This is a genomic window from Rodentibacter ratti, from assembly GCF_002000485.1.
Classification (GTDB): Bacteria; Pseudomonadota; Gammaproteobacteria; order Enterobacterales; family Pasteurellaceae; genus Rodentibacter; species Rodentibacter ratti.
In genome coordinates this window covers 173015-230685 of sequence record NZ_MLAJ01000002.1, presented here as the reverse complement: position 1 = coordinate 230685, position 57671 = coordinate 173015, and the positions used below count along the sequence as shown (strand labels likewise).

The following is a 57671-nucleotide window of genomic DNA, read 5'->3' as shown; positions in this document are numbered from 1 at the left end:
TGGCAAACCCAGCCGGCACTTTTGGCTGCCTCTGTTGCGATCTATCGGGTATGGCAAGAAAAATATCCTCATTTAAAACCGGAAGTGATGGCTGGTCATAGTTTGGGTGAGTACTCGGCTTTAGTCTGTTCAGGAGCGTTAGATTTCCAAGATGCGATTAAATTAGTGGAATTGCGGGGAAAATTAATGCAACAAGCTGTGCCTGAAGGAACCGGAGCAATGTATGCGATCATTGGTTTGGACAATGAAGCGATTATCAATGCTTGTAAACAAGCTGAAGAAGGCGAAGTGGTGTCTGCTGTGAATTTTAACTCACCGGGGCAGGTCGTAATTGCCGGTGCAAAAGCTGCGGTGGAGCGTGCGGCTGCTTTATGTAAAGAGGCAGGAGCAAAACGTGCATTGCCATTAACGGTGAGTGTGCCATCACACTGCGCATTGATGAAACCGGCTTCGGATCAATTATCTGTTACCTTGGAAACGATCGCGGTGAACGAACCAACAGTTGCAGTAATTAATAACGTTGATGTTGCAACAGAATCGGAAGCTACTACCATTCGTGTAGCCCTTATTCGTCAACTTTATAGCCCGGTACGTTGGACGGAAACCGTAGAAAAAATGGCGCAAGATGGAGTTCAGGTTTTGGTTGAAATTGGTCCGGGCAAAGTATTGAACGGTTTAACGAAACGTATTGTAGGAGATTTGCAAGCAATGTCAGTGAATGACCTTGCCTCACTCAATAGCGTTGAAGAATTTTTAGCGTAATAAAGGAAGAAAAAATGCAAAATAAAATTGCTTTAGTTACAGGTGCGACACGTGGAATTGGTCGTGCCATTGCAGAAGAATTGGTATCAAAAGGCGCATTTGTTATCGGTACGGCGACTTCTGAAAAAGGCGCAGAGGCGATTTCTGCCTATTTAGGTGAAAAAGGCAAAGGTTTAGTATTGAATGTAACAGATAAAGCCTCTATTGAAACTGCATTAGAACAAATCAAAAATGATTTTGGTGATATTGATATTTTAGTAAACAATGCCGGTATTACGCGTGATAATTTACTCATGCGTATGAAAGATGATGAATGGTTTGACATTATGCAAACCAATTTAAGCTCGGTATATCATCTTTCTAAAGCGATGTTGCGTTCTATGATGAAGAAACGTTTCGGGCGTATCATTAATATCGGTTCTGTGGTGGGTTCAACGGGGAATCCGGGTCAGACTAATTATTGTGCGGCTAAAGCGGGTGTGATTGGTTTCTCGAAGGCATTAGCGAAAGAAGTGGCTTCTCGCGGTATTACTGTGAATGTGGTGGCACCGGGATTTATTGCAACAGATATGACAGATGTATTAACTGATGAGCAAAAAGCAGGGATCCTTGCTAATGTACCGGCAGGTCATTTAGGTGAAGCAAAAGATATTGCAAAGGCAGTTGCTTTCCTCGCTTCAGATGATGCTTCTTATATTACGGGTACCACATTGCACGTAAATGGCGGTTTATATATGAGCTAACCCCTTGATGGGAACAGTTATTTTTTGTTAGGCGATTTCGACTTATAAAATCATAGCCAAAGATTTTAGATAATGTTAAAATCAGCCTCGCAACATAATTTGGTAATACCTTGAGTGTGTAAAAGGTATATCGTTATTTTCTCTGTATGTATTTTGATTGCGCTTTTGTGGTGTGACCACTTATGAAAAGATTGCAAGAGTATTAAAAATTCATACACTAACCGCTCAGCAATGAGTTATAACAACATAGGAAAAACAAATGAGCATTGAAGAACGCGTAAAAAAAATCATCGTTGAACAATTAGGTGTCAAAGAAGAAGACGTGAAACCTGAAGCTTCTTTCGTTGAAGATTTAGGTGCGGACTCTTTAGATACAGTTGAATTGGTCATGGCTTTAGAAGAAGAATTCGATATTGAAATTCCGGATGAAGAAGCTGAAAAAATCACAACTGTTCAATCTGCGATTGACTACGTTCAAAACAATCAATAATTTCAAGTTGGGCGATCCTTTGGTCGCCTAATTTTTTATCTAGAATTTCCTTTCAAATAGACCGCACTTTATTTTTAATAATTTATTTCATTAATACTTTCTTTGATTGATATAGAACAATAAGTTATTGAATACTACTTAATTTGTGGTAATCCTTTGTGTTAGTATTTACTGGATTTTTTAGTTCGTATTTTAAATTTATTGGAGTATCTATGAACTTTCTGACTAACTTGGGTGAAGGCTCTCAATTTGTTATTCAACTCGCTATTGTACTAATCTGTTTGTTTTATGGTGCAAGGAAGGGGGGTATTGCATTGGGTATGTTAGGTGGTGTGGGATTAATTGTGTTGGTATTCGGTTTTGGTATTGAACCGGGTAAACCGGCAATTGATGTCATGTTAACAATTCTTGCGGTAGTCGTTACCTCTGCGACGTTACAAGCGAGTGGTGGCTTAGATGTCATGCTACAAATTGCGGAGAAAATGCTCCGTAAAAATCCAAAATATGTCAGTATTCTTGCTCCGTTTGTGACTTGTTTCTTAACGATTCTTTGTGGTACTGGGCATGTGGTTTATACCATGCTACCAATTATTTATGATATTGCGATTAAAAATGGTATTCGTCCTGAGCGTCCGATGGCAGCGAGTTCCATTGCTTCTCAAATGGGAATTATTGCCTCACCGGTTTCTGTTGCGGTTGTCACATTAACTGCGTTTTTGGTTAATGCAAAAACACCACTAGCGGGTTTTGATGGTTATTTGGATTTATTAAAAATCACTGTTCCATCAACTCTTTGCGGAGTCTTGGCTATCGGTATTTTTAGTTGGTTTCGTGGTAAAGATTTAGATAAAGATGCTGAATTTCAAGCGAAATTACAAGATCCTACTTTCAAACAATATGTTTATGGTGATAGTACCTCATTACTTGATAAAAAATTGCCACAATCCAGTTGGAATGCAATGTGGATTTTCTTTGGTGCAATTTTAGTTGTTGCATTACTCGGTTATTTTAAAGAATTGCGTCCCGCATTTGACAAATCAGTTCCGGCACAAGTTCTTGAAGTTGTTTCCTACGATAAAACAGTAAAAAGCTTTAATGTAAAAGAGGGGAAAATTGTTGCTACCGCACAAGACGGTATAGTGGCACTTGATGTTAAAGACAACAAGGCAAAAGCCAAAACGACTTATAGCCATGTTGAAATTTACAATGAGAAAGGCGAACTGGCTCAAACTATATCTTCACAAGACAACAATTCTGTTGTTATCCATACTGCGGATAAAGCCGAAACAATTGATAATGCCACAATTGTTTTAAAAGATAGCATGACTAAAAAAGTTAACATTAGTATGGTTCATGTTATTCAAATTTTTATGTTATTAGCCGGTGCGCTCATTGTTATCTTTACCAAAACAGAACCAAGTAAAATCAGTAAAAATGAGATTTTCCGTTCCGGTATGATTGCGCTAGTTGCAGTATTTGGTATTTCTTGGATGGCTGAAACGATGTTTACTGTCCATACGCCAATGATGAAAGCAACATTGGGTGATGTGGTTAAAACCTATCCTTGGACTTATGCCGTAATGTTGTTATTAATTTCTAAATTTGTAAATTCTCAAGCGGCAGCATTAGTCGCCTTTGTCCCGCTTGCGCTAGGTATCGGTGTTGATCCTGCAATTATTCTTGCTTTTGCTTCGGCATGTTATGGTTACTATATTTTACCGACTTACCCAAGCGATTTAGCGGCAATTCAATTTGACCGTTCCGGTACTACCCGTATTGGTAAATTTGTGATTAACCATAGCTTTATTTTACCGGGTTTAATCGGGGTAATTACTTCCTGTATCTTTGGTTACATTTTCACAGGTTTATTTGGTTATTTATAATTGTATTAACTGAAATTAACAAAGGCTATTCGAAAGAATAGCCTTTTTGTTTTTCTAAGTTATTTCAATTTTGTTATTAAAGTGCGGTTAAAAAATCGATGATTTTTATGTTCAAATTATTAACGGTATTTCTCGTTTCTCAGTAAGCAATGGATAAAAAAAGCCCTTTCAAAAATTTGAAAGGGCAAAGTATTTGGAGTCATACTATGAGTTGTTGAATTAACAAATCAGGTATGGGAATGAATTGTAACAATATTTAAAATAAATGCAACATTTATTTAACAATTAATTGTGCGGATTACGCGTATTTGCATTCACTAAATTACGCATCAAGAGTGCGTATTCTAAATTAACATCTCGTGGCACATCTAAGAATACGAAATGTCCGTCACCTAATGCTGCTTCCACTGATTCATTTTTTCGATTTAGCATTTTCTCAATTTTGAAATTGATATTACCTTGTGGTGTCATCATTTCTACATCATCGCCAAGTAAAAATTTATTTTTTACCGCGACTTCTGCCATGCCTTGCTCGTTACGTTTTCCGGTAAACTCACCGACAAATTGTTGACGCTCGGAAATAGAATAGCCGTATTCATAATTTTGATATTCATCATGGGTGTGGCGACGTAGGAATCCTTCGGTATAGCCTCGGTGGGCGAGAGATTCTAAGGTATCCATTAAACTTTCATCAAAAGGTTTGCCTGCCGCCGCATCATCAATGGCTTTTCGATAGACTTGCGCAGTACGGGCACAATAATAAAAGGACTTGGTTCGACCTTCAATTTTTAGAGAATGTACGCCAAGTGCGGTCAATTTTTCCACATGTTGTACTGCACGCAAGTCTTTTGAATTCATAAAATAAGTGCCGTGCTCGTCTTCAAAAGCTGTCATTTGTTCATCCGGTTTTTGTGATTCTGTATAGAGAAATACTTTATCTGTCACTGTTCCTTCACCGAGCGTTGGGGCAACGTTTTTGACTTCAATTTGTTGGCGAGGATCAATCTTTGGTACGATATTGCCGACCTCATCGGTCGTGCCTTCCTCCATTTTATATTCCCATCGGCAGGCATTGGTGCAAGTGCCTTGATTGGGATCGCGTTTATTAATGTAACCTGAAAGCAAACAACGACCGGAATATGCCATACATAACGCACCATGCACAAAAATTTCGAGTTCAATGTCCGGTACTTGCTGGCGAATTTCGGCAATTTCATCTAAAGAAAGCTCACGGGATAAAATGACGCGGGTTAGCCCCATTTGCTTCCAAAACTTCACCGTCGCCCAGTTTACGGCGTTAGCTTGTACGGAAAGATGAATATCAATGCCAGGGAAATGTTCACGCACCAGCATAATCAAACCGGGATCGGACATAATCAACGCATCCGGTCCCATATCAATGACAGGTTGCAAATCTTTAATAAAGGTTTTCAGTTTAGAATTATGCGGTGCAATATTCACCACCACATAGAATTTTTTACCCAGGGCGTGGGCTTCATCAATGCCGATTTTTAAATTTGCATGATTAAATTCATTGTTACGCACACGTAAGCTGTAACGGGGCTGACCGGCATAGACGGCATCTGCCCCATAGGCAAAGGCATAGCGCATATTTTTTAGAGATCCGGCAGGAGAAAGTAATTCGGGCTTAAATGAGGTTGTCATAATCTACTCTTTTTCTGATTTCAAGTCAGTAACCTGCCCGTAGGCAAGTCGTGTTAAAAGCCCGTATTTTAGGTCTATTTCACTATTTGTAAAGGATAAAGTGCGGTCAAATTTTGGGGTGTTTTCATTAGCGATAAAAAATACCCACGATACTGTGGGCATTTTTATTACTTCTCTGATGAACTTTCTTCGTCTATCAAAAGTTCTTGTTCTATCTCCTCAAAGGATTTGCCGTTGATGAAATAGCCATTGTCATTTTTTTCAAACTTGGCCACATAGTTTTCACCTTCTTCGACAAAAGGAGAGAGAGCGGTATCATAGGGTTTAATTTCACTTTGAATCATACGCCAGAATGCACTTTGTTCTTTAATCTTACTTGTTTTCTCATCGGGAATTTCAACTAATCTTTTATCAAAGGAAACCGTTAGTAAACCGTCAACTCTATCTAGGAAAGACCAACCCTGAGATGATTTCACCTCTTCCGGTGCTTTAGTCATCATTCCATTGGCTTCAAATTTTACCGAATAGGCTTTGGTTTCAGGCAATGTGTTGAGATTAAAACTCACATTGGCGTTATCCAAAATAAAATCAAGATCCAGCCATACGTTGTTCAAATATCTTTCTTGCGTTGAGGGTGTCAAATAAGCTTGGCAAAGCCTATCATAGGCGCCTAAACAAAATGTCGAGGACAAATATGCTCGATGGTTATTGCCTTTTAGAGGAATCGAAATCGACAAATCTTCAATTTGCATACCTTGTTCCGGCACACTCATTTTCTTGGCATTTAGCGTAAACATTTCATTATATTGATCATTTTCTAACGATTCATATTGATTATTAAGTGTGAGCTCTGTGACTTTATTTTCAAATAGATTTAAGCTGCCTAATGAAAAGTCAATGGTCGAATTTTCCCTAAACTCTTTCACCCATTTTTCTTTTAAATTAAGAAAATCTTTATTATCTTTAAGGGGAGGGGATTTTATCGTGAGCGTTTCCAAAAAGAACGGAATAAAGGCTAACTCATTCTCAATATTATAATTTTTCACTTGGACACGGAGTTTCCCATCTTTCGCATCCCATTTTTGAGCGTCATCTTCCGGTGTTTGCTTTACGCTCTCCACCAAGAGTTGGAAATCGATATTGCCTTTAGTGAGATCCTTATTTTCTAACTTCAATGTCATGTTTCCATTTTGTAAATTAAAATAAGCTTTTTGGTTTTTCGGCGCATTAACTGAAATAACGGAAATCTTGCCATCAAAATAATCATTTTTTGTTAATAGAGAAATAAATAATTCTATCCCGTTTTTAATATTTTGCTCGCCTGAGCTCAGTTTTTTAAATTCATTATAAAAATTAACCGCACTTGGTACACCTTGTTGATTCAACGTGATATTTAAACCGCCAAATATCGTTTGGCTTTCTTCTGTGGTGCGATTTTTATTGGAAATACGTAAAATATCACTACTTAGCCTTGTGATTAAATCACGTTTTTCCGTATTATCTTCTTTCTTTTTATTAAATTTATAGGTGGCGTTTTTTAATTGTAAACGTGTATTTTCACCATTTAATAAGGCTAATTCGGCATTTTCTGCGGTTAATTCAATATTGGTTAAATCATATTTACTTGTACTTAAAGAGGTAAAATAAACCTTCCCCTCTACATTTTTTAATTTACTCTCGTTATCATAGTTAAAACCGGTCAAATCACCTTTTAATTCAATGTCCCGCTCGTTCGAGAAATTTAATGAAAGTGTCATCTGTTGCGGTTTATTGGCAAAATCCCGAAATTCCGTCAAAATATTGGATTGTAAATAATCGCCTACCGGTGAAAATTTACTATTAATCGTATTTTTATCAATTGTAATATTTAAATCTTTATTTAATCTTCTCACAAACTGATCAGAAAATTTGGATTCCGCTGTAATAAAAAAAGGTAAAGTCGTCAATTTAGTGGAAATAATCTCAGCATTTTGTTCATCATTATCTTTTACACTGAATATTAAATCTCGGCTAAAAAAGTTTTTATTACTTTCAGTAATCTGTAATATTGCTTGGTTATCCAAAGAATAAGGGAATTTTTGTAATACCTGATCCACTTTATGATTAGTATAAATTTGTGCACCCGCGCCGGCGATAACGAGTATCGTTGCGAGGCTTAAGGTGATTTTTTTTCTTTTACTCATATTTCCCCCAAAGTCAATATTGAAAACAAGCAAGAAAATGACCGCACTTTTCATTAAAGTGCGGTCGGATTTTGGGAATTTCTAGCCTAAAATTTTATCCAATTCTTGGCTCACTGCTTCCACTTTTTGTGTGCCGTCTAAGCGGAAATATTGGGTGTTACCCGCTTTTGCCTCAGCTTGATAATAATCCACTAACGGTTGGGTTTGTTTGTGATAAACCGCTAAACGATCTAACACGGTTTCCGGTTTATCATCGGCACGGATAATGAGATCTTCACCGGTAATATCGTCTTTGCCTTCCACTTTCGGCGGATTGTAAACAATGTGGTAAGAACGCCCAGAGGCTTGGTGCACACGGCGACCGCTCATACGCTCAACAATCACCTCATCAGGCACATCAAACTCTAACACATAATCAATTTTCACACCTGATTCTTTCAAGGCATCTGCTTGTGGAATGGTGCGAGGGAAACCGTCTAGCAAGAAACCGTTTGCACAATCCGGTTGGGCGATACGATCTTTTACCAATGCTACGGTTAATTCATCCGGTACTAATTTGCCTTCATCCATTAACGCTTTAGCCTGTTTACCCAGTTCAGTGCCAGCTTTAATTGCCGCACGGAACATATCACCGGTTGAAATTTGCGGAATACCGAATTTTTTCATTATAAACTGTGCTTGTGTTCCTTTTCCTGCGCCCGGTGCGCCTAAAAGAATAATTTTCATAAAAAATCTCCAATTAAATCAATCAATGTAAATAAACCTGGGTAAGATACTGATAAAGCGAAGTGCGGTCAAATTTTTTATCTTTTTGAGCGCACTTTTCCACTATGCGGATTTTTTCTCGTTCCAAGGAGCGACCCAATATAAGCACATCATCCCTGGAAGGGCTAAAAATAAACATAGCCAAAAATAATCATAATAGCCTACAGCCCCCACTACATAGCCGGAAAGCATGCCTAACCCTTTGCTGGGTAAAGCGGAAAGGCTAGTAAAAAGTGCCAATTGGGTGGCAGTATAAAGCGGGTTCGTTTCACGTGCCATAAAGGCAACAAAAGCCGCCGTACCAAGCCCCACGCCAATGTATTCCGCAGCGATAACAATGCCTAATCGCCATAATTCGGTGGAGGTGATGATGTCAAAATGGCCAAATTTTGCCAACCAAATAAAACCGCCAATCGTCACCATTTGAACCAAACCGAATAACCATAAGGCACGGTTAATCCCTAGTTTTAACATTATCACCCCGCCTGCCAGCCCGGATAAAATGCTTGCCCAGAGGGAGGTGCTTTTCACCACCAGTGCAATGTCTTCTTTACCAAATCCCATATCATAAATAAATTTGGTTTGAAGTGTGGTGGCAAAGGAATCACCAAATTTATATAAAAATAAAAACAGTAAAAAACCGATGGCTTGTGCGACACCTTTACGTTGGAAAAATTCTTGCAGTGGGATCCAAAAGGCTTGATAAAAAGGCTGATTGTGTTGTGGCGTAGCAATCTTGGGTTCTTTAGCGAGAAATAAGGTCATAAAAATGCCTGCCAACATACAAAGTGCGGTCCATAAAAAAACCGTTTCCCAAGGATAAATCGTGGCAAGATAAAGGGAAAGCCCTCCCGGAATTAAACCTGCAATACGATAGGCATTAATGTGAATGGTGTTGCCTAAGCCAAGTTCGTGATCACTTAAAATTTCACGGCGATAAGCATCGAGTACAATATCCTGTGTCGCGGAAAAAAATGCAATTAATAATGCAATATTGGCAACAAGGCTTAACTGTGAGAGAGGATCAAAAAGGCTAATAATATAAAGTAAAATCAATAAGATCACTTGAGAAATCAGAAGCCAACTTCGGCGGCGACCTAAAAAGCTCGGGAAATAGCGATCTAATAAGGGCGCCCATAAAAATTTTAATCCATAAGGCAACATGACACCGGTCACCGCCCCGATTAATTCCACAGAAAGTTTTTTATCTGTCAGCCAAACCGGTAACATTTGTAATAAGACGAATAAAGGCAAACCGGAGCTAAAACCGGTGAACACGCAAATCAGCATCTTACGTGTAAAAATTTGGGAAAAAAGCGAGTTTGGCATAAAAGTGCGGTCAATTTTAGTCATATTTTAGTGACACGAGCATTGATCCCGTGCCACCACAAAGGATATTTTCGGGAAAATTAGTCTTTGTATCCTTGCGGATTGTTTTTTTGCCAATTCCACGTATCCTTCATCATTTGCTCCAGATTACGTTCTGCTGTCCAGCCTAGTTCTTTTGCCGCCAAGCTTGGATCAGAGTAGCAAGTGGCAATATCACCCGGACGGCGATCCACCAGTTTATAAGAAATTTCAATATTGTTGGCGTTTTCAAAGGCTTTCACCATATCTAACACCGAATAGCCTTGCCCGGTGCCGAGATTATAAATGTGTAAACCCGCATCATCTTCATGACGCTGAAGGGCTTTTAAATGCCCAATGGCTAAATCTACCACGTGAATGTAATCACGCACGCCTGTGCCATCGTGCGTGTCATAATCACTACCGAAAACAGAAAGTTGTGCCAGTTTACCAATCGCTACTTGGCTAATATAAGGCAATAAATTGTTCGGAATGCCGTTTGGATCTTCACCAATCAAACCGCTTGAATGTGCGCCTACCGGATTAAAGTAGCGTAAAATCGTCATACTGAATTGCGGCTCGGCTTTTGCCACATCACGCAAAATTTGCTCCACCATATATTTTGATGTGCCGTAAGGATTGGTTGTGCCGCCCACCTCGCAATCTTCCGTAATTGGAATAATTTTAGGGTCACCATAGACGGTTGCAGAAGAGCTGAAGACAAAATTCCATACTTTCGCTTTTTTCATTTCTTGCAACAATACCAGTGTACCGGCTACATTGTTCATATAATATTCCGCCGGTTTTTGTACGCTTTCACCCACCGCCTTTAAGCCTGCGAAGTGAATGACAGAATGAATGGTATTTTCAGCAAAGATTTTCTGCAGTAATGCTCGATCTAAAATATCGCCTTCATAAAACTTGACGGTTTTACCGGTGATTTGTTTTACGCGTTCAAGGGATTTAGGCGATGAATTGCAAAGATTATCTAATACAACCACTTCTTTGCCTGCATTTAATAGTTCGACAACCGTGTGCGAACCGATATATCCGGCTCCCCCGGTGACTAAAATTGCCATTTTCGACTCCTTTTCATAGACTTGGAATAGTTACTGATTATAGCATTATTTCATCTCAAAAAACGGATCTATTTTGATTCGCACTTTTTTCTAGAGATTCCTCACTCTCTCTTACTGTCGTAACGCAAAATTTGAACTCTGTCACAAATTTATAACATTTTAGTCATATTTAAACACTTTGGCTTGAAATAGCAAAGTGAGTGGCTATACTGTTTTAAATTAACTTTATCGGTGAATATCGGTAATCTAATCGTTTCTAGACAAAGAGTAGAAAAACAGTCTGCTAACAATGACAATCAAAGGAGTAGCATATGGCAAAAAATCTCAATGTTTTTGATCAAGAGTACGGTTTATTAATTAACGGTGAATGGAAAATGGGGGGCGAACTACTTGCCTCTCATAATCCTGCAAACGGGGAAGAGCTCGCGAAATTTGTTGATGCGACGGATGCAGATGTTGATGCCGCTGTTGCTGCGGCACAGCAGGCATTCAAAACTTGGCGACATACAACCGTGACCGAACGGGCTGCGATATTGAATAAAATTGCTGATGTGATTGATGAAAATGCAGAATTATTTGCCTTACAAGAAACCTTGGATAACGGCAAACCGATTCGTGAAACGAGAGCGGCAGATATTCCATTAGCTGCGGATCATTTCCGTTATTTTGCCGGTGTAATTCGTTCGGAAGAAGGTTCGGCAAATCAACTGGATGGCGAAGATTTATCTGTGGTACTACGTGAGCCTATTGGTGTTGTGGGACAAATTATTCCGTGGAATTTCCCATTTTTAATGGCGGCTTGGAAAATTGCCCCTGCGTTGGCAGCCGGTTGTACGATCGTCATTCATCCGTCTAGTACGACTTCGTTGAGTTTATTATCTCTTGCTCAAAAAATTAATCATTTGTTACCGAAAGGTGTGCTCAATGTGATTACCGGACGAGGCAGTAAATCCGGAGAATATATGTTGCATCACAAAGGGTTTAGTAAATTAGCCTTCACCGGTTCAACGGCTATTGGGCGTAATGTTGCGGTGGCTGCTGCGGAGATGCTCATTCCGGCAACCCTTGAGTTAGGCGGTAAATCAGCTAATATTTTCTTTGATGATATGCCGTTTGATAAAGCATTAGAAGGGGCACAAAAAGGGATTTTATTCAATCAAGGTCAGGTCTGTTGTGCCGGTTCTAGAATTTTTGTTCAAGAGGGCATTTATGATAAATTCGTCGCCGCATTAGCTGAAGAGTTTAAGAAAGTCAAAGTTGGCTTGCCTTGGGAAGATGATACCCAAATGGGGGCACAAGTGAATGCCGGTCAATTAGAAACGATCTTGAAATATGTCAAAATTGGAGAACAAGAAGGTTGTCGTATCATTACTGGTGGGAAACGTTTACAAGAGACTGGCTTGGATAAGGGCGAGTTTTTAGCTCCAACATTGATTGAAGCTCCGAATAATGAAGCACAAATTGCACAGGAAGAAATTTTTGGTCCTGTTGCTACTGTCATTAAATTTAAAACCGAAGAGGAAGTCATTAAAATGGCCAATGACAGCGAATACGGCTTAGGTGGCGGGGTATGGAGCGAAAATATCAATCGTTGCCTACGGGTTTCCCGCGCACTTGAAACCGGACGGGTTTGGGTGAACTGTTATAACCGTTTGCCGGCAGGTGCACCGTTCGGAGGATATAAACAATCCGGTATCGGTCGTGAAACCCATAAAATGATGTTGGATGCTTATACTCAAGTGAAAAATATTTACATCAGCACACGTGAAGAACGTGAGGGTATGTATTAATTGTCAATAAAAAGGGCAGTATCTAAACTGCCCCAAGAGTAAATTCTCTATCTCAAGGGCTGACTCCGATATTTCCTGAGCCAGCCCTTTTATCAAAATTTTAGAAATTAACGTTCATTCCAACGTTTAATTGATTCACGAATTACTTCTTTTGCTTCTTCAACATCGCCCCAGTGTGTCACTTTTGTGCTACCCGGTTTTTTCAAGGCTTTATAATTGTTGAAATGGAATTCAATTTGTTTAATTAATTGAGCCGGCACATCTGCAAGGCTGTTGTAAGCATTGCCAGTGTCACGATCATCTGCCGGTACGCAAACAATTTTATCGTCCACTTCGCCATCATCCACAAATTTCATCACGCCAATGACTTTGGCTTCAAGGAATACACCTGTTGCAAGCGGTTGACGGGTCAGTAATAACACATCTAATTCATCCCCATCTTCATCTAAGGTTTGTGGAATAAAGCCATAATTTGTCGGTTTGGCAAAAATTGCCGGTTCAACACGATCTAATTGGAATGCTGCGACCTTACGGTTCCATTCAATTTTATGGCAGCTACCTTCCGGAATTTCGTTTACCACGTTGATGATCCCTGCATCCACATCACCCGGAGTTAAAATTTGATTAAAATCAGCCATTGTCTTTCCTTATTTAATTGAGTTAAAAAACGACAAGAGTATAGCAGTTTTTAAGTGATGTTGTCGCTCTAAATTTTATTCAAAAACAACCGCACTTTACCCACGCAAACGTTTACATCTTATCCTGTTTCGGTAAAATAATCGCCTTTCATTCCAACTTACCTTAGAGGCAACATGTCTAATTTAGAAAAAATCTTTGAACTGCAAAAACGGGGTTCAACCATTCGTCAAGAAATTATTGCAGGTTTAACCACATTTCTTGCGATGGTATATTCTGTGATTGTGGTGCCCAATATGCTCGGCGCTGCGGGTTTCCCTGCCGAATCCGTTTTTATTGCCACATGTTTGGTAGCAGGTATGGGGTCGATTTTAATCGGCTTGTGGGCTAATGCCCCAATGGCGATCGGTTGTGCTATTTCCCTGACAGCATTTACCGCATTTAGTTTGGTGATCGGTCAAGGGGTTTCTATTCCTGTTGCGTTGGGGGCGGTATTCTTAATGGGGGTAGCCTTTACTCTTATTTCTGCAACAGGTATTCGTGCTTGGATTTTACGCAATCTACCTTCCAGTATTGCTCATGGTGCTGGTATCGGTATCGGTTTATTCTTACTTTTAATCGCAGCGAATGGCATTGGATTAGTGGTGGGCAATCAAGCCGGTTTACCCGTTAAATTGGGCGATTTCACCTCATTCCCGGTTATGATGTCGTTAATTGGTTTAGCCTTTATCGTTGGCTTAGAAAAAATGCAAGTCAAAGGCGGGATTTTATGGGTGATTATTACCATTACGATTATTGGTCTCGTTTTTGATCCCAATGTCAAATTCAACGGTGAAATTTTCAAAATGCCTACTTTTGGTGAAAACTCCTTATTTTTACAATTAGATGTACAAGGGGCATTACAGCCGGCGATTTTACCTGTGGTTTTTGCTTTAGTGATGACTGCCGTCTTTGATGCAACAGGGACAATCCGAGCCGTTGCAGGGCAAGCGAATTTATTGGATAAAGACGGACAAATCATCAATGGGGGCAAAGCCTTAACCTCTGATTCCGTCAGTAGCTTATTCTCAGGATTATTCGGTACAGCACCTGCAGCCGTTTATATTGAATCGGCAGCCGGCACCGCAGCCGGGGGGAAAACAGGGATTACTGCTGTCGTTGTGGGGATATTGTTTTTATTTATGCTTTTCTTCCAACCTCTTGCATTTTTAGTTCCGGGATATGCCACCGCACCGGCACTCATGTATGTGGGATTATTAATGTTAAGCAATGTGAGCAAATTGGATTTTGATAATTTTGTCGGCGCAATGAGTGGATTAATCTGTGCGGTATTTATTGTACTCACCGCTAACATTGTCACCGGCATTATGCTTGGTTTTGCGGCGTTAGTGATTGGTCGTATTGTGAGCGGTGATATTAAACGCCTCAATATCGGTACAATATTAATCGCAGTGGCATTAGTTGCTTTCTATGCTGGTGGTTGGGCAATTTAATTTTCTCATCTCAAAGCATCAGCTAATTTTTTAACCGCACTTTGAAAGTGCGGTTATTTTTTGCTGTGATTTTATTTTTATCTGACTTTTTCTTTCCTTTTCCTAGTCCTTCTTCTTATTCAATGGTAGAATTTCAGGCTTTTATGAGTAAGGAAAAATAATGACATTAGTTGAATTTGTAATGGATAAATTGGACGATTTAAAAGGCACGGATATTGTACATTTTGATGTGCGTGGAAAATCTTCCATTACGGAAAATATGGTAATTTGCACCGGTAGTTCAAGCCGACAAGTCTCGGCGATGGCAGATAATTTAATCACAGAATGTAAGAAAGCCGGGGTTGAAACCTTTGGTGAAGAAGGTAAGAATACGGCAGATTGGATAGTGGTGGATCTCGGTCAAACCATTGTGCATATCATGCAACGCGATGCGCGTGAGATGTACCAATTAGAAAAACTTTGGGCATAAAGTGCGGTCGTTTTTCCGCTAGATTTCATCTTGCTTGATAAAAAGGAATACTCGTGAAAATCACATTAATTGCAGTAGGGACAAAAATGCCGACTTGGGTTATCAACGGATTTGAAGAATACCAACGCCGTTTTCCGAAAGAAATGCCCTTTGAATTAATTGAAATTCCCGCTGGAAAGCGAGGGAAAAATGCGGATATTAAACGAATTTTAGAGCAAGAGGGAAAAGCAATGTTGGCGGCTTGTGGAAAAAGCAAAATCGTTACCCTTGATATTCCCGGTAAAGCTTGGACGACACCGCAACTCGCCGAACAATTGGAAGCTTGGAAAAATGATGGTCGGGACGTTTGTTTATTAATTGGCGGGCCGGAGGGGCTTTCAGCGGAATGTAAAGCGGCGGCAGAGCAGAGTTGGTCGCTTTCGCCCCTCACGTTGCCTCATCCGTTAGTCCGAATCGTGGTGGCGGAAAGCTTATATCGGGCTTGGTCGCTGACGACCAATCATCCTTACCATCGTGAGTAAAAGTGCGGTCAATTTTAGATGAATTTAAAGAAATTTTTCGCTGTTCCAACCCATGAACCGATTCGCGATAAAAAAGCGGAACGGAATCTTTTTGCCCGCCGAACATTAGTGGCATTTATCGGGATTCTTGCCCTCACCGGCGTGTTATTTACCAATATTTATCATCTCCAAGTGGTCAATTTTGACACTTATCAAACACGCTCTAACGGCAACCGAATCAAACTTTTACCTGTCCCACCAACCCGTGGATTAATTTATGATCGCTACGGTGAATTGCTTGCTGAAAATCTGACTTTTTTCGGCTTATACATTGTGCCGGAAAAAACGGAAAATTTAGACCGCACTTTTGAGGAACTCCGTTATATTGTCGGTTTAACTGATGAAGATATTGAGAATTTCAAAAAAGAGCGTCGTCGTGGCACACGTTATACATCCGTTATGCTCAAACCTAATTTAACGGAGGCGCAAATAGCCCGTTTTGCGGTAAACCAATATCAATTTCCAAGTCTTGAGGTACGCCCTTATTTTAAACGTAATTATTTGTATGGCGATATGATGGCGCATATTCTCGGCTATGTGGGTAAAATTAATGATAAGGATGTGGAAAAACTAAAAAAAGATGAGAAATTTGCCAACTATGCCGGCTCTCATGATATGGGCAAATTGGGGATTGAGCGTTATTACGAAGACCAGCTACATGGAACAACAGGCTTTGAAGAGGTCGAAATCAACAACCGTGGAAAAGTGATCCGTAAATTGCGTGAACAACCTGCTGTTGCCGGTAAAAGTATTCATCTTACCATCGATCTTGCCCTTCAACATTATATTACGGATTTACTTGCCGGACAAAAAGGGGCGGTAGTTGTACTTGATCCAAAAGATAGTAGCGTATTAGCGATGGTTTCAACCCCAAGCTATGATAACAATTTATTTGTGGACGGCATTTCCAGTACGAATTATAAAGCCCTGTTGGAAGATCCCGCCCGTCCGCTTTATAGCCGTGCAACTCAAGGGATTTATCCGCCGGCCTCAACGGTGAAACCCTTTATTGCTGTGGCTGCACAAACGGAAAATGTGATTAATCAAAACACCACAATTTTTGACCCGGGGTATTGGATATTACCCAATACCACAAAACGTTTCCGTGACTGGAAAAAATCAGGGCATGGTTACACGGATTTGAACAAAGCGATTACTGAATCGTCCGATACTTATTTTTATCAAGTGGCTTATAATTTGGGAATTGATCGTTTATCTTCGTGGATGAAACGTTTTGGTTTTGGAGTACCGACAGGGATTGAAATTAATGAAGAAGCCTCGGCAAATATGCCGACTCGGGAATGGAAGCAAAAACGCTATAAACGTCAATGGGTACAGGGAGATACGATTTCAGTGGGGATCGGACAGGGATATTGGACATCCACCCCTCTACAGGTGGCAAAAGCGACCGCTGTTTTAGTGAATAACGGCAAAGTCAATACGCCTCATTTAATGAAATCGATTGAAGGCGCAACCATTGAGCCTTATCAAGATCCGCGGCTTTACGAGGATATTACCGAGCCGAAACAAGCCTATTGGGATGCGGCAAAGCGGGGAATGTTTAATGTTGTGCATTCCGGCGCCGGAACGGGGAGAAAGGCCTTTGTTGGTACAAATTATCATGTTGCAGGAAAATCCGGAACGGCACAAGTATTCAGTTTAAAAGAGAATCAAAAATATAACGCCGCAGATTTAAAAAAAGAGCTCCATGATCATGCTTGGTTTACTGCCTACGCACCTTACGAAAACCCTCGTATGGTGGTGGCGATTATTTTAGAAAATGCCGGAGGCGGTTCAAGTAATGCGGCTCCGGTTGTGCGTAAAATTATGGATTATTACTTAAATAAACGTTTACCGGAAATTGAGCGAAAAGAAAATTTGAATAAGCCTCAAGAGGTTAATAAGGATTCAGTAATGGAAAACGGAGCGGAATAATGGAAGAAAAAACGCCACTTTGGCTTCGTTTATGGAAGCCGTTACATTTGGATTTCTGGTTATTACTGGGGCTAATTGCTATCAGCGGTTATGGCATGTTAGTGCTTTATAGTGCCTCCGGCGGTAGTGAAACTATGTTTAGAAATCGCATTATTCAGGTATTTCTTGGTTTCACTGTCATGTTAGTCATGGCTCAACTTCCACCTAGATTTTATCAGCGGATAGCGCCTTATCTTTACTTGGTCGGTTTGATATTGCTCGTTTTGGTCGATGCGATTGGAACAACCAGTAAAGGAGCTCAGCGCTGGTTAGATCTTGGTTTTATTCGTTTTCAACCTTCAGAGATCGTGAAACTGGCAGTACCTTTGATGGTGGCGGTTTATTTAGGTAATCGTCCGCTTCCGCCAAAATTGGGCGAAACTTTTATCGCTATTGCGATGATTATTGTGCCGACGTTGTTGGTGGCGATTCAGCCCGATCTTGGTACTTCAATTTTAGTGAGTGCCTCGGGTTTATTCGTTGTTTTTCTTGCTGGGATGAATTGGTGGTTGATTCTTGCCGCCGTAGTGGGATTGGCCGGATTCATTCCCATTATGTGGCTTTATTTAATGCACGATTATCAGCGTACGCGAGTGTTGACCTTACTGGACCCTGAAAAAGATCCGCTCGGTGCGGGCTATCATATTCTGCAATCCAAAATTGCTATCGGTTCAGGGGGGCTGTGGGGCAAGGGTTGGATGCAAGGAACACAATCTCAACTTGAATTTTTGCCTGAGCCCCACACCGATTTTATTTTTGCCGTGATGAGTGAAGAACATGGTATGGTTGGTTTTGGCATTTTAATTGCGATTTATATGTTTATCATTGTTCGTGGTTTAATGATTGCGGTTAATGCACAAACCTCTTTTGGCAGGATTTTAGCCGGTGCGACAACTTTAATTTTTTTCGTGTATTTGTTCGTCAATATTGGTATGGTAAGCGGTATTTTGCCGGTAGTTGGCGTGCCATTACCATTATTTAGTTATGGCGGAACTTCTTATGTGGCGATTATGGCGAGTTTTGGCTTAATTATGTCAATCCACACACATCGCACAAGATTTATAAATGGGAACTAATTGGCGTTTTAGTTTTCTTACGTACAACTTTATTTATTGGAAAATTCACTTTATGAAATTCAAAACGCTTGTAAAATCGACCGCACTTACAATTATCACGGCTTTAACCGTTTTACCGGCTCAAGCGCAGAATGATCCCCTGAAGCAATATGGGATTAAAGGTGCAAGTTTAAGTCGTACCACGTCGGTTAATTCACCGAAAAGTTATACGGTGAATGGGAAAACCTATACGACTCATGGAACTAATAGTGCCAAAGAATATTCAAAAAATGGAATAGCAAGTTATTACCATCGTAAATTCCATGGCCGCCGAACTTCCAGCGGAGAACTTTATAATGCCAATCTCTACACGGCTGCGCATAAAACTTTGCCGCTCAATTCTTATGCGCTAGTGACTAATTTACGTAATAATAAGAAAACGATTGTGCGGATTAATGATCGTGGCCCTTTTAGTCGTGATCGTATTATCGATCTTTCTTATACTGCGGCGAAAGAAATCGGTTTAATTGCCCGTGGGGTAGGACAGGTTAAAGTTGAAGCGCTTCATATCGCACGAAATGGGAATATTTCAGGAGCGGGCGCAAAAACCCTTGCCAAACATGCGAAAACCGAGGCGGCTTCTGAGCGTCTTGTGAATATAGAAAAAGACGAAAGAAAAAAATTCTCTAAAGAATCAAAAACATTTAAAGAACAGTACACCTTAAAAATGTTAAATTTTCCTAGCGAAAAGCATGCCAATGATATGATTACACGACTTGCGCTTGATAATGTTAATGCGGAAGTCAATCATCGCAATGGCAAATATGAAATTCATTTTGGACCTTTAAAAGATAAACAGGTCACAACACAGTTAAAAGCAAAATTACAAAAAATCGCCGGTGAAAGTCCGTTAATCGTTTATAGTCATAAAAATTAAGATTTTATTGAGGAAATGCAATGTTAAAGCAAAGTGCTAAATTCACCAAAACCGTTCTTCTTTCAGGTATTCTTGCCGTTTCTTCTGCTGCTATTGCGCAAGAGGATATGCAATACGGTATTGCACTACCGGAAGTGAAGGCGCAAACCTATATTTTAATGGATTACCATTCCGGTGCTGTACTCGCCGCATTAAATCCTGATCAGCGCCAATATCCCGCATCATTAACCAAAATGATGACAAGCTATGTTGTAGGACAAGCTTTAAAACAAGGAAAAATTCACAATACCGATATGGTGACGATTGGTGAAAGTGCGTGGGGACGTAATTTTCCGGATTCCTCTAAAATGTTCTTAAACCTCAATCAACAAGTTTCGGTGCAAGATTTAAATAAAGGGGTGATTATTGTTTCCGGTAATGATGCCAGTGTAGCATTAGCAGAGCATACATCAGGTTCGGTATTAAACTTTGTGGATACCATGAATAAATATGTTCAACAGTTTGGTTTAAAAAATACCAACTTCACCACACCACACGGTTTAGACGATCCAAACCAATATTCTTCCGCACGAGATATGGCGATCATCGGTGCACATATTATTCGTGATACACCGGAAGAATATAAAATTTATGCGGAAAAAGAGTTCACTTTTAATAAAATTAAACAACCTAACCGTAATGGCTTGTTGTGGGATAAAACGATGAATGTGGACGGAATGAAAACCGGTCACACCAGCCAAGCCGGATACAATCTTGTGGCATCAGCAACCAACCCTAGCAATATGCGTTTGATTTCCGTTGTGATGGGCGTACCAACTTATAAGGGCCGTGAAGTAGAAAGCAAGAAACTATTGCAATGGGGCTTTGCCAATTTTGAAACTTTAAAAACCCTTGAAGCTAATAAAGAGGTTTCCGAACAACCGGTCTATTATGGCGAGGTAGGCAATGTGAAACTGGGTGTATTACAAGATAGTTTTATTACCGTACCAAAAGGTAAACAGTCTGAATTAAAGGCCCGTTATGAATTAGATAACAAATACTTACAAGCTCCTTTGGTGAAAGGTCAAGTTGTTGGAAAAGTGATTTATCAGCTTGATGGAAAAGATGTCGCAGTCGTTAATTTACAAGCGATGCAAGAAGTCAAAGAAGGCGGATTTTTTGGAAATGCGTGGGATTGGTTAGTCCTCACCATAAAAAGCCTTTTCTAAAACACCTTGAAATTTAACCGCTCTTCCCTCATTTTATGTGGGAACTGACGATCTAAAACGGGGCAGATTTAAGATCTGCCCTTTATCTCACTCAAAGTAGCGAACAATTATGGCAACAGAACAAGATTACGAAAAACTGAAAGAATTAATGGAATTTCCTGCTGCAATGACATTTAAAGTTGCAGGGATAAATCGTGAAGATTTAGCACAAGATTTAATTGCTGTCGTGCAAAAATATCTCCCGGGGGATTACATTCCCAAAGAAAAACGCAGTAGCAAAGGCACTTATAATTCTGTTTCTATTGATGTAATTGCACAGAATTTCGAACAAGTGGAAACCCTTTACAAGGAACTCGCTAAAGTTGAAGGCGTAAAAATGGTGATTTAATATGGCGGCACTCCCACTTATCGTTCGTCAGCTGGGTTTACAGGATTATCAAGAAATCTGGCACAAAATGCAGGATTTTACGGATAATCGTCATGCTGATACAACCGACGAAATCTGGTTGGTTGAACATTCCTCTGTGTTTACTCAAGGGCAAGCGGGCAAGCCCGAACACCTGCTACAAAGCAGCGCTATTCCTGTGGTGCAATCCGATCGTGGTGGGCAAATTACTTACCATGGTCCCGGTCAGCTGGTGATGTATGTATTAATTGATATTCGACGTCACCAAAACTTAAACGTGCGTCAATTAGTCACCGCACTTGAACAATCGGTGGTAAAAACTTTAGCAGATTACGGTATTGAGGGGTATCCCAAAGCCGATGCTCCGGGTGTTTATATTGAAGGGAAAAAAATCTGCTCGTTGGGATTGCGTATTCGTAAAGGTTGTTCTTTCCACGGATTAGCCTTTAATATCAATATGGATTTGAATCCTTTCCATTATATTAATCCCTGTGGCTACGCCGGTTTAGAAATGTGTCAACTTGCCGATTTTATAGAAGAAAAAGACGCAACTTTAGATAATGTTTCGCCTAAATTAATTAAACACTTTGCCGAACTTTTAGGCTATAATGTAACGAAAATTTAACATCTACAATAAAAAATGCCTATTCTAGGCATTTTTCTTTAGGGAAAAATTATGTCAACGCCATTTAAAATGGAGCGGGGCGTCAAATATCGTGATGCTGCCAAAACTTCCATAATTCCTGTTAAAAATATCGATCCAAACCAAGAATTACTGAAAAAACCGGAATGGATGAAAATCAAGCTTCCAGCAAGTTCCGCCAAAATTGATAGTATCAAAAATGGAATGCGTCGCCACGGCTTACATTCCGTCTGTGAAGAAGCCTCTTGCCCAAATTTACACGAGTGTTTCAACCACGGCACGGCCACCTTTATGATTTTGGGGGCAATTTGTACCCGTCGTTGTCCTTTCTGTGATGTCGCTCACGGAAAACCTTTGCCGCCAGATCCGGAAGAGCCCCGTAAACTCGCTGAAACCATTCAGGATATGAAATTGAAATATGTGGTGATTACATCCGTGGATCGGGATGATTTAGCAGATCGTGGCGCAGGACATTTTGCCGAATGTGTGAAGGAAGTTCGGGCATTAAATCCGGGAATTAAAATTGAAATTTTAGTGCCTGATTTCCGTGGTCGTATTTCACAAGCGTTAGAAAAATTAAAAGACAATCCGCCTGATGTGTTTAACCATAATTTAGAAAATGTACCCCGCTTATATAAGGAAATCCGTCCGGGTGCCGATTATGAATGGTCACTCAAACTCCTTCGTGAATTCAAGGAAATGTTCCCAAATATTCCGACGAAATCAGGGCTAATGGTCGGCTTGGGTGAAACAAATGAAGAAATTTTAGAAGTGATGCAGGATCTGCGTGATAACGGTGTGACTATGCTCACTTTAGGGCAGTATTTACAACCAAGCCGTCATCATCTGCCGGTGGCTCGTTATGTGCCCCCTGAGGAATTTGATGAATTCCGTGATAAAGCTAATGGGATGGGATTTGAACACGCAGCCTGTGGCCCGTTTGTTCGTTCTTCCTATCACGCTGATCTCCAAGCAAGTGGCGGTTTAGTGAAATAAAAACAACCTCAAAAATAACCGCACTTTTGCCAAGAAAAATGGGCTGGGGCCAAAAGCACCAACCCATTTTTATTCGCCTAAGCGACCCAAAGCAATACTGCCAATAACTGCGGTGAAATAATCCTTAAGAACATCACCAACGGATAAACCGTGGCATAAGAAAGTGAAGCCGCACCATTGTCCTCTTTTATTTCATTAGCGAAAGCAAGGGCTGGGGGATCAGTCATTGAACCGGCAAGTAGTCCACAAATACTGAGATAATTCAGTTTGGCATATAGGCGTGCAATAACACCAACAATCATCAGAGGGACAAAAGTAATAAACATACCGTATCCCATCCATTCAAGCCCGGCTCCGTTTACTAAGGTATCAACGAAATTCCCACCGGATTTTAATCCCACAACGGTAAGAAAAAGAACAATGCCGATTTCACGCAAAGCAAGGTTTGCACTTGGCGGCATAAACCAATACAGTTTTCCAATACTCCCGATTCGGGCAAGAATTAATGCAACTACAAGTGGCCCACCGGCTAAACCAAGTTTAAGGGCAACAGGGAATCCGGGAATGTAAAAGGGAATAGAACCAAGTAAAACCCCTAGCCCTATCCCTAAAAATATCGGTAGCATCTGCACTTGTTGGAGTTTTTGTTGAGCGTTGCCAATAATAGAAATCGCTTTGTCCAGCACATCAGTGCGACCAACCATATGAAGTACATCACCAAATTGTAAGGAAGTATTTCCACTTGGTACTAATTCCACCCCGGTACGATTGAGGCGAGAAATCACCACCCCATATTTTTGGTGAATATGCAGGGTTCGAATTTTTTTACCCAATACTTTTTCATTGGTTACCACAACCCGCTCGGCTCGAATTTCTCCGCCGGGGGAAAGCACCGGTACATTGACTTCGTCGCCAATCACCAAACGCATATTTTTCAAACCATGATCATCTCCGACCAGATGTAATATATCATCAAGATGAATTTCAGTACTGGCTTTTGGAACGATAACACTTTCTCCACGAATTAAGCGGGAACAAACTACTTCTTCATCATCAAATCCCGGAATTTCAACTAATGTGATCCCGTCCAAATTACGGTTGGTTACTTTTACCGAAATAGTATGTAAACTTTCTTTATCCTGCCCATTTTGTTTATTGAAACGCTGTGCTTCGTCGTCGATTTTTACCCGAAAAAACAAACGAATTAACCACATGGCAAGCAAAATCCCACAAATTCCGAAAGGGTATGCCATTGCGTAGGCAATCCCCATTGTGGCGGTCGCTTCAGGCATACCTAATTCACTCAAAACCTGTTGTCCGGCCCCCAAAGACGGCGTATTGGTTACTGCACCAGAATAAATGCCTAACGCAATATCTAAGGGGACATTGCCCATTTTGTGCAAAATGAAAACAGAAAATGAGCCGATAACGACAATTAAAATCGCAAGCACATTGAGTTCTAAACCGGATTGTCGTAAAGAGGCAAAAAAACCGGGTCCCACTTGAATCCCTATGGTATAGACAAACAAAATCAAACCGAACTCTTGCACAAAATGCAAAGTATGCTCATTAAGCTGTAAGCCATACTGATTGGTAAAGTGTGCAACAATAATACCGCCAAATAGCACGCCGCCTATGCCTAGACCTACGCCCCTTATCTTCCAATGCCCAATCCACAAACCAATGACGGCGACAAGGGCAAGGAGGCTAATCGTGATTGCAATCTCGCTCATTCTAACCTCATAACTAAATATAACTATTATGGATTATAGCAATTTGGTTTTTTGAAAACTTTAACGAAACTCAAAAAATGATAACTTCATCACAATTTTTCTTGCTTAATCATGAACTCCGCCTAAAATGACCGCACTTTTGTTTTTTTACGGATACATTTATGGATTACGGACAAGAAGCGATGACCTCGCTCCTGTGGATTTTGAAAACCCTTACGATTACTGCGGTAGTATTTAGCGCCGGAATCTTTTTGCTCGTACGCTTTACCCACTGGGGAAAACAATTCTGGATGTTTGCCGGTGGTTATCTTTCTCCAAAACGTAGTATTAAACCCTTATTATTTTTCTTGTTGATTGTGGCGCTTACCCTAGTAAGCGTTCGCATCAGTTTGGTACATTCCGTGTGGTACAACAATATGTACACTTCGTTACAAGAGTTTAATGAGCCCGTCTTTTGGCAACAAATGGGCTTGTTTTGTGTAATTGCGACCAGTGCGGTGTCCACCTATTTAGTTAGTTACTATATTGAACAACGTTTTGTGATTGATTGGATTACTTGGCTAAATGATGAACTTGCGGGCAAATGGATGGCAAATCGCGCTTATTATAAAACGCAATATTTATCCGCTAATCTGGATAACCCGGATCAACGTATTCAACAGGATATACAATCTTATGTTAAAACTACATTGTCATTAAGCACCGGTGTTATTGATGCGGTTACTTCTATGATTTCCTATACCATTCTATTGTGGGGATTGGCAGGACCGATGATGATATTGGGCATGGAAATTCCGCATATGATGGTGTTTTTAGTTTTTGCTTATGTGCTCCTCACTACATTAATTGCATTTTGGCTTGGTCGTCCACTTATCAGCCTAAATTTTGCTAATGAACGCTTGAATGCAAACTATCGATATTCCCTCATTCGCATTAAGGAATATGCGGAAAGTATTGCATTTTATGCCGGAGAAAAGGTTGAACAATATCAGCTTTATCGCCAATTTCGCGCGGTGATCAAAAATATGTGGGATATTGTATTTAGAACGCTGAAATTTTCCGGTTTTAACTTAGTGGTCACCCAAGTTTCCGTCGTATTCCCATTGTTGATCCAAGTGGGGCGCTATTTTGAAAAACAAATCAAACTTGGTGATTTAATGCAGACTTTGCAGGTATTTGGGCAATTACATTCTAACTTGTCTTTCTTCCGCAACACCTATGATAATTTCGCCGGTTACAAAGCAACGCTTGACCGTTTAACCGGCTTTACTTATGCCATTGATATGGCAAATCGAGAATCACAAACTAAAATTCAGAGCACTGAAAATGAGGTTGTTTTCGAGCATTTAAGTATCAAAAATCCCTTTGGACAAACGCTTATTGAAGATCTCAATCTTACCTTGCCACAGGGCGCAAGCCTATTGATCCAAGGAAATTCCGGTGTAGGGAAAACCACCCTATTACGCACAGCCGCCGGGCTTTGGTCTTATTCTTTAGGGAAAATTTATTGTCCTCAACAACAACTTTTTCTTTCACAAAAACCTTATTTACCGCAAGGTAGCCTACTCACAGCGTTAGCCTACCCAAAAAATGTGGAAGAAATTGACCGCACTTTGGCGGAAGATACCTTACGTAAAGTACAGCTCGGGCATTTAGTCGAACGTTTGGAGCAACCCCAAGATTGGACACGCATTCTTTCTCTTGGTGAACAACAGCGTTTAGCCTTTGCCCGTTTACTCTTGCATAAACCGAAAGTCGCCTTTTTAGATGAGGCCACAGCAAGTATGGATGAAGGGTTGGAAGATGCTATGTATCGTTTATTAAAAGGCGAATTGCCGACAATGACGATCATCAGTGTGGGACATCGTTCTACATTAAAGGCTTTCCATCAACAACAGCTTAATATTTTATCGAAAGGTGAATGGTCGTTAAATAAAATCAACGGATAGCGGAGTAAAAGTGCGGTCATTTTTTACCGCATTTTTCTTCATGCGGTATATAAAAATACTGTTATCAACAGCGATTTTTTGGTACATTTAGCACAATTTTTTGTGTATTCAAATATGAGCAAATTTTTAATCAATTCAAATTAACGGAATTATTATGTTATTTAAAAAAATACGCGGTTTATTTTCAAATGATCTTTCTATCGATTTAGGTACAGCAAATACGCTGATTTATGTAAAAGGGCAGGGAATTGTATTAGATGAGCCTTCTGTGGTGGCGATTCGCCAAGATCGAATGGGCGCATTGAAAAGCATTGCTGCGGTAGGTAAAGAAGCGAAACAAATGTTGGGACGTACGCCAAAAAGTATTGTGGCTATTCGTCCGATGAAAGATGGGGTCATCGCAGACTTTTTTGTAACGGAAAAAATGTTACAGTATTTCATTAAACAGGTTCACAGCGGCAATTTTATGCGCCCAAGCCCTCGTGTATTGGTCTGTGTACCGGCAGGCGCAACACAGGTTGAGCGACGTGCAATTAAAGAGTCGGCGATTGGTGCCGGCGCACGTGAGGTTTATTTAATTGAAGAACCTATGGCTGCGGCAATCGGGGCAAAATTACCTGTTTCTACCGCAGTCGGTTCAATGGTTATTGATATCGGTGGTGGAACAACCGAAGTCGCCGTGATTTCCTTGAATGGCATCGTATATTCTTCCTCTGTTCGTATTGGTGGTGACCGTTTTGATGAAGCCATTATTTCTTATGTTCGCCGTACTTTTGGTTCAGTCATTGGGGAACCTACGGCAGAACGAATTAAGCAAGAAATTGGTACGGCTTATATTCAGGAAGGTGATGAAATCAAAGAAATGGAAGTACATGGGCATAACCTTGCCGAAGGTGCGCCTCGTTCTTTCAAACTCACTTCTCGTGATGTTTTAGAAGCGATTCAACAGCCGTTAAACGGTATTGTGGCGGCAGTGCGTACCGCACTTGAAGAATGTCAGCCGGAGCACGCTGCGGATATTTTTGAACGTGGTATGGTTTTGACCGGCGGTGGTGCCTTATTGCGCAATATTGATATTTTGCTTGCACGTGAATCAGGTGTACCAACCATTATTGCTGAAGAACCTCTTACCTGTGTGGCGAGAGGCGGCGGTGAAGCGTTAGAAATGATCGATATGCATGGTGGCGATATTTTTAGCGATGAAATCTAATTTATCATCAATGAAAAGTGCGGTTGATTTTGACCGCACTTTTGCTTTAAGCCATTAATGGATTAGGTATTTTAATGAAACCGATTTTTGGTAAATCTCCTCCTTTAGGATTCCGCTTAGCTCTTGCGGTGATTGCCTCTGCCGGTCTTATTTTGGCAGATGGACAGGATTCCATGAACAAAGTGCGCAGTATGATGGAAACGGCGGTGGGCGGTCTGTATTATTTAGCAAATAGCCCGCGTACGGTATTAGACGGTGTCTCGGATAATCTTGTCGATACCAACAAACTGCAAATTGAAAATAAAGTGTTACGTGAACAGCTTCGTGAAAAAAATGCGGATTTATTGCTGTTAGATCAGATTAAAGTTGAAAATCAGCGTTTACGTTTATTACTTAATTCGCCATTAAGAACCGATGAATATAAAAAAATTGCAGAAGTGCTGACGGCTGAAACTGATGTATATCGCCAGCAAATTGTGATTAATCAGGGGGAAAAAGACGGCGCTTATGTAGGGCAACCGATCATCGATGAAAAAGGGGTGATTGGGCAAATTATCTCTGTCGGCGCGAATACCAGTCGGGTATTGTTGATGACGGATGTGACTCATTCTATCCCTATCCAAGTGCTACGTAATGATGTACGTGTGATTGCTAGCGGCACCGGGCATACAGATGAACTTACGCTTGATAATGTACCACGTTCAGTGGATATTGAAAAAGGCGATTTATTGGTAACCTCCGGTTTAGGGGGGCGTTTTCTTGAAGGCTATCCCGTAGCAGTGGTGCAAAGTGTATCACGTGATGGCACAAATTATTTTGCAACGGTAAAAGCCAAACCGCTAGCATCTTTAGAGCGTTTACGTTACGTGCTTTTACTTTGGCCAAGCACCTTAGATATATCGAAAGTAAAATCGATGTCACCGGAAGAAGTGCGTGAGCTTGTACAAAAACGATTGGAAAGCCAAGCCAATGAGGTGAATAATAAAGTGCATAAAATGAAAATTACTGAGGAACAAGAACCAAAGACTGAAAATAATAAAGAAGAAATTGAGCCTGAAATTCCGACCGAAGCACCGCAAGATGAGCCTGTTTCACCGGAACAACGGGAATATAGGGAGGAAGGCTAATGCAAATGCGCTTAATTTTGCAATGGGTTATGATCCTCTTATTCTTTATTATTGCGCTTGTTATGGAACTTGCACCTTGGCCGATAGGTTTTCAAGCCTTTAAACCATCTTGGTTAGTTTTAGTGCTAACCTATTGGGTCTTAGCCATCCCTAACAAAGTGAGTATCGGTATTGCTTTTTTACTTGGTGTGATTTGGGATATAGTACTTGGTTCTACTCTTGGTATTCATGCATTAGTGCTTTCAGTCGCTTTTTACTTTATTGCTAAAAATTATCTAGTACTGCGTAATCTTTCCTTATGGTTTCAAAGCTTATTGGTGATTATTTTTGTGTTTTTCATCCGGTTTGCTATTTTTCTTGTGGAATTATTTTTACATAGTGCGGTTTTTAATTGGCAGGAAATCTTTGGTGCTATCGCTTCGGGTATATTATGGCCGTGGGTATTTTTATTGATGCGAAAAATGCGTAGAAAAGTAGGCTTAAGCTAAAATAAGAGCAGGTTAGTGAGATTATTTTTTCAATGAACTTGTAATTATGAAATAAAAAGGGAAACTTAAGTTTCCCTTTTTTTGTGTCTTGGTTCTATAAAGTTTATTTTAGCGTTAGCAACATTATGAACGTTTCATTATTTCAAAAAATTCTTCGTTGGTTTTTGCTACACCAAGTTTATCAATGAGCCATTCCATTGCTTCCACTTCTCCCATTGGGTTGAGAATTTTACGAAGAATCCACATTTTTTGGAGCTCGTCAGGAGTGGTGAGTAGGTCTTCTTTACGTGTACCTGAACGATTGAAGTCAATAGCCGGGAATACGCGTTTTTCCGCAATTTTACGAGAAAGATGAAGTTCCATATTACCGGTTCCTTTAAATTCCTCGAAAATCACTTCATCCATTTTTGAGCCAGTATCCACAAGTGCGGTCGCAATAATCGTCAAACTACCGCCTTCTTCCACATTACGCGCAGCCCCGAAGAAACGTTTTGGACGATGTAATGCATTAGCATCCACCCCACCGGATAAGATTTTACCGGAAGCAGGGGTAACGGTATTGTAGGCACGGGCTAAACGTGTGATAGAGTCAAGTAAAATCACCACATCTTTTTTGTGCTCCACAGAACGTTTGGCTTTTTCGATTACCATTTCTGCTACTTGAACGTGGCGTGCGGCCGGTTCGTCAAAGGTTGATGCGATCACTTCACCTTTCACGGAACGTTGCATTTCGGTGACCTCCTCCGGGCGCTCATCAATTAACAGGACGATGAGTTCACATTCCGGATAATTATGGGTAATACTTTGTGCAATATTTTGTAGCAACATGGTTTTACCGGCTTTTGGCGGTGCGACAATCAAACCTCGCTGACCTTTACCGATAGGCGAGGCTAAATCCAAAATACGAGCGGTTAAGTCTTCCGTTGAACCATTACCACGTTCCATTCTTAAACGAGAATTCGCATGCAATGGTGTTAAGTTTTCAAAAAGAATCTTGCTGCGGGAAACTTCAGGCTTGTCGTCATTGACTTGATCCACTTTCAATAAAGCAAAATAGCGTTCACCTTCTTTTGGCGGACGGATTTTACCTTCAATTTTATCACCGGTTTGGAGGTTGAAACGACGGATTTGACTAGGGGAAACATAGATATCATCGGGGCCGGCAAGATAGGAACTATCGGCGGAACGGAGAAAACCGAAACCGTCAGGTAGAATTTCTAACACGCCACCGCCAAAAATATCTTCACCACTTTTTGCGTGTTGTTTTAAGATAGCAAAGACAATATCTTGTTTACGCAAACGGGCTAAATTTTCCAAGCCCATTTGCTCCTCGCCGAGTCTCACAAGATCTGAAACAGGCGTATTTTTAAGTTCTGTTAAATGCATAATGAATAATTGTTGGGATTATTAAGAGTTGAGTTAATGAATGGTGGGCGGATACCCTAAAATTGGTGCGTAAGGTATCACTAAAAATAAACCCTGTCTAGTTTTTGTTGTAAAAATGGCGTTTTTTTATGGTAAAGTGCGGTTTGTTTTTATAAAGTTTTGGAATTTCTGAAATATTCGTTGATTTATGCATAAATATGCATTAATTTAGAATAATTTCTTAATCAGGCTGTTTTAAAACAGCCAAAAATTCAATGATAGAGGATGAATTATGGCACTTTGGGGTGGGCGTTTTACACAAGCAGCCGATAAACGTTTTAAAGATTTTAATGATTCTTTACGTTTTGATTATCGTCTGGCCGAACAAGATATTGAAGGATCAATCGGTTGGTCGAAAGCGTTAGTCAAAGTGAATGTATTAACGCAAGAGGAACAGCAACAATTAGAGCAAGCATTAAACGAATTATTGATCGAAGTGCGGTCAAATCCGCAAGCGATTTTGCAAGATGAAGCGGAAGATATTCATAGCTGGGTGGAAAGTAAACTGATTGATAAAGTCGGCAACCTTGGTAAAAAATTGCATACCGGACGCAGTCGTAACGATCAGGTCGCGCTGGATATTAAAATGTGGTGTAAACAGCGTGTGATTGAATTACAAGATTCAATTCGCAATTTGCAACGCCATTTGGTGCAAACCGCTGAAAATACGCAAGAAGCCGTGATGCCGGGTTATACCCATCTTCAACGCGCGCAACCGATCACTTTTGCCCATTGGTGTATGGCTTATGTGGAAATGTTTGATCGGGATTATACCCGTTTAACGGATGCCTATAAACGTATGAATACTTGCCCGCTCGGTAGCGGTGCCTTGGCGGGGACGGCTTATGCGGTGGACCGTGATGCACTTGCTTTGGATTTAGGGTTTAGCTTTGCCACCCGCAACAGTTTAGACAGCGTATCGGATCGTGATCATATCGTGGAATTGCTCTCTGCCGCCTCTCTCAGTATGGCGCACCTCTCCCGTTTTGCGGAAGATATGATTATTTTCAACAGCGGCGAAGCGAATTTTGTGGAATTATCGGATCGTGTAACCTCCGGTTCCTCCCTTATGCCGCAAAAGAAAAATCCCGATGCCTGCGAATTGATTCGTGGCAAAGCAGGTCGTGTAATGGGCGCGTTAACCGGTATGCTGATGACGCTAAAAGGGTTGCCGCTCGCTTACAACAAAGATATGCAGGAAGATAAAGAAGGGATTTTTGATGCCCTTGACACTTGGCAGGATTGTGTCGATATGGCGACCTTTGTGCTGGATGAATTAAAAGTGAATGTTGAACGTACCCGTGAAGCCGCACTAAAAGGCTATTCCAATGCCACCGAGTTGGCGGATTATCTTGTGGCAAAAGGTGTGCCGTTCCGTGATTCTCATCATATTGTGGGCGAAACCGTGGTATATGCCATTGAAAAAGGCAAAGGGTTAGAAGATTTAACCATTCCGGAATTCCGTCAATTTAGCGAAGTGGTGGGCGATGATGTGTATGATATTCTTTCCCTTCAATCTTGTTTGGATAAACGTTGTGCGAAAGGTGGCGTTTCGCCATTGAGAGTGGCAGAAGCCATTGCGGAAGCAAAAGAAAGATTTGCTTAAATAAAACCAAATAACAAAAGTGCGGTCAAAAATGATTATGTTTAAAAAAGAAAGCGGCTAAAAATAGCCGCTTTTTGTTACCGCCTCATTAAGCGGCTTTTTTCGGTTTGAAAAAAACCAACGTAAAGATTTGCCAGAAAAAGGCAAGTGCGCCGAAGATAAAGATCACATCACCCACTAAACGAATCCAACGTAGGGTATCAAATAACGGTTGTTGCATAAATTCTTCACTACGGGCATACCACAAGCCTTCGGAGATACTTGCATAACCTTGAATAATGCCGATTGGTAATAAACTTGATACGATCATCAATACCAAACCGCCATTCAATAACCAGAAGCCCCATTTCATTAGTTTATCGTTAAACGGTGTATCCGGACGTAAGTAACGGGCGATTAAGAAGACGAAACCGAGCGCTAAGAAACCGTACACCCCGAATAACGCGGCGTGGGCGTGGACTGCGGTTGTATTTAAACCTTGCACATAATAGAGCGAAATCGGTGGATTGATTAAGAAACCGAATACCCCGGCTCCCAACATATTCCAAAATGCCACCGCAACGAAACAGTAAATAGGCCATTTTAAACGATCCATCCACGGTGCTTTTTGTTTCATTGACCAGTGTTCCCAAGCTTCGTGGCCTAACAAGACCAATGGAACAACTTCCAATGCAGAGAATGAAGCACCAACAGCGATAATTGGTGTGGTTGCACCGGCAAAGTATAAGTGGTGGAACGTACCCGGAATACCGCCGATTAAGAATAATGCCGCCTCGGTAATGGTGGCAATCGTTGCCATTTTTCTGGAGACAAGCCCTAAACTAACGAAAATAAAGGAAAGTGCCGCAACAGAGAATACTTCAAAGAAACCTTCTACCCAGAGGTGAACCACCCACCAACGCCAGTATTCCATCACAGATAAATGAGTATGCTCGCCGTAGAACAACGCTGGGCCGTAGAATAAGCCGATAGCGATAACGGAGGCGAAGAATAAGGCAAGTAGGTTTTTATCACCCGGCTGTTTAAATGCGTTCACCGTACCGCGAAGCATTAAGACTAACCAGAATAAAATACCCGCAAATTTCACCGCTTGCCAGAAACGACCCAAGTCAATAAATTCATAGCCTTGGTGACCAAACATAAAGCTTAATTCTTCCGGTAAGATATGCGCAATGGCTAAATAGCTACCGGTAAATGAGCCGACCACTAAAACAACCAACGCCCAGAATAAAATATCCACGCCTAATTTTTGATATTTAGGATCTTTGCCCCCGTTAATAATCGGTGCTAAGAATAAACCGCCCGCTAGGAATGCCATGGCAATCCAGAATAATGCGGCTTGAATATGCCATGTACGCACAAGGGAATAAGGTAAATATTGGGAAATATCAATGCCGTAAAATTCCTGACCTTCCACCGTATAGTGTGCAACGATCGCCCCTAAATTGACCTGTACGGCAAATAAAGCTAACACGGTGAACAAATATTTGCCTAACGCACGTTGCGATGGTGTGAGTTGTAATTTTGTGAGCGGATCAACCTCCGCCGGAACAGGATCTTTTTCATCTTCACGTTTTTTGAATGACCAAATCCACACCACAAAACCAACACCGGCAATCAAAAATACGATACTGGCGATAGACCAAATCACATTTTCCGGTGTCGGTACATTATTGATTAACGGCTCGTGCGGCCAGTTATTCGTGTAAGTTGCGTGCGTGTTAGGGCGCTCTGCGGAAGCCGTCCAAGCCGTCCAGAAGAAGAATTTAGCGAGATCCTGACGAGCCTGTAAACTTGGCAATGTATTCTCTTTCATTGCAAAATTTTCACGCGTACTTTTCGTTGCCGGATCATCACCGTATAAAGAAATGTAATATTGTGCGGTTTTATCAATGGCTGCTAAACGGTTATCGGAAAGCACTACAGTACCGTTTTCATCCACTTTGCTACCACGATATTCTTTCGTTAAGCGGTTTTTTAAAACAATTTGTTGATCTTCATCCAAATCGGCAAAATTTTTACCATATTCCTGATTTGCAACAATATCCAACCAGTTAACAAGTTCGCGGTGCAACCAGTCTGCCGTCCAGTCCGGTGCTTGATAGGCACCATGCCCCCATACGGAACCCAACTGCATACCGCCGGTGCTTTGCCAAGCACTTTGACCGTGCATAATTTCATCGCGGGTAATCACTTTCTCGCCTTGTTCCGATACATATTGCTGCGGAATAGGCGGTGCTTCACGATAAATTTCAAAGCCGTAGTAGCCGAGAATAGAGAATGCCCCTATCAACACGGCAACCAATAGGTACCAGAATTTTTTATACTGTCCCATTTTTACCACTCCTAGGTTTAAGTTTAATTTTATAGTTAGAGAATGCATGCTAAGCATACGAGAGGAGATTTTACGAAAGGTAAAATACCCGACTGATTATATCGGGTATTAAATCGGGAGTGATTACCTAAAAGTAAGTAAACTTAAATTTTTATTGAAATCGGTGTTCCTGCGCAACTGCTACATAATACCGGAATTTCCGACCGCATTTTTTACGACTAAAATAAGCAAGCGTTATAAGTGAACATCGTTCCTTGTAGGAAAATATCAATATATGAATGATGCGGCATTCTTTCCTTTCTAGAGAAACACGAATCAAGTTGACACAGAATCTCCCTACAAACTAAAAAAAACTCTCGTAGAAATTGTTTTTATACGGAAGTTTGTTGTCGAATTATCCAGTAGAGTATTTGAATTTTTTATTGTTCCGCTTAGAATCAGGATTTTCTACTTTTTTATAAAAGGAAATTTGAATGACAGGCTATAACCAAAATGAAAAATCAACATGGCTTTCAAAATTGAATGCGTTAGGTCCCGGTATTTTAATGGCATCGGCTGCCGTGGGCGGTTCTCATATAGTAAAAGCTCGATTTTTGTATCTGTATGGCGTTAATTTATCTGAGTTACTCTGTGGTTATAACGCCTTAACAGAACTGGTGGGAATTAACCCTGCACGGCTCGCACGAAATTATGTAAAGCGGCATAATATTGAATGAGATTGAAAAGGGGCGGTTGAATTTTAACCGCCCCTTTGGAGTATTAATCCCTGAAATTATTAAATTGGAAAGGTTGCCCCAGTTCCGCGCCTTTTACCAACTGAATGACCGCTTGTAAATCATCGCGGGATTTTCCGGTAACGCGTACTTGATCACCTTGAATTTGGGCTTGAACTTTAATTTTAGAATCCTTCACTAATTTTGTGATTTTTTTTGCCATCTCGGTTTCAATGCCCTGTTTTAATTTTATTTCTTTGGTATAAAGTTTGCCATGGTGTTCACTTTCCGTTGGAATATCCAATGAGCCGTGTTCAATACCACGTTTAACAAATGCACCAATCAAGATTTCGATCAGTTGTTCCAGTTGAAACTCGGATTCCGTCGTCACTTTTACGGTTTCATTTTTTTCATTGAGTTCAATGACGGCTTCCACGCCACGGAAATCATAGCGTGTACTTAATACGCGGTTTGCATTTTCTACGGCGTTACGCACTTCGTGCATGGTAATTTCAGAAACAATATCAAAAGATGGCATAATTTTCTCCCACTAACGTTAAATTCTTTCTCTTGCACTTAAAAGACACAAAAGTGCGGTCAAGTCGGCAAAGTTTACCACAATTTGCGCTTGTTGTTGCACTTTAGGTTTGGCGTGGAAAGCAACCCCTAATCCCGCTACATTCATCATCGCTAAATCGTTCGCGCCGTCGCCAATAGCAATGGTATGCTCAGGTGCAATGCCATATTCATCACGCAAGCGTTGGAGTGTTTGTGCTTTATATTGCGCATCCACGACATCACCTTTCACTAAACCTGTAAGTTTGCCCTCCACAATGTCAAATTGATTGGAAACGGCGCAGTCTAATTTCAATAAATCTTTCAAATAATCGGCGAAGTAAGTAAAACCACCGGACGCAATGGCGGTTTTCCAGCCGTGTTTTTGTAAGGTTTGTAGGGTTTCCTGCAAACCGGGCATTAAGGGTAAATTTGCCCGTACTTCCTGTAGAATACTTTCAGGCGCCTCCTTCAATGTACTGACTCGGCGGCGTAAACTCTGTTCAAAATCCAGTTCGCCCCGCATCGCACTTTCGGTAATGGCAGACACTAATTCACCTGTGCCGGCAAGTTTGGCGATTTCATCAATACATTCAATTTGGATTGCAGTGGAATCCATATCCATCACTAATAATCCCTTTTCCGATAACTTAGCCTTGAAGTTGAGTCGGGCAATATCTAAACCTAGCTCGTGTGCAATCGCAAGGAAGGTATCCTGCCATTCCCCTTTAAGCAAAACGACCGTATTTTGAGCCACATTCCAAGCATCAAAACACTGAAAATTTTGACCGCACTTTTGCTGAAATTGAGTGAGAGCGGAAAGGTTTAATTGTGTGCCGTAGAGAATGAAATCATCATCTAATGGGGCAAGGGGCAAATCGGGCAAAAGTGCGGTTGGAAATGTTGGGTATTTTTGTGTAATACTTGCAAGGTTTTGAATTTGCATAGAAAATCCTGTAAATTGTGAAAATTAAAACTATTCTAGCCGATTTAAGGGCGAAGTGGGGAAAAATAACTTGCATTTAATTAAAGAAAAATTAACAAAATCTGTGATGCTTGCGCTGATTTTGATCTTTTGTTTTGGTGCATTGGTAGTCATTTTGTTTGGTGTGCAACAATTTAAGATTAGTTCGCAGTTTGCCAGTGTGAATCAGGTGGCCAATTTGTCCCATATCCTTGTACGCCAACAAGCTAATTTGTTTTCCGTATTGTTGGTGAATAATACAGAATCTGAAAAACTGAAGGAAAATTTAGATAATTTTGTGCAGGAATATTTTGTATTGGATGCCTCAATTTATAATGCACAGGGAAAATTACTGGCACAAAGTACCGGCTCGGAAAGTTTGCGTTTACGTTTAGGGCTTGAAACTAATGGGGAAGAAAACACCGGGCAACAAATTGTTGAACCGATTTATTCTAATTTAGGTATTCAAGGTTTTTTACGTGTAACCTTTGATGGTCAATATGCCCAATCTTCTCAAAGTAAAATTAATCAAATTTTTCGTCAACTGTACGGTGAATTGATTGTAGTTTTTTTATTAGGCGTAGTATTGGCGAGCTCCATTCACTATTTTTTAAGCCATTATCGCCGTGCTTATCGTAAATCAAATGAACCTAAAAAACTGGTCAATTTACCTATTAAATCTAATATCCAACGGTATCGCCAACGACGGCGCAAAACATAATTTACGATAGATCAAGGCTATTGCATAAAATTTCAATTATTTTGCCTAAATGACGAAACAAATAAGGTAGAATAGGTAAAAACTTACTTTAGACAGGAGAATAATATGGCAACTCGCAGACAATTAGCCAACGCAATCCGCTTTTTAAGTATGGATGCGGTGCAAAAAGCAAAATCAGGTCACCCCGGCGCACCAATGGGGATGGCAGATATTGCCGAAGTATTATGGCGTGATTTTTTAAAACATAATCCGACTAATCCGAAGTGGGCAGATCGCGACCGTTTTGTATTGTCAAACGGACACGGTTCAATGTTGATTTACAGCTTGTTGCATTTAACCGGTTATGATCTTTCCATTGACGATTTAAAACAATTCCGCCAATTACACTCTAAAACGCCGGGACATCCGGAATATGGTTATGCCCCCGGTGTTGAAACCACAACCGGACCTTTAGGTCAAGGTATTACCAATGCAGTGGGTATGGCGATTGCTGAAAAAACCTTGGGCGGTCAATTTAACCGTGAAGGTCATGACATTGTCGATCACTACACTTACGTGTTCTTAGGTGACGGTTGTTTAATGGAAGGGATTTCTCACGAGGCTTGTTCTTTAGCGGGCACGCTCGGTTTAGGCAAATTAATTGCTTTTTATGATGACAACAATATCTCTATTGATGGTCATGTTGACGGTTGGTTTAGCGATGACACGGCAGCCCGTTTTGAAGCCTACGGCTGGCAGGTGATTCGCAATGTAGACGGTCACGATGCGGAACAAATTCGTGCGGCAACCGTTCTCGCCCAAGCGGAAAAAGAAAAACCGACCTTAATTATCTGTAAAACCATTATCGGGTTCGGTTCGCCGAATAAATCCGGCTCGCACGATTCTCACGGCGCACCGTTGGGCGATGAAGAAATCGCTTTAACCCGTAAAGCCTTAAATTGGGATTATGCCCCGTTTGAAATTCCGGCGGAATATTATGCCGAATGGGATGCCAAAGCAAAAGGCGCAGCTGCGGAAAAATCTTGGGAAGAAAAATTTGCCGCCTACGAAAAAGCTTATCCGGAATTAGCGGCTGAATTTAAACGCCGTGTGGCTGGTGAATTACTGACTGATTGGTCAAAATATTCCCAAGCCTTCATTGAAAAATTACAAGCGAATCCGGCGAGCATTGCAAGCCGTAAAGCCTCTCAAAATGCCATTGAAGCCTATGCACAGGTTTTACCTGAGTTTTTAGGCGGTTCGGCAGACTTAGCCAGCTCTAACCTCACTTTATGGAGCGGTTCAAAACCAATTCGTGCCCATGAAAACGTAGGGGGCAACTACATCAACTACGGTGTGCGTGAATTTGGTATGTCAGCCATCATGAACGGTATCGCTTTACACGGCGGTTTCATTCCTTATGGTGCAACCTTCTTAATGTTCTACGAATATGCCCATAACGCAGTACGTATGGCGGCATTAATGAAATTACGCAACCTCTTTGTTTATACCCATGATTCCATCGGTTTAGGGGAAGACGGTCCAACTCACCAACCGGTCGAGCAAACGGCATCATTGCGTTTAATCCCGAATCTTGAAACATGGCGTCCGTGCGATCAAGTGGAATCTGCGGTGGCATGGCAACAAGCGGTAGAACGTCAAGAAGGGCCTAGCGCATTAATTTTCACCCGCCAAAATCTGTCCCAAATGGACCGCACTTCCGAGCAATTAGCCAATGTGGCGCGTGGTGCTTATATCTTAAAAGATAGCCAAGGCACACCGGATTTAATCTTGATTGCGACAGGTTCAGAAGTGGAACTTGCCGTTAAAGCGGCAGAGGTACTTGCGGCGGAAAGTAAAAATGTGCGTGTGGTTTCAATGCCAAGCACCAACCGTTTCGACAAACAAGACGAAGCATACCGTGAAGCGGTCTTGCCTTCTTCCGTGACCAAACGTGTAGCGATTGAAGCGGGTATTTCTGATTTCTGGTATAAATATGTGGGCTTTGGCGGTCGTATTGTTGGCATGAATTCCTTTGGTGAATCTGCCCCTGCAGATCAATTATTCAAATTGTTCGGTTTCACTGTGGATAACGTAGTGGCGACAGCGAAAGAAATTTTGTAATTTCTGTTCACTAGAACTAAAGTGCGGTTGAAAAAGCGTATTTTTCGACCGCACTTTATTTTTCTGCGCTTTCCAATAATTGATCGCTATCTTTGATTTTGCTAAAATCCGCCCCGTTTTTTCTGAGAGATCAGAGAAAATGAGTTCGGATGAAGGTAGCTGGAGAGTAGGGAATGAACCCTACGCCGACGATGTAAAATCTTTCAGGCGCACATCAGTGCAGGGACTGTTACTGGACGAACCCTTGGAGAGATCCATTGCCCTTAAAAATAGGGTAAATGGACGCCGAAGGCGCAAAAGAGCGGTGGTTTTTCACGCCGTTTTTCAAACGCTCAGGCAAAAGGACAGGGGCTAAAAGATAATCTGTATTTTTTATTTCTTTTCACGGATGCTTTTCGTCTCCTTGTTGCATTTATTTGTTTTTAGACAACGAGGAATCACAATGTCATTCACGACAATTTTATCTACCATTGATAGTTTCATTTGGGGCCCTCCATTACTGATTTTATTATCCGGTACGGGGCTTTATTTCACTTTACGTTTAGGTTTCATTCAAATCCGTTATTTACCCCTTGCGATTAGCTATTTATTTAGAAAAGAACAGGGCGGAAAAGGGGATGTGTCTTCTTTTGCTGCACTGAGTACCGCTTTAGCGGCAACCATCGGCACTGGGAATATCGTCGGCGTGGCGACGGCGGTGCAAGCAGGCGGCCCGGGGGCGATCTTTTGGATGTGGCTGGTGGCATTACTGGGTATGGCGACGAAATATGCGGAATGTTTGCTTGCGGTGAAATATCGGGTGAAAGATCGTCGGGGTTTTATGTCCGGTGGCCCTATGTATTATATTGAGCGCGGTTTAGGCATCAAATGGCTTGCTAAAATGTTTGCGGTGTTTGGTGTATTGGTGGCGTTTTTTGGTATCGGGACATTCCCACAAGTGAATGCGATTACGCACGCTATGGAAGATACTTTCCATATTCCGGTGATTATTACCGCCGTGGTGGTGACGGTATTGGTGGCAATGATTATTTTAGGCGGTGTAAAACGTATTGCGATTACATCATCCATCATTGTGCCTTTTATGGCGATTTCCTATGTACTCGTATCAATCATCATCATTTTATTAAATTGGGAACGGGTGCCGGATGCGGTGATGTTGATTATTCGTAGTGCTTTCGATCCGCAATCTGCGCTAGGTGGGGTATTAGGTTTTACCGTCATGAAAGCCATTCAATCGGGAGTGGCACGGGGGATTTTCTCTAATGAATCCGGTTTGGGGAGTGCACCGATTGCCGCCGCCGCCGCCCAAACACGAGAGCCGGTTCGCCAAGGTCTTATTTCCATGACCGGTACTTTTTTAGATACCATTATTGTATGTTCAATGACAGGGATCGTGTTGGTTTTAACCGGAGCATGGAGCAACCCTGAGCTTGCCGGCGCAACGGTAACCAATGCGGCATTTTCACAAGGGTTAGGATTAGATTTTGGGGCGACCATTGTCACCATAGGCTTATTATTTTTTGCATTCACGACAATTTTAGGGTGGTGTTATTATGGTGAGCGTTGTTTCGTGTATTTAGTGGGGACGCGTGGTATTCGTTTATATCGCTTAATATTTATTATTTTGGTGGGGATCGGCTCATTCTTAAAATTAGATTTGATTTGGATTCTAGCCGATATTGTAAACGGATTGATGGCATTTCCAAATTTAATTGCCCTAATCGGATTACGTAAGATCGTGATTGAAGAAACGAAAGATTATTTCAATCGTTTAAAAATCAATCATCATGACCAAGATGAGATGGTTTAATTTAATACAAAAAATAAAAGGATGCTTGGCATCCTTTTTTATTACAGTCCGTTATAGTAACAATTTTTTATAAAAAGAAAACAAGTAATATTTATAAATGGGATCTAGATCATATTTTTTAATATTCTTATTTTTTTCATACAGAAATGACTTGAAAAAGCCCATTTAGGGGGCTATTTTGATATTAAATCAAACCGAACCGAAAGGTTCTTAACAACGCAAAGAGGTAAATGTTATGACATTAAACATCACCAGCAAACAAATGGAAATCACCCCTGCAATTCGTGAACATGTGGAAAACCGTTTAGCTAAATTGGAAAAATGGCATACACAATTAATCAATCCCCATTTTGTGTTGAATAAAGTGCCGAATGGTTTTTCTGTTGAGGCTTCCATTGGTACGCCGCTTGGTAATTTAATTGCTACTGCGAAGGCTGATGATATGTACAAAGCGATCAACGAAGTGGAAGAAAAATTAGAACGCCAACTTAATAAATTACAGCATAAAGGGGAATCCCGCCGTGCAGATGAGCGCTTAAAAGATTCATTTGAATAAAGTGCGGTTGTTTTTAAAGATATTTTTTAGAAAAGATGCCAAGGTAATCCCTTGGCATTTGTGTTTTTATGAAGCATTAAATTTGGGTTAAATCCACGTTTTTTGTTTCTTTTGAGGCAAGCAATGCCAATAAAGTCATTAACGCATTAATCGCCAAATAAATTCCCACTCCCATGACACCAAATGAAGCGTTGATTTTCAATGAGATCATTGCGGCAATGGTGGCACCAATAATAGAAGCCAAGTTATAGGCAAGAGAAGCACCGGAATAGCGTACTTCAGTTGGGAATAATTCAGGCAATAGGGCCGCCATTGGGCCAAAGGTCATCCCCATGATTGCCATACCGATGACAAGGAAGGCAAATACGCTGGTTGGCGTTCCGTTTTGTAAGAACATTGGCATCGCTAAACCTAATATACCAATGGCAACGGTAACCCAGATCAGCCATTTACGGCGCCCGATTTTATCGGCATAAATACCGGAAATGCTGATAAAAATACCGAAAACAATGGCGCTGATTAATAATAATCCTGTAAAAGTATTTGCCGGAATCCCTAATCCGAGAGGATGACCGGCTTCGGAAAGATTCGGTGCCGTACGTGAATACGCTTGTGCAAAGGCGGTCATAATGTAGAAAAGGGAGTAGGTGGCAACCATAATGAATGTCCCGATCACCATAGGCTTTAAGTGTTTGGTAAATACGACACTCACCGGCGCATTTAATTTTTTGCCTTTTTGTTCCGCTTCAATGAAAACATGGCTTTCGTGTAGAGTTAAACGGACATATAAGCCGACAAATACCAATAATACGGAAGAGACAAAGGGAATTCGCCAAGCCCATTGAACAAGTGCTTCTTGCCCCCAAAAATAGCTCACTAAGAAGAAGGTTCCATTGGCAACAAATAGCCCGATAGGTGCACCTAGTTGTGGAAACGTACCGTACCATGCGCGTTTGCCTTCCGGTGCATTTTCTGTTGCCACTAAAGCGGCACCACCCCATTCACCGCCAAGACCGATACCTTGTCCTACGCGACAAATACAAAGCAAAATCGGTGCCCAAATACCGATTTGAGAATAGTTGGGTAATAAACCGATAATTACGGTGGATCCACCCATGAGTAAGAGAGACGCGACAAGGGTTTTTTTACGCCCGATTTTATCTCCAAAGTGTCCAAACAATGCCGAGCCGATAGGGCGGGCAAAAAATGCTAAGGCGAGAGTTGAAAGGGAAAGAAGATCATTTGAAAGGGGATCATCGCTATGGAAAAACTGGGTATTGAACACCAGCACGGCAGCTGCCGCATAGATATAATAATCAAAAAATTCAATTGCTGTACCGACCATTGAGGCAAGCGCCACCTTCATCGGATTATTGCGAAGTTGTGCTGTCATATTGCTTTCCTTAGAAAATATAAAATAAAAAAGGTTATAAATACAAGGGGTTAAATCCTAGCATTTCCTTTAAAATTGAGCAATTTTTAAAATCAGATTCTCAAGTTTTTTCGCAAATAGAAGAGGATTTTCCAAATGTGAATTATGACCTGCGTTGGGAATTGTGGTTAAATTGAGTTGCTCAGAATGTGCAAGCGCTTGGAATTTGAGATCCTGCTCACCGCAAAAATAAAAAAACGGTAGAGAACTTGACCGCACTTTTTCTCGGAAATCCGGTTGTTTGGCGAGGCTGGTGGCAAGTAACATTTGGCCGATATTCGCACCACAATTTGCCTTTCTTTTTTCAATGAGCGTTGCCCGTTGATCGTCCGTTAAATGGGAAAAGACAGGTTGTTTATACCAATCCTCTAACACACTTTCAGGCGCTTCATCAGTAAATCGTACTGCCCATTGAGTATCATTTTGCCAGCGAGCTTGCTTTTCCTCTTCTGTTTTTAAGCCCAAATTCGCCCCTTCCAAAACCACTGCTTGCAAGTTCCCTTTTTCTACCTTGGCTTGCAAGGCATAATACATGGCAATGCGTCCGCCAAGAGAATAGCCCACCAAAAAATAGGGCTCATTTTTGACCGCACTTTGGATTTGCTTGGAAAGATAGTCTGCGGTGTCGTTGAAATGACAAACAGCGGTTTCCTTTGCTTTGCCATGGAAAGGTAAATCAATCGAAATACAGCGAAAGTGCGGTAGATTTTCGATGACTTTTTGCCAATCGGAAGCGGTGCCGAGAAGACCGTGGAGAAAAATAATATTCATCATAAAAACAAAGGGCGGAATTCGCCCTTATTTTCCTTATGCGCCAATCACAGCATGGCTGATTTGTTCAATTAAACGCTTGTAGATATTGCTGCCGTCATTCGGGTTGGTTTTGATTTCAATCAATGTCGTTTTACGGCGGGTATAGGCTTGTTTTAGCACGCTGCTTAAATCCGCCCAAGTGTAGGGGTGAGCGTATTTAATATCGAACATTGCGGCAATTTGTGAGAAATCGCCGTTGTGCGGTAAGCGATAAAAACGGTCTTTGACTTCTTCATCCACCGGTAACATATCAAAAATTGCCCCACCATTATTGTTGATAACAAAAATAATGGTCGGTTGTGTGACATTTTTGAACAGTGCGAGAGAATTGAGATCGTACAGGGTCGAAGTATCGCCAATCATTGCCACAACAGGTTGATTGGTTCCCAAGCCGATACCGGCAGCGGTTGCCAATAAACCATCAATCCCGCTTGCACCACGATTGGTATAAATCGGGTAGCCTTCAGGGAGCTTGGTGAGAGCGTCCACCAGGCGTACAAATAAACTATTGCCGAGGAACAAGATCCCATTGTAAGGCAATACACGTTCAATATGATGGGCAAGGGAGGCTTCGTTAAGGTTACCGCCTACTTGCTGTTCGATAAAACCGGCACAGAATTTGGACAACGCAAGGGGCTCCAGCAACCAAGATTTTTGACGAAGAGGAGGATGTGCCCGTAGCCAGTGGTGGACTTTTGCATTAAAGCGAGTATGAGTATGATGATAAGGATCCACCGCTTTTTGCGTTTGTTCCACAATCCAAAATTCACCTTTAAAGGTTTGTAAAAATTGATTAATGCGTTTGCTGATAAAACGTGATCCGAATTGAATCACAATATCCGCTTGTAATAACTTTTCACGCACCGTTTGGTTGGCAAGCCAAATATCGGCATAAGGCGTCATAGGTTCTACACCGGATTGAATATCAGTTAATAACACCCAGCCCATGGTGGTTGCCCAAGCATTAATGCCCATGGCTTGTTCCATTGGGAGTTGCCCGACAACAATCACCCCACGTTTGGTACGCCAGTGATCCCAATTTTCGTGCATCAGCACTTCTTGTTGCTGAGATTCATGGGCTATCCAAGGTTTATTGTGTGAAAGCCAACGTTGTAGGGGCTGTAACCAAGGATGAGTGTCGATGGCGTCTTCCTGCGCCTCATAAAGTGGTTCGGCAAAAGGCACATTAATATGAACTACGCCACTTTGTTGGGTTTGTTGAAATATTGCTTGTTCAATCAGAGAAACTAACCATTGTGCAGAATAGTCCGAATTGGGTTTAGGCAGATTGACATTGGCAACAGGATAGTCAGCAAACATATTTTGTTGCAAGATGGCCTGATTAGCACCACATTCCCATAATTCAGGTGGGCGATCAGCCGTTAAAACAATGAGATCGACACCGCTTTGGCGTGCTTCAATAATCGCCGGATAAAGATTTGCTGTGGCTGTACCGGATGTAACGATAATTGCCACAGGGGATTGGGTTGATTTGGCAATGCCAAGAGCAAAAAAGCCTAGACCACGTTCATCAAAGTGACTATGACATATGGTGCGACCTGCATTTTGTAAACGCACAGCTTCTAGGGTTAAAGGGGTTGAACGTGAACCGGGTGCAATACAAAAATGGGAAACCCCTTGGCGTACCAAAGTTTCTAAAATCACTTTTGACCAACAACGATTAAACACGCTTACAGACATTCTTTTTCTCCATTATTATTTTCTGCAAAAAGGGAAATTAATCCCGATGCCTTACGTTCAATTTCTTTCCATTCCGCTAAAGGTTCGGAGCCTTCTACAATCCCCGCCCCGGCAAAGACACGAATGCGATTTCCCTCAATAAATGCCGAGCGGATAGCCACGCAAAATTCTGTATAAGCCTCACTCATCAATCCCAATGTACCTGCATACCAACCACGATCAAAGGTTTCAATTTCCGATAAAATCATTCTCGCTTGTTGTTGGGGTAAACCGGAAACTGCTGCCGTAGGATGAATGGATTGAAGTAGTGCTGAATCCCGATAATGAGCGGTCAGATTTGCCCGAATTTTTCGCAGCAAATGCTGGACTTTGCGTAACGGTTTGAGCTCCACTTCGCTGACATCAAAAGATTCCACCATTGGGTGAATATTTTGTGAAATATCCTGTACCACGAGCCAGTTTTCGTTCAAATTTTTTTCATCATTTAATAACCATTCTGCTTGTTGCTGATTTTCTTTTGGGTCAGCCGTAATCGGTGCTGTGCCTGCAAGGGCTTCTGTTAAAAACAGATTGTATTCACGGGCAAATAGGCGCTCCGGTGTTGAACCCACAAAGGTTGAATGAGGATTTTCCGCCCATAAAAAATGATAGCATCCCTGATTTTGACGTTCACTTTCAGCGAGAAAATCATAGGGATTGACGGCTTGTTTTAAATGAAAAACCGTTTCATTGGCTAAAACCAGTTTTGTGAGTTCGCCTTGCTTAATTTCATACAATGCCTGATTGACCCAATTGCACCACATTTGTTTATTTGCCTGTTGCTCGGTATATAAGGGAATTTGCTTCGGCAGTGGGCAAAGTGCGGTTGTTTTTGGCAAAGTTTTTAATTGTTCTAATGCGGCTTGTGCAGCGGTTTTTCCCTCTACAAAACAACTGATAGTCGTCATGTTTTCATTCTCTTCTAGCAATAGCAGAGGCAAAATAAATTGCCCGTTTCCCTGAAATTGTAAACCGCCTACAAGGGGAAAATGATGCTCTTCAATAAAAGTTTGAGCTGAATGAAGTTGGGAAAATGAACGCACTTGACCGACAGTTGCAAGGCTTTTGTTTTCATCACGAAAGTGTAAATAAAATTGCGGGTAAGTGCGCTGAGCCTTTAGCCATGCCAATAAATTGATATTGCTGATTTCCATTCGGAAACACGCAATATCATTTTTTTCCTGTCGCAAATAATCCTCAATTTGCTGACTTAATCGGCTTGTCGCTTGCTCTAAACTACCCATTAGAAATCGTTTAAATTTATCGTAAAAATTGTTGGGTATTCTACCGCAGTTTGCTTGTTACAAAAAATTTTTTTACAAAATCTTTTCAAGATTGAAAATTCAGCGTAAATTAACTGCACTTTTCACAAAAAATAAAAGGAATGGCTATGCGATTATTCCCAAAATCCGATAAATTGGAACATGTTTGTTATGACATTCGTGGGCCTGTACACAAAGAAGCGCTCCGTTTGGAAGAAGAAGGCAATAAAATTTTAAAATTAAATATTGGTAATCCTGCGCCGTTTGGTTTTGAGGCACCGGATGAAATTTTGGTGGATGTATTGCGTAACTTGCCTTCGGCGCAAGGTTATTGTGATTCCAAGGGGTTGTATTCTGCTCGTAAAGCCATTGTGCAGTATTATCAATCTAAGGGTATCCAAGGCTCAACGGTCAACGACGTATATATTGGTAACGGGGTGTCTGAGTTGATTACCATGGCAATGCAAGCCTTATTAAATGATGGTGATGAAGTCTTAGTACCAATGCCGGATTATCCGTTATGGACGGCGGCAGTGACCCTTTCAGGTGGCAAAGCCGTGCATTATTTGTGTGATGAGGAAGCGAATTGGTTCCCGGATAGTGCTGATATTAAGGCGAAAGTGAATACCAAAACCAAAGCCATTGTAGTCATCAATCCGAACAACCCAACCGGTGCGGTATATAGCAAAGCCTTATTGGAAGAAATTGTGGAAGTGGCTCGCCAACATAATTTAATTATTTTTGCGGACGAAATTTACGACAAAATTTTATATGATGATGCGGTTCATCATCATATTGCGGCATTAGCGCCTGATTTATTAACGGTGACCTTTAATGGCTTGTCGAAAGCTTACCGTGTCGCCGGTTTCCGTCAAGGCTGGATGATTCTAAATGGTCCGAAAAATCATGCGAAAGGCTATATCGAAGGCTTGGATATGCTGGCTTCAATGCGTTTGTGTGCCAATGTGCCAATGCAGCATGCCATTCAGACAGCCTTAGGCGGTTATCAAAGTATTAATGAATTTATTTTACCCGGTGGACGTTTATTGGAACAACGCAATAAAGCCTATGAATTGATTACACAAATTCCCGGCATTAGCTGTGTGAAACCAATGGGGGCGCTTTATATGTTCCCGAAAATTGATGTGAAAAAATTTAATATTCACAGTGATGAAAAAATGGTGTTGGATTTACTCCGCCAAGAAAAAGTGTTGCTTGTGCATGGTAAAGGCTTTAACTGGCACTCACCGGATCACTTCCGTATTGTCACCTTGCCTTATGTTAACCAGTTGGAAGAGGCGATTACCAAATTAGGGCGTTTCTTAGAAAACTATCATCAATAGGAAAAAGTGCGGTGAAAATTATTCATAAATCACTAAAGTGATTTATTCACACCTTCGGTGCCGTTGGCAAAGCCAACGTTCAAAAAACGTTGTTTTTTGTGACCGCACTTTCAATGTAAAAAATGGAATCATCGCTGATTCCATTTTTTGTTTAGTGGGTGCTAGTACTGGTTGTTGTACGATTTGCCCGTTTGCGATCGTTTTCCGTTAGAAGTTTTTTACGGATACGGATCGATTCAGGGGTGACTTCCACCAATTCATCGTCATCAATAAATTCAATGGCTTGTTCGAGACTAAATTTCACCGGTGTGGTGAGCACAATAGCATCATCTTTGCCCGAGGCGCGCATATTGGTGAGTTTTTTACCTTGTAAGCAGTTGACGGTTAAATCGTTTGAACGGCTATGGATACCAATGATCTGCCCTTCATAGACTTCTACGTTGGCATCAATCATTAATTTGCCTCGTTCTTGTAAACCAAATAAAGCATAGGCAAGGGCTTTACCTGTTGCGTTAGAAATTAACACCCCATTTTTACGCTGACCGATTTCTCCGCCTTTGATGTCATCATAATGACTAAAACTGGAGTACAGTAAACCGGTGCCGGAAGTCATCGTCATAAATTCGCCACGGAAACCGATTAACCCACGACTTGGGATGATGTATTCTAAACGAACACGGCCTTTGCCGTCCGGTAACATATCACGTACTTCACCTTTGCGGATACCCAAGGCCTCCATCACAGAACCTTGGTGTTGTTCTTCCACATCAATGGTCACTTGCTCATAAGGTTCTTGTTTTTTGCCATCAATTTCACGATAAATCACTTTTGGACGGGAAACAGCAAGCTCATAACCCTCACGACGCATATTTTCAATTAATACTGAAAGATGTAATTCGCCTCGGCCGGATACACGGAACTCATCCGGGTTCGGTGTTTCTTCCACGCGCAATGCTACGTTGTGTACCAATTCTTTATTTAAACGTTCAAGAATTTGACGTGAAGTGACATATTTTCCTTCTTGACCGGCAAATGGCGAAGTATTGACGCAGAAGAACATGGTCACAGTCGGCTCATCAACAGTTAATGAAGGCAGTGCTTCAACGGCATTGATATCGCAAATGGTATCGGAAATATTGAGCTCGCCTAAACCGGTGATAGCCACGATGTCGCCTGCATAGGCCATTTCTTCTTCATAACGCTGTAAACCGAGGTGACCAAGCACTTGTCCCACACGTCCTTGACGGGTTTTGCCTTCGCTATTAATGATAGCGACCGGTTGATTTGGTTTAACCGCACCACGTTTAATGCGACCGATACCAATTACCCCTACATAACTGTTGTAATCCAATTGGGAAATTTGCATTTGGAATGGCGCATCTAATTCCACTTTTGGGGGTTCAACATGTTTAACAATGGCTTCAAATAATGGAGTCATATCTTCTGCCAATTCTTCATGTTCTAAACCTGCCACGCCATTTAATGCGGAAGCATAAATAATCGGGAAATCTAATTGCTCGTCGGTTGCCCCAAGGTTGACAAAGAGATCGAAGACTTGATCCACTACCCAATCAGGGCGGGCACCCGGACGGTCAACTTTGTTGATGACAACAATCGGTTTTAATCCGTGGGCGAAGGCTTTTTGGGTAACAAAACGGGTTTGCGGCATCGGACCATCAAAGGCATCTACGACTAAAAGCACGGAATCGACCATAGAAAGCACACGTTCTACTTCACCGCCAAAGTCAGCGTGCCCCGGGGTATCAACGATATTGATACGGTAATCGTTCCAGTTAATCGCTGTGTTTTTGGCAAGAATCGTAATACCACGTTCTTTTTCCAGATCATTGGAATCCATCACTCGCTCGTCGATATCGCCACGTGTTGCTTCAAAAGTACCGGATTGTTGAAGAAGTTTATCTACAAGTGTGGTTTTACCATGGTCAACGTGCGCGATAATCGCAATATTGCGCAGTTTGTTAATATCAATTTTGTTTGTCATTGCTTATCTGAATAGGTTATGTAAGGGGTATGAAACAGGGTTTCACGCACGAATTAATTAAAAGGTCTGCTGTTTTCGTGCGTGGGTTGCAGGCAATTCACACCCCCTACGCGGTAAATTGCCCCTATTTTTGGCACGAAAGGGCGGGAATTATACATGACTTTTATATTGCCCGCTATGTTAAATAAGAAAAATAAATCCAATGAAAAGCGCTAGGGATTAGGCTATAATGTGCCCTATTTTTAATAATCCTTACCCTGCAAAATAGAGGACTTACTATGTCAAACGCAAATGCCATCGCTAATGTATTTAAACTTATTGAAGAAAATGATATTAAATTCGTGCTTCTTCGATTTACTGATATTAAAGGCAAAGAACACGGTGTATCCATTCCGGTTAATCTTGTGGATGAAGATATGTTTGAAGACGGTAAAATGTTCGACGGTTCATCCGTAGAAGGTTGGAAAACCATCAATAAAGCCGATATGCTTTTAATGCCAATGGCTGAAACCGCCGTTGTTGATCCATTTGCGCAAATCCCGACTCTTTCTCTTCGTTGTAGTGTGTATGAACCGACCACGATGCAAAGTTATGATCGCGATCCTCGTTCTATTGCCATTCGTGCTGAAAATTATATGCGTTCTACCGGTATTGCCGATCAAGCATTTTTTGGTCCTGAACCTGAATTCTTCTTATTTGATGATGTGCGTTTTGATGTTTCTATGAACCGTGCTTCCTTTTCCGTTGATGATGTGGAAGCCGCATGGAATACCAACAAAAAATATGAGGGGGGGAATAATGCTTACCGCCCACTTAAAAAAGGCGGTTATTGTGCCGTTGCGCCCATTGATAGCGCACACGACATTCGCTCTGAAATGTGCTTACTTTTAGAAGAAATGGGGTTGGTTATTGAGGCTCATCACCATGAGGTGGCAACGGCGGGTCAAAACGAAATTGCTACAAAATTCAATAGCTTAACTTTAAAAGCGGATGAAACCCAAATCTATAAATATGTGGTGCAAAATGTCGCGCTTGAACACGGTAAAACCGCCTGTTTTATGCCGAAACCGATTACCGGTGACAATGGTTCAGGTATGCACTGTAATATGTCATTAAGCAAAGAGGGAAAAAATATTTTCCAAGGCGATAAATATGCCGGTCTTTCTGAAACTGCTCTTTATTATATTGGCGGTATCATTAAACACGCTAAAGCATTAAACGCCTTCACCAACCCAAGCACCAACTCTTATAAACGCTTAGTACCGGGTTATGAAGCGCCGGTGTTATTGGCTTATTCAGCAAGCAACCGCTCCGCTTCAATCCGAATTCCTGCGGTGACAAGCCCGAAAGCGATCCGTATTGAAGCCCGTTTCCCTGATCCAATGGCAAACCCATATCTTGCATTTGCTGCTTTATTAATGGCGGGATTAGATGGCATTGTGAATAAAATTCACCCGGGCGATGCGATGGATAAAAATCTTTATGATTTACCACCGGAAGAACTTAAAGATATTCCAGCAGTGGCAGGATCATTAGAAGAGGCCTTGAATGCTTTAGAGAAAGACTACGAATTCTTAACCCAAGGTAATGTCTTCAGCAAAGAATTTGTAGAAGCCTTCATCGGTATTAAACGCAAAGAAGTAGAACGCTTAAATATGACCCCACACCCAGTGGAGTTTGAGATGTACTATGCGTAATTTTATCTAGAGCAAGTGATACCAAACAGAGAAAGTGCGGTTGATTTTGACCGCACTTTTTTCTTTTGTATTTACATCTATTTACATTCTTTATCCTTGTGAAAGGGGAGAATATCGCCTAGAATATCCGTTTAATATTTATGGAATAAGCATTGAGGATTTTATAGTGAATAATACAAATGCAGCTAATAATGATGAGATTGATCTCATTGAATTAATTAAAGTTTTATGGAATAAAAAAATTTGGATTATCCTTTCTGCATTCGTATGTACCCTAATTGCAGGTGTGTATGCATTTACTGCGAAAGAGCAATGGACTTCTAAAGCGGAAGTGATTGCACCTAAAATAACCGATTTAGGGACTTATTTTAATATTCGAAAAGAATATTCACGTATTTTAGGTAGTGAGTTTGATGCTAATGCATTAACAGGTAGTTTATTTGGTAAATTCAACTTGTTATCTGAATCTCTAGATGAGCGTAGAAAGTTCTTTGGACAATCTAATTTATATAAATCTCTGACTGAAGGAAAAGATGAAGAATTTGCGAGAGCTATTTTGGCAGATTTAGTTACTAAGATTACTGTAGTGAAGCCAGATCCTAAAAAAGAGCCTGATTTATTAGGGCGTAGAATCAGTTTTTCTGCAGAAACAGCGACAAATGCACAAGATACATTACAACAATTTATTTCTTTTACTAACCAATCTGCATACCAATTGGAGTTAGAGAATTTTGTTATTAATTTAGGTGAGATTATTTCTGATTTAAACTATGAAAAAATAAAGTTTGAGCGCGATTTAACTATTCAGCGCAAAGTTCAATTAGAAAATTTAACTAATGCGCTAAATATTGCGAAAGAGGCAGGAATTAAAGAATATTCAAAATCTTTCGGTTCCGCTAATAATGAGGCAGCTTTGCAAGCTATTTCGATGTCGGAAACCAAAGTACCACTTTCAGATTCAAAATTAAGTGATGGTACCTATCTTTTCATGCTTGGTGAAAAATATTTACAAGCACAAATTGACGTTATTACACAAAAAGGTGTGGTTTATCCACCGAGATATTATCAAGTTTCTGAGTTATTAAAAGATTTGAAGCCATTACTAACTAAAGCCAAAGAGTCGAAGGCTAGCGCATTTAGTTATCAGGCAAGTCCTGATTATCCAGTGATAAAAGATAAACCTAAGAAAGCCTTAATTCTTGTAATTGGATTTATTTTGGGGTCAGTTTTATCCGTTTTATCTATTATAATATCCTACTTATTTAAACAAAACAGATAGGTATATTATGAAAAAGAATGTGTACATTATTGGATCTAAAGGAATCCCTGCTAATTATGGTGGCTTTGAAACCTTTGTTGAGAAATTAACAGAATATCAACAAAATAAGGATATTAAATACTATGTAGCATGTATGCGAGAAAATTCATTAAAGTCGGGTATAAAAAAAGATATTTTTGAACATAATGGAGCAACTTGCTTTAGTGTTGATGTGCCTAATATAGGTCCAGCAAAGGCTATTTGGTATGATGTTGCTGCTTTAAATAAAGCTATTAAGTTTGCTATAAAGAATAATGACGTATCGCCTGATTTTTATGTGCTTGCATGCCGTATTGGACCATTTATTCATTATTTCAAGAAAAAAATTAAATCTATTGGAGGACGTTTACTTGTTAATCCTGATGGGCATGAGTGGTTGAGAGAAAAATGGAGTTTACCTGTACGAAAATATTGGAAATTTTCTGAATCTCTCATGGTAAAGCATGCAGATCTATTAGTATGTGATAGTAAAAATATTGAGTCATATATTCAGAGTGAATATAAAAAATATAAACCTAAAACTACATATATTGCTTATGGAACAGATTTAAGTAAATCAATATTTTCACCAGATAGTGAAATAGTAAGAAAATGGTTTCAAGAGAAAAACATTTCTGAAAATAGTTATTATCTAGTTGTGGGACGTTTTGTTCCTGAGAATAATTATGCCTCAATGTTGAGAAACTTTATTAAGTCTAAAAGTAAAAAAGACTTTGTTTTAATTACTAATGTAGAGCAAAATAGTTTTTTCGAAAAACTAAAGTTAGAAACTAAGTTCGATCGAGATTCGCGAATCAAATTTGTTGGAACCGTTTATGATCAAAACTTATTAAAATATATTCGAGAAAATGCTTTTGCTTATTTTCATGGGCATGAAGTGGGAGGTACAAATCCTTCTTTACTAGAAGCCTTAGCATCAACAAAACTAAATTTGTTACTTGATGTTGGTTTTAACCGTGAAGTTGCGGAAGATTCTGTAATTTATTGGAAGAAAGATAATTTATCAGCGGTTATTGAAAACGTAGAGTCTTTGGATTCTGATGAAATTAATCAGTTACAGGTTAAAGCGTTTTCAAGAGTTAAAGAACAGTTTTCTTGGGAATTCATTGTAAGTGAATATGAAAATTGTTTTATGAATAGAAATTAGGAATTAGATTTTATATGCGAGTTTTAATACAGAGTCGTGAAAATTTCTTTAGTATGCCTGGTGGGGATACGATTCAAATAACCAAAACCAAAAAATATCTTGAAGATTTAGGTGTTCATGTTGATATTAGCTTAGAATTAGAACCAGATCTTAGTAGCTATGATATTGTACATTTAACAAATATCACTAGAATTCATGAAACATATATCCAATTAAATAATGCAATTAGACAAAATAAGAAGATAGTACTTTCAACAATTTTTTGGCCTATGGAGGATTTCGAAAAAAAAGGGCAAAAAGGTATTAGAAGGCTACTATCTAACCATTTATCTTTAAACAATATAGAGCGCTTGAAAGCATTAATTCGTTTTTTAAAAGAAAAAAAATGGAATAAAGCTATTAAGAGCCTTTTTTTTGTCGGATATGTAAATATGCAAAAAGAAGTTATATCAAAAGTAGATATATTTTTGCCAAATGCTTTATTAGAAATGCAAAAGCTAAATGAAACATTTAACACAAATTACAGTAATTTTATTGTAGTTCCTAATGCCATTGACGCTAACGTAGCCAAAAAATCTTTACTACAAGAAGACAATTATAAGTATGAACAATTTAGAGATGCTATTATTTGTGTTGGAAGAATTGAAACAAGAAAGAATCAATTAGCTTTGTTAAAAGCATTAGAAAATTCTAATTATAAAGTTGTACTTGTTGGACAAGTTTCAGATAATTTTAAAGAGTATTTTCGTGAGGTTAAGCAATATATAGATAATAACCCAAATTATACATATATTGAGAAAATAAGTAATGATGAATTATATCAATTGTTTAAGGTATGTCGAGTTAGTGCATTGCCAAGTTGGTTAGATACTCCTGGCTTAGTTAGTTTAGAAGCTGCAGTTATGGGATGCAATTTAGCTGTTAGTAAAATTGGTACTACGACAGAGTATTTTGATTCAGAAGCTTTTTATTGTTTGCCAGATGATTTGATGAGTATTAGACAAGCTGTTGATTTGGCTTATAACAAAGAAAAAAATTCAGTATTACAAGAACGAATTTTTAAAGAATATACTTGGGAAAAAGCTGCAGAGAAAACGTTAATGGCTTATAAATCAGTATCAGGAATATAAAAAATGATAAGAAAAGTAATGTTAGTTTTTGGCACGAGACCAGAAGCAATAAAAATGTGCCCTTTAGTGAAAGAGCTGCAAAACATAAATCGCATTGAAACTGTAGTTTGTGTAACAGGGCAGCATAGAGAAATGTTACAACAAGTATTGGATATATTTTCTGTAATTCCTGATTATGATTTATCAATAATGAGGGATAATCAAAGTCTCTTTACTATTACAACAGATATTCTAGAAAAATTAAAACGAGTATTAGAAAAAGAGCAACCTGATATTGTTCTTGTTCATGGTGATACTACAACAACTTTTGCAACTTCTTTAGCTGCATTTTATTTAGGAATTAAGGTAGGGCATGTAGAAGCGGGGCTACGAACTTATGATTTACATAGTCCTTTCCCTGAAGAGTTTAATCGCCAAGCTGTTTCTATTATTGCGGACTATAATTTCGCACCTACGAAAATATCGAAGCAGAATTTACTTAATGAAGGAAAGAAAGAACACACAATTTTTGTGACGGGAAATACAGCAATAGATGCATTACAAACCACAATCAAAGATGATTATTCACATCCATATTTAGATTGGGTAAATTCTTCAAAATTAATAATGATAACAGCGCATAGACGTGAGAATTTAGGGAAACCAATGGAAAATATGTTTAGAGCGATAAAAAGAGTTCTGGATGAAAACGAAGATGTAAAGGCGATCTATCCAATTCATAAAAATCCTAAAGTACGGGAAGTCGCGAATAAAATTTTGGGAGCGGACTCGCGTATCAAAATTATAGAACCGTTAGAAGTAATAGATTTTCATAATTTCCTAAATAAAAGTTATTTAATTTTAACTGATTCAGGCGGTATACAGGAAGAAGCTCCTTCTTTAGGAAAGCCCGTCTTAGTGATGCGTGATACTACAGAAAGACCAGAAGGAATAGAAGCAGGAACATTAAAATTGGTTGGAACAGAAGAAAATTCTATTTACCAGAATTTTACTTTATTATTAAAAAATTCTAATGAATATAATAAAATGTCCCAAGCAAGTAATCCATATGGTGATGGTACTGCAAGTAAGAAGATTGTTAGTATATTATTAGAGCAGTAATTTTAGGGTATATGTGTATGTTAGAAGCTCAAAATAAAATAGATTTTGTTGTTACTTGGGTTGATGGTAGTGATCCTGTTTGGTTAGAAGAAAAAGAAAAGCACATTAGAAATATAAATACAATTCTCAACGGAAATTCTAGATATAGAGATTGGGATATTTTTAAATTTTGGTTTCGTGCGGTGGAAAAGTATGCGCCTTGGGTTAATAAAATCTTTTTAATCACAGAAGGGCACTTACCTACATGGATAAACCTTAATCATCCTAAATTAGTACATATAAAACATAAGGATTATATTGATGAAAA

48 protein-coding genes and 1 riboswitch (2 of these 49 running past the window's edge) are annotated in these 57671 nt (G+C 40.3%); of the genes, 32 read left to right on the top strand and 16 right to left on the bottom strand.

Annotated elements, in window-relative coordinates; genetic code table 11:
• From fabD to BKG94_RS01910, 4 genes are all read left to right on the top strand, one after another.
• Positions 1 to 762 carry the 3' portion of an ACP S-malonyltransferase gene (fabD, locus tag BKG94_RS01925; RefSeq protein WP_077433679.1) on the top strand. The gene continues 177 nt to the left of window position 1, outside the view, so only the last 762 of its 939 coding nucleotides appear in the window; its start codon lies off the left edge, out of view; the stop codon is at positions 760 to 762.
• 14 nt (positions 763 to 776) lie between these two features.
• Positions 777 to 1505 (top strand): 3-oxoacyl-ACP reductase FabG, encoded by a 729-nt coding sequence (gene fabG / locus BKG94_RS01920; RefSeq protein WP_077433677.1) that lies wholly within the window; start codon positions 777 to 779, stop codon positions 1503 to 1505.
• 259 nt (positions 1506 to 1764) lie between these two features.
• Positions 1765 to 1995 carry an acyl carrier protein gene (gene acpP / locus BKG94_RS01915; RefSeq protein WP_005544465.1) on the top strand — a complete coding sequence of 77 codons (231 nt, stop codon included), beginning with the start codon at positions 1765 to 1767 and terminating at the stop codon, positions 1993 to 1995.
• A 212-nt stretch (positions 1996 to 2207) separates the two neighbouring features.
• Positions 2208 to 3878 (top strand): anaerobic C4-dicarboxylate transporter, encoded by a 1671-nt coding sequence (locus tag BKG94_RS01910; protein WP_077433675.1) that lies wholly within the window; start codon positions 2208 to 2210, stop codon positions 3876 to 3878.
• A 285-nt stretch (positions 3879 to 4163) separates the two neighbouring features.
• Here BKG94_RS01910 and trhP read toward each other — a convergent pair whose 3' ends face one another.
• The 5 genes from trhP to galE form a co-directional block, all read right to left on the bottom strand.
• Positions 4164 to 5543 carry a prephenate-dependent tRNA uridine(34) hydroxylase TrhP gene (trhP, locus tag BKG94_RS01905; protein WP_077433673.1) on the bottom strand — a complete coding sequence of 460 codons (1380 nt, stop codon included), beginning with the start codon at positions 5541 to 5543 and terminating at the stop codon, positions 4164 to 4166.
• Positions 5544 to 5710: 167 nt separating this feature from the next.
• Positions 5711 to 7726, bottom strand: coding sequence for a hypothetical protein (locus tag BKG94_RS01900; RefSeq protein ID WP_077434104.1), 2016 nt, complete (start codon positions 7724 to 7726; stop codon positions 5711 to 5713).
• An 81-nt stretch (positions 7727 to 7807) separates the two neighbouring features.
• Positions 7808 to 8452, bottom strand: coding sequence for an adenylate kinase (gene adk / locus BKG94_RS01895; protein ID WP_077421098.1), 645 nt, complete (start codon positions 8450 to 8452; stop codon positions 7808 to 7810).
• 102 nt (positions 8453 to 8554) lie between these two features.
• Positions 8555 to 9820, bottom strand: coding sequence for an MFS transporter (locus BKG94_RS01890; protein ID WP_143538886.1), 1266 nt, complete (start codon positions 9818 to 9820; stop codon positions 8555 to 8557).
• 80 nt (positions 9821 to 9900) lie between these two features.
• Positions 9901 to 10917 (bottom strand): UDP-glucose 4-epimerase GalE, encoded by a 1017-nt coding sequence (gene galE, locus BKG94_RS01885; protein ID WP_077433671.1) that lies wholly within the window; start codon positions 10915 to 10917, stop codon positions 9901 to 9903.
• 311 nt (positions 10918 to 11228) lie between these two features.
• Here galE and BKG94_RS01880 point away from each other — a divergent pair, with 311 nt between their 5' ends.
• Entirely contained in the window at positions 11229 to 12707 is a 1479-nt protein-coding gene (locus BKG94_RS01880; RefSeq protein WP_077433669.1) for an aldehyde dehydrogenase family protein, read from the top strand.
• A 107-nt stretch (positions 12708 to 12814) separates the two neighbouring features.
• Here BKG94_RS01880 and BKG94_RS01875 read toward each other — a convergent pair whose 3' ends face one another.
• Positions 12815 to 13345 carry an inorganic diphosphatase gene (locus tag BKG94_RS01875; RefSeq protein WP_005695476.1) on the bottom strand — a complete coding sequence of 177 codons (531 nt, stop codon included), beginning with the start codon at positions 13343 to 13345 and terminating at the stop codon, positions 12815 to 12817.
• Between the two features lie 174 nt (positions 13346 to 13519).
• Between BKG94_RS01875 and BKG94_RS01870 the strand changes: the two genes are divergently transcribed.
• The 10 genes from BKG94_RS01870 (at position 13520) to lipA (ending at position 23084) form a co-directional block, all read left to right on the top strand.
• On the top strand, positions 13520 to 14836 hold the full coding sequence (locus tag BKG94_RS01870) for an NCS2 family permease (protein ID WP_077433667.1): 1317 nt from the start codon (positions 13520 to 13522) through the stop codon (positions 14834 to 14836).
• A gap of 160 nt (positions 14837 to 14996) precedes the next feature.
• A complete protein-coding gene (gene rsfS, locus BKG94_RS01865) occupies positions 14997 to 15305 on the top strand; it encodes a ribosome silencing factor (RefSeq protein ID WP_077433665.1) in 309 nt (102 codons plus the stop codon).
• A gap of 53 nt (positions 15306 to 15358) precedes the next feature.
• Positions 15359 to 15826 carry a 23S rRNA (pseudouridine(1915)-N(3))-methyltransferase RlmH gene (gene rlmH / locus BKG94_RS01860; protein WP_077433663.1) on the top strand — a complete coding sequence of 156 codons (468 nt, stop codon included), beginning with the start codon at positions 15359 to 15361 and terminating at the stop codon, positions 15824 to 15826.
• Positions 15827 to 15844: 18 nt separating this feature from the next.
• Positions 15845 to 17800: a penicillin-binding protein 2 gene (gene mrdA, locus BKG94_RS01855; protein WP_077433661.1), complete on the top strand. Its 1956-nt coding sequence runs from the start codon at positions 15845 to 15847 to the stop codon at positions 17798 to 17800.
• Positions 17800 to 18915 (top strand): rod shape-determining protein RodA, encoded by a 1116-nt coding sequence (gene rodA / locus BKG94_RS01850; protein ID WP_077433659.1) that lies wholly within the window; start codon positions 17800 to 17802, stop codon positions 18913 to 18915. Before mrdA ends, rodA begins: the two co-directional genes overlap by 1 nt.
• Before the next feature lie 52 nt (positions 18916 to 18967).
• Positions 18968 to 19831 (top strand): septal ring lytic transglycosylase RlpA family protein, encoded by an 864-nt coding sequence (locus BKG94_RS01845; RefSeq protein ID WP_077434100.1) that lies wholly within the window; start codon positions 18968 to 18970, stop codon positions 19829 to 19831.
• A 20-nt stretch (positions 19832 to 19851) separates the two neighbouring features.
• A complete protein-coding gene (locus BKG94_RS01840; protein WP_077433656.1) occupies positions 19852 to 21039 on the top strand; it encodes a serine hydrolase in 1188 nt (395 codons plus the stop codon).
• 109 nt (positions 21040 to 21148) lie between these two features.
• Positions 21149 to 21427 (top strand): DUF493 family protein YbeD, encoded by a 279-nt coding sequence (gene ybeD, locus BKG94_RS01835; RefSeq protein ID WP_077433654.1) that lies wholly within the window; start codon positions 21149 to 21151, stop codon positions 21425 to 21427.
• Between the two features lies 1 nt (position 21428).
• Positions 21429 to 22070: a lipoyl(octanoyl) transferase LipB gene (gene lipB / locus BKG94_RS01830; protein ID WP_077433652.1), complete on the top strand. Its 642-nt coding sequence runs from the start codon at positions 21429 to 21431 to the stop codon at positions 22068 to 22070.
• 51 nt (positions 22071 to 22121) lie between these two features.
• Complete coding sequence (gene lipA / locus BKG94_RS01825; protein WP_077433650.1) at positions 22122 to 23084, top strand: lipoyl synthase; 963 nt, start codon at positions 22122 to 22124, stop codon at positions 23082 to 23084.
• Between the two features lie 77 nt (positions 23085 to 23161).
• On the opposite strand, the gene BKG94_RS01820 is transcribed toward lipA, so the two are convergent.
• Positions 23162 to 24817: a putative transporter gene (locus BKG94_RS01820; protein ID WP_077433648.1), complete on the bottom strand. Its 1656-nt coding sequence runs from the start codon at positions 24815 to 24817 to the stop codon at positions 23162 to 23164.
• Positions 24818 to 24978: 161 nt separating this feature from the next.
• On the opposite strand from BKG94_RS01820, the gene BKG94_RS01815 reads away from it, so the two are divergent.
• The 4 genes from BKG94_RS01815 (at position 24979) to mreD (ending at position 29591) form a co-directional block, all read left to right on the top strand.
• The gene (locus BKG94_RS01815) at positions 24979 to 26766 is read left to right on the top strand and encodes an ABC transporter ATP-binding protein/permease (RefSeq protein ID WP_077433646.1); all 1788 of its coding nucleotides are present in this window, start codon (positions 24979 to 24981) and stop codon (positions 26764 to 26766) included.
• Between the two features lie 154 nt (positions 26767 to 26920).
• On the top strand, positions 26921 to 27976 hold the full coding sequence (locus BKG94_RS01810; protein ID WP_059367493.1) for a rod shape-determining protein: 1056 nt from the start codon (positions 26921 to 26923) through the stop codon (positions 27974 to 27976).
• Between the two features lie 74 nt (positions 27977 to 28050).
• Entirely contained in the window at positions 28051 to 29103 is a 1053-nt protein-coding gene (gene mreC / locus BKG94_RS01805; RefSeq protein WP_077433644.1) for a rod shape-determining protein MreC, read from the top strand.
• A complete protein-coding gene (gene mreD / locus BKG94_RS01800; protein WP_077433642.1) occupies positions 29103 to 29591 on the top strand; it encodes a rod shape-determining protein MreD in 489 nt (162 codons plus the stop codon). The genes mreC and mreD overlap by 1 nt, the downstream gene beginning before the upstream one ends.
• A 123-nt stretch (positions 29592 to 29714) precedes the next feature.
• On the opposite strand, the gene rho is transcribed toward mreD, so the two are convergent.
• On the bottom strand, positions 29715 to 30977 hold the full coding sequence (gene rho, locus BKG94_RS01795) for a transcription termination factor Rho (protein WP_077433640.1): 1263 nt from the start codon (positions 30975 to 30977) through the stop codon (positions 29715 to 29717).
• 271 nt (positions 30978 to 31248) lie between these two features.
• Between rho and argH the strand changes: the two genes are divergently transcribed.
• Positions 31249 to 32622 carry an argininosuccinate lyase gene (argH, locus tag BKG94_RS01790; RefSeq protein WP_077433638.1) on the top strand — a complete coding sequence of 458 codons (1374 nt, stop codon included), beginning with the start codon at positions 31249 to 31251 and terminating at the stop codon, positions 32620 to 32622.
• A gap of 88 nt (positions 32623 to 32710) precedes the next feature.
• On the opposite strand, the gene BKG94_RS01785 is transcribed toward argH, so the two are convergent.
• A complete protein-coding gene (locus tag BKG94_RS01785; protein ID WP_077433636.1) occupies positions 32711 to 34957 on the bottom strand; it encodes a nitric-oxide reductase large subunit in 2247 nt (748 codons plus the stop codon).
• 473 nt (positions 34958 to 35430) lie between these two features.
• On the opposite strand from BKG94_RS01785, the gene BKG94_RS01780 reads away from it, so the two are divergent.
• Complete coding sequence (locus tag BKG94_RS01780) at positions 35431 to 35673, top strand: hypothetical protein (RefSeq protein WP_077433634.1); 243 nt, start codon at positions 35431 to 35433, stop codon at positions 35671 to 35673.
• Between the two features lie 43 nt (positions 35674 to 35716).
• Here BKG94_RS01780 and BKG94_RS01775 read toward each other — a convergent pair whose 3' ends face one another.
• Complete coding sequence (locus BKG94_RS01775) at positions 35717 to 36208, bottom strand: YajQ family cyclic di-GMP-binding protein (protein WP_018355389.1); 492 nt, start codon at positions 36206 to 36208, stop codon at positions 35717 to 35719.
• Positions 36209 to 36226: 18 nt separating this feature from the next.
• Entirely contained in the window at positions 36227 to 37171 is a 945-nt protein-coding gene (gene serB, locus BKG94_RS01770) for a phosphoserine phosphatase (protein WP_077433632.1), read from the bottom strand.
• A gap of 70 nt (positions 37172 to 37241) precedes the next feature.
• Here serB and BKG94_RS01765 point away from each other — a divergent pair, with 70 nt between their 5' ends.
• The 4 genes from BKG94_RS01765 to raiA all read left to right on the top strand — a co-directional run bounded on the left by BKG94_RS01765 (position 37242) and on the right by raiA (position 42379).
• Positions 37242 to 37910: a YtjB family periplasmic protein gene (locus BKG94_RS01765; RefSeq protein ID WP_077433630.1), complete on the top strand. Its 669-nt coding sequence runs from the start codon at positions 37242 to 37244 to the stop codon at positions 37908 to 37910.
• 105 nt (positions 37911 to 38015) lie between these two features.
• Positions 38016 to 40013: a transketolase gene (tkt, locus tag BKG94_RS01760; RefSeq protein WP_077433628.1), complete on the top strand. Its 1998-nt coding sequence runs from the start codon at positions 38016 to 38018 to the stop codon at positions 40011 to 40013.
• Positions 40014 to 40247: 234 nt separating this feature from the next.
• Positions 40248 to 40371: riboswitch (glycine riboswitch) on the top strand.
• 84 nt (positions 40372 to 40455) lie between these two features.
• The gene (locus tag BKG94_RS01755) at positions 40456 to 41823 is read left to right on the top strand and encodes an alanine/glycine:cation symporter family protein (protein WP_077433626.1); all 1368 of its coding nucleotides are present in this window, start codon (positions 40456 to 40458) and stop codon (positions 41821 to 41823) included.
• Positions 41824 to 42058: 235 nt separating this feature from the next.
• Positions 42059 to 42379, top strand: a complete 321-nt coding sequence (raiA, locus tag BKG94_RS01750) for a ribosome-associated translation inhibitor RaiA (protein WP_077433624.1) — start codon at positions 42059 to 42061, stop codon at positions 42377 to 42379.
• Between the two features lie 76 nt (positions 42380 to 42455).
• Here the strand turns inward: raiA and BKG94_RS01745 are convergent, their stop codons facing one another.
• The 4 genes from BKG94_RS01745 to BKG94_RS01730 form a co-directional block, all read right to left on the bottom strand.
• Positions 42456 to 43772 carry an MFS transporter gene (locus BKG94_RS01745; protein WP_077433622.1) on the bottom strand — a complete coding sequence of 439 codons (1317 nt, stop codon included), beginning with the start codon at positions 43770 to 43772 and terminating at the stop codon, positions 42456 to 42458.
• A gap of 69 nt (positions 43773 to 43841) precedes the next feature.
• The gene (gene menH, locus BKG94_RS01740; RefSeq protein WP_077433620.1) at positions 43842 to 44585 is read right to left on the bottom strand and encodes a 2-succinyl-6-hydroxy-2,4-cyclohexadiene-1-carboxylate synthase; all 744 of its coding nucleotides are present in this window, start codon (positions 44583 to 44585) and stop codon (positions 43842 to 43844) included.
• A gap of 33 nt (positions 44586 to 44618) precedes the next feature.
• Entirely contained in the window at positions 44619 to 46325 is a 1707-nt protein-coding gene (gene menD, locus BKG94_RS01735) for a 2-succinyl-5-enolpyruvyl-6-hydroxy-3-cyclohexene-1-carboxylic-acid synthase (protein ID WP_077433618.1), read from the bottom strand.
• Positions 46316 to 47608 (bottom strand): isochorismate synthase, encoded by a 1293-nt coding sequence (locus BKG94_RS01730; RefSeq protein WP_077433616.1) that lies wholly within the window; start codon positions 47606 to 47608, stop codon positions 46316 to 46318. Before BKG94_RS01730 ends, menD begins: the two co-directional genes overlap by 10 nt.
• A 146-nt stretch (positions 47609 to 47754) precedes the next feature.
• On the opposite strand from BKG94_RS01730, the gene BKG94_RS01720 reads away from it, so the two are divergent.
• Complete coding sequence (locus BKG94_RS01720; RefSeq protein WP_077433614.1) at positions 47755 to 48969, top strand: pyridoxal phosphate-dependent aminotransferase; 1215 nt, start codon at positions 47755 to 47757, stop codon at positions 48967 to 48969.
• 151 nt (positions 48970 to 49120) lie between these two features.
• Here the strand turns inward: BKG94_RS01720 and typA are convergent, their stop codons facing one another.
• Positions 49121 to 50971 carry a translational GTPase TypA gene (gene typA / locus BKG94_RS01715; protein WP_077433612.1) on the bottom strand — a complete coding sequence of 617 codons (1851 nt, stop codon included), beginning with the start codon at positions 50969 to 50971 and terminating at the stop codon, positions 49121 to 49123.
• Between the two features lie 278 nt (positions 50972 to 51249).
• Here typA and glnA point away from each other — a divergent pair, with 278 nt between their 5' ends.
• The 6 genes from glnA to BKG94_RS01685 form a co-directional block, all read left to right on the top strand.
• Positions 51250 to 52668, top strand: coding sequence for a glutamate--ammonia ligase (glnA, locus tag BKG94_RS01710; RefSeq protein ID WP_077433610.1), 1419 nt, complete (start codon positions 51250 to 51252; stop codon positions 52666 to 52668).
• Positions 52669 to 52834: 166 nt separating this feature from the next.
• Positions 52835 to 53947: an LPS O-antigen chain length determinant protein WzzB gene (locus BKG94_RS01705; protein ID WP_077433608.1), complete on the top strand. Its 1113-nt coding sequence runs from the start codon at positions 52835 to 52837 to the stop codon at positions 53945 to 53947.
• A 7-nt stretch (positions 53948 to 53954) separates the two neighbouring features.
• Positions 53955 to 55133: a beta 1-4 rhamnosyltransferase Cps2T gene (gene cps2T, locus BKG94_RS01700; RefSeq protein ID WP_077433606.1), complete on the top strand. Its 1179-nt coding sequence runs from the start codon at positions 53955 to 53957 to the stop codon at positions 55131 to 55133.
• 14 nt (positions 55134 to 55147) lie between these two features.
• A complete protein-coding gene (locus BKG94_RS01695) occupies positions 55148 to 56263 on the top strand; it encodes a glycosyltransferase family 4 protein (protein ID WP_077433604.1) in 1116 nt (371 codons plus the stop codon).
• An 18-nt stretch (positions 56264 to 56281) separates the two neighbouring features.
• Entirely contained in the window at positions 56282 to 57364 is a 1083-nt protein-coding gene (wecB, locus tag BKG94_RS01690; protein WP_425272254.1) for a non-hydrolyzing UDP-N-acetylglucosamine 2-epimerase, read from the top strand.
• A 17-nt stretch (positions 57365 to 57381) separates the two neighbouring features.
• A protein-coding gene (locus BKG94_RS01685; protein ID WP_077433602.1) for a Stealth CR1 domain-containing protein crosses the window boundary here: on the top strand, positions 57382 to 57671 show its 5' portion. Its footprint extends 712 nt past the window's final position; 290 of the gene's 1002 nt are visible here — the first part of the coding sequence; it begins with the start codon at positions 57382 to 57384; its stop codon lies off the right edge, out of view.

Excerpts from the sequence above, each read along its gene's own strand:
- BKG94_RS01880 (WP_077433669.1), top strand. The coding sequence starts at position 11,229 with ATGGCAAAAAATCTCAATGTTTTTGATCAAGAGTACGGTTTATTAATT.
- lipB (WP_077433652.1), top strand. The coding sequence starts at position 21,429 with ATGGCGGCACTCCCACTTATCGTTCGTCAGCTGGGTTTACAGGATTAT.
- mrdA (WP_077433661.1), top strand. The coding sequence starts at position 15,845 with ATGAATTTAAAGAAATTTTTCGCTGTTCCAACCCATGAACCGATTCGC.
- BKG94_RS01780 (WP_077433634.1), top strand. The coding sequence starts at position 35,431 with ATGACAGGCTATAACCAAAATGAAAAATCAACATGGCTTTCAAAATTG.
- BKG94_RS01820 (WP_077433648.1), bottom strand. The coding sequence starts at position 24,817 with ATGAGCGAGATTGCAATCACGATTAGCCTCCTTGCCCTTGTCGCCGTC.
- BKG94_RS01775 (WP_018355389.1), bottom strand. The coding sequence starts at position 36,208 with ATGCCATCTTTTGATATTGTTTCTGAAATTACCATGCACGAAGTGCGT.
- BKG94_RS01695 (WP_077433604.1), top strand. The coding sequence starts at position 55,148 with ATGCGAGTTTTAATACAGAGTCGTGAAAATTTCTTTAGTATGCCTGGT.
- BKG94_RS01910 (WP_077433675.1), top strand. The coding sequence starts at position 2,208 with ATGAACTTTCTGACTAACTTGGGTGAAGGCTCTCAATTTGTTATTCAA.
- mreD (WP_077433642.1), top strand. The coding sequence starts at position 29,103 with ATGCAAATGCGCTTAATTTTGCAATGGGTTATGATCCTCTTATTCTTT.
- BKG94_RS01745 (WP_077433622.1), bottom strand. The coding sequence starts at position 43,772 with ATGACAGCACAACTTCGCAATAATCCGATGAAGGTGGCGCTTGCCTCA.
- cps2T (WP_077433606.1), top strand. The coding sequence starts at position 53,955 with ATGAAAAAGAATGTGTACATTATTGGATCTAAAGGAATCCCTGCTAAT.
- BKG94_RS01900 (WP_077434104.1), bottom strand. The coding sequence starts at position 7,726 with ATGAGTAAAAGAAAAAAAATCACCTTAAGCCTCGCAACGATACTCGTT.
- rsfS (WP_077433665.1), top strand. The coding sequence starts at position 14,997 with ATGACATTAGTTGAATTTGTAATGGATAAATTGGACGATTTAAAAGGC.
- BKG94_RS01810 (WP_059367493.1), top strand. The coding sequence starts at position 26,921 with ATGTTATTTAAAAAAATACGCGGTTTATTTTCAAATGATCTTTCTATC.
- typA (WP_077433612.1), bottom strand. The coding sequence starts at position 50,971 with ATGACAAACAAAATTGATATTAACAAACTGCGCAATATTGCGATTATC.
- BKG94_RS01730 (WP_077433616.1), bottom strand. The coding sequence starts at position 47,608 with ATGGGTAGTTTAGAGCAAGCGACAAGCCGATTAAGTCAGCAAATTGAG.
- BKG94_RS01870 (WP_077433667.1), top strand. The coding sequence starts at position 13,520 with ATGTCTAATTTAGAAAAAATCTTTGAACTGCAAAAACGGGGTTCAACC.
- ybeD (WP_077433654.1), top strand. The coding sequence starts at position 21,149 with ATGGCAACAGAACAAGATTACGAAAAACTGAAAGAATTAATGGAATTT.
- tkt (WP_077433628.1), top strand. The coding sequence starts at position 38,016 with ATGGCAACTCGCAGACAATTAGCCAACGCAATCCGCTTTTTAAGTATG.
- rodA (WP_077433659.1), top strand. The coding sequence starts at position 17,800 with ATGGAAGAAAAAACGCCACTTTGGCTTCGTTTATGGAAGCCGTTACAT.
- lipA (WP_077433650.1), top strand. The coding sequence starts at position 22,122 with ATGTCAACGCCATTTAAAATGGAGCGGGGCGTCAAATATCGTGATGCT.
- wecB (WP_425272254.1), top strand. The coding sequence starts at position 56,282 with ATGTTAGTTTTTGGCACGAGACCAGAAGCAATAAAAATGTGCCCTTTA.
- menD (WP_077433618.1), bottom strand. The coding sequence starts at position 46,325 with ATGTCTGTAAGCGTGTTTAATCGTTGTTGGTCAAAAGTGATTTTAGAA.
- acpP (WP_005544465.1), top strand. The coding sequence starts at position 1,765 with ATGAGCATTGAAGAACGCGTAAAAAAAATCATCGTTGAACAATTAGGT.
- argH (WP_077433638.1), top strand. The coding sequence starts at position 31,249 with ATGGCACTTTGGGGTGGGCGTTTTACACAAGCAGCCGATAAACGTTTT.
- BKG94_RS01755 (WP_077433626.1), top strand. The coding sequence starts at position 40,456 with ATGTCATTCACGACAATTTTATCTACCATTGATAGTTTCATTTGGGGC.
- serB (WP_077433632.1), bottom strand. The coding sequence starts at position 37,171 with ATGCAAATTCAAAACCTTGCAAGTATTACACAAAAATACCCAACATTT.
- rho (WP_077433640.1), bottom strand. The coding sequence starts at position 30,977 with ATGCATTTAACAGAACTTAAAAATACGCCTGTTTCAGATCTTGTGAGA.
- menH (WP_077433620.1), bottom strand. The coding sequence starts at position 44,585 with ATGATGAATATTATTTTTCTCCACGGTCTTCTCGGCACCGCTTCCGAT.
- glnA (WP_077433610.1), top strand. The coding sequence starts at position 51,250 with ATGTCAAACGCAAATGCCATCGCTAATGTATTTAAACTTATTGAAGAA.
- BKG94_RS01890 (WP_143538886.1), bottom strand. The coding sequence starts at position 9,820 with ATGCCAAACTCGCTTTTTTCCCAAATTTTTACACGTAAGATGCTGATT.
- BKG94_RS01815 (WP_077433646.1), top strand. The coding sequence starts at position 24,979 with ATGGATTACGGACAAGAAGCGATGACCTCGCTCCTGTGGATTTTGAAA.
- BKG94_RS01845 (WP_077434100.1), top strand. The coding sequence starts at position 18,968 with ATGAAATTCAAAACGCTTGTAAAATCGACCGCACTTACAATTATCACG.
- mreC (WP_077433644.1), top strand. The coding sequence starts at position 28,051 with ATGAAACCGATTTTTGGTAAATCTCCTCCTTTAGGATTCCGCTTAGCT.
- BKG94_RS01840 (WP_077433656.1), top strand. The coding sequence starts at position 19,852 with ATGTTAAAGCAAAGTGCTAAATTCACCAAAACCGTTCTTCTTTCAGGT.
- BKG94_RS01785 (WP_077433636.1), bottom strand. The coding sequence starts at position 34,957 with ATGGGACAGTATAAAAAATTCTGGTACCTATTGGTTGCCGTGTTGATA.
- galE (WP_077433671.1), bottom strand. The coding sequence starts at position 10,917 with ATGGCAATTTTAGTCACCGGGGGAGCCGGATATATCGGTTCGCACACG.
- fabG (WP_077433677.1), top strand. The coding sequence starts at position 777 with ATGCAAAATAAAATTGCTTTAGTTACAGGTGCGACACGTGGAATTGGT.
- trhP (WP_077433673.1), bottom strand. The coding sequence starts at position 5,543 with ATGACAACCTCATTTAAGCCCGAATTACTTTCTCCTGCCGGATCTCTA.
- adk (WP_077421098.1), bottom strand. The coding sequence starts at position 8,452 with ATGAAAATTATTCTTTTAGGCGCACCGGGCGCAGGAAAAGGAACACAA.
- raiA (WP_077433624.1), top strand. The coding sequence starts at position 42,059 with ATGACATTAAACATCACCAGCAAACAAATGGAAATCACCCCTGCAATT.
- BKG94_RS01720 (WP_077433614.1), top strand. The coding sequence starts at position 47,755 with ATGCGATTATTCCCAAAATCCGATAAATTGGAACATGTTTGTTATGAC.
- BKG94_RS01875 (WP_005695476.1), bottom strand. The coding sequence starts at position 13,345 with ATGGCTGATTTTAATCAAATTTTAACTCCGGGTGATGTGGATGCAGGG.